Annotated in this window: 55 protein-coding genes (1 of these 55 running past the window's edge); 47 read left to right on the top strand and 8 right to left on the bottom strand. The window is 33.9% G+C overall.

Annotated features, from left to right (window positions below; all coding sequences use genetic code 11):
- Positions 1–220: 220 nt before the first annotated feature.
- Both ACFFU9_RS00780 and ACFFU9_RS00775 read left to right on the top strand, forming a co-directional pair.
- Entirely contained in the window at positions 221–1,762 is a 1,542-nt protein-coding gene (locus ACFFU9_RS00780; protein WP_379859450.1) for a LysM peptidoglycan-binding domain-containing protein, read from the top strand.
- A gap of 22 nt (positions 1,763–1,784) precedes the next feature.
- Entirely contained in the window at positions 1,785–2,762 is a 978-nt protein-coding gene (locus ACFFU9_RS00775) for a DUF4837 family protein (RefSeq protein ID WP_379859449.1), read from the top strand.
- Positions 2,763–2,843: 81 nt separating this feature from the next.
- Here the strand turns inward: ACFFU9_RS00775 and tatA are convergent, their stop codons facing one another.
- Entirely contained in the window at positions 2,844–3,026 is a 183-nt protein-coding gene (gene tatA, locus ACFFU9_RS00770; protein ID WP_379859448.1) for a twin-arginine translocase TatA/TatE family subunit, read from the bottom strand.
- A gap of 188 nt (positions 3,027–3,214) precedes the next feature.
- Here tatA and ACFFU9_RS00765 point away from each other — a divergent pair, with 188 nt between their 5' ends.
- From ACFFU9_RS00765 to ACFFU9_RS00675, 19 genes are all read left to right on the top strand, one after another.
- Positions 3,215–4,084, top strand: coding sequence for a M23 family metallopeptidase (locus ACFFU9_RS00765; RefSeq protein ID WP_379859447.1), 870 nt, complete (start codon positions 3,215–3,217; stop codon positions 4,082–4,084).
- Between the two features lies 1 nt (position 4,085).
- Positions 4,086–5,588: a GH3 auxin-responsive promoter family protein gene (locus tag ACFFU9_RS00760; RefSeq protein ID WP_379859446.1), complete on the top strand. Its 1,503-nt coding sequence runs from the start codon at positions 4,086–4,088 to the stop codon at positions 5,586–5,588.
- Between the two features lie 29 nt (positions 5,589–5,617).
- Positions 5,618–7,303, top strand: a complete 1,686-nt coding sequence (locus tag ACFFU9_RS00755) for a DUF6909 family protein (protein WP_379859445.1) — start codon at positions 5,618–5,620, stop codon at positions 7,301–7,303.
- A gap of 12 nt (positions 7,304–7,315) precedes the next feature.
- Positions 7,316–8,386, top strand: a complete 1,071-nt coding sequence (locus tag ACFFU9_RS00750; protein WP_379859444.1) for a hypothetical protein — start codon at positions 7,316–7,318, stop codon at positions 8,384–8,386.
- Positions 8,387–8,389: 3 nt separating this feature from the next.
- Entirely contained in the window at positions 8,390–9,436 is a 1,047-nt protein-coding gene (gene rfbB / locus ACFFU9_RS00745; protein WP_379859443.1) for a dTDP-glucose 4,6-dehydratase, read from the top strand.
- 3 nt (positions 9,437–9,439) lie between these two features.
- A complete protein-coding gene (gene rfbA, locus ACFFU9_RS00740; protein ID WP_379859442.1) occupies positions 9,440–10,306 on the top strand; it encodes a glucose-1-phosphate thymidylyltransferase RfbA in 867 nt (288 codons plus the stop codon).
- Complete coding sequence (rfbC, locus tag ACFFU9_RS00735; protein WP_379859441.1) at positions 10,306–10,851, top strand: dTDP-4-dehydrorhamnose 3,5-epimerase; 546 nt, start codon at positions 10,306–10,308, stop codon at positions 10,849–10,851. Before rfbA ends, rfbC begins: the two co-directional genes overlap by 1 nt.
- Positions 10,848–11,654 carry a dTDP-4-dehydrorhamnose reductase gene (gene rfbD, locus ACFFU9_RS00730; protein WP_379859440.1) on the top strand — a complete coding sequence of 269 codons (807 nt, stop codon included), beginning with the start codon at positions 10,848–10,850 and terminating at the stop codon, positions 11,652–11,654. The genes rfbC and rfbD overlap by 4 nt, the downstream gene beginning before the upstream one ends.
- Positions 11,651–12,667, top strand: coding sequence for an NAD-dependent epimerase (locus tag ACFFU9_RS00725; protein ID WP_379859439.1), 1,017 nt, complete (start codon positions 11,651–11,653; stop codon positions 12,665–12,667). Before rfbD ends, ACFFU9_RS00725 begins: the two co-directional genes overlap by 4 nt.
- A gap of 20 nt (positions 12,668–12,687) precedes the next feature.
- Complete coding sequence (locus tag ACFFU9_RS00720) at positions 12,688–13,947, top strand: oligosaccharide flippase family protein (protein WP_379859438.1); 1,260 nt, start codon at positions 12,688–12,690, stop codon at positions 13,945–13,947.
- The gene (locus ACFFU9_RS00715; RefSeq protein WP_379859437.1) at positions 13,910–14,887 is read left to right on the top strand and encodes an ATP-grasp fold amidoligase family protein; all 978 of its coding nucleotides are present in this window, start codon (positions 13,910–13,912) and stop codon (positions 14,885–14,887) included. Before ACFFU9_RS00720 ends, ACFFU9_RS00715 begins: the two co-directional genes overlap by 38 nt.
- Positions 14,888–15,976, top strand: a complete 1,089-nt coding sequence (locus ACFFU9_RS00710) for a glycosyltransferase (RefSeq protein ID WP_379859436.1) — start codon at positions 14,888–14,890, stop codon at positions 15,974–15,976. It begins immediately after the preceding gene.
- Between the two features lie 6 nt (positions 15,977–15,982).
- The gene (locus ACFFU9_RS00705) at positions 15,983–17,332 is read left to right on the top strand and encodes an O-antigen ligase family protein (RefSeq protein ID WP_379859435.1); all 1,350 of its coding nucleotides are present in this window, start codon (positions 15,983–15,985) and stop codon (positions 17,330–17,332) included.
- Complete coding sequence (locus ACFFU9_RS00700) at positions 17,298–18,380, top strand: glycosyltransferase (protein ID WP_379859434.1); 1,083 nt, start codon at positions 17,298–17,300, stop codon at positions 18,378–18,380. Before ACFFU9_RS00705 ends, ACFFU9_RS00700 begins: the two co-directional genes overlap by 35 nt.
- Positions 18,361–19,515, top strand: a complete 1,155-nt coding sequence (locus tag ACFFU9_RS00695; protein WP_379859433.1) for an O-antigen ligase family protein — start codon at positions 18,361–18,363, stop codon at positions 19,513–19,515. The genes ACFFU9_RS00700 and ACFFU9_RS00695 overlap by 20 nt, the downstream gene beginning before the upstream one ends.
- Positions 19,512–20,633 (top strand): glycosyltransferase, encoded by a 1,122-nt coding sequence (locus ACFFU9_RS00690; protein ID WP_379859432.1) that lies wholly within the window; start codon positions 19,512–19,514, stop codon positions 20,631–20,633. Before ACFFU9_RS00695 ends, ACFFU9_RS00690 begins: the two co-directional genes overlap by 4 nt.
- A 157-nt stretch (positions 20,634–20,790) precedes the next feature.
- Complete coding sequence (locus ACFFU9_RS00685; protein ID WP_379859431.1) at positions 20,791–21,777, top strand: UDP-glucuronic acid decarboxylase family protein; 987 nt, start codon at positions 20,791–20,793, stop codon at positions 21,775–21,777.
- A 1-nt stretch (position 21,778) separates the two neighbouring features.
- Positions 21,779–23,131, top strand: coding sequence for an undecaprenyl-phosphate glucose phosphotransferase (locus ACFFU9_RS00680; protein ID WP_379859430.1), 1,353 nt, complete (start codon positions 21,779–21,781; stop codon positions 23,129–23,131).
- A gap of 2 nt (positions 23,132–23,133) precedes the next feature.
- The gene (locus ACFFU9_RS00675; RefSeq protein WP_379859429.1) at positions 23,134–23,913 is read left to right on the top strand and encodes a glycosyltransferase family 2 protein; all 780 of its coding nucleotides are present in this window, start codon (positions 23,134–23,136) and stop codon (positions 23,911–23,913) included.
- Here the strand turns inward: ACFFU9_RS00675 and ACFFU9_RS00670 are convergent.
- Positions 23,897–25,204 (bottom strand): phenylacetate--CoA ligase family protein, encoded by a 1,308-nt coding sequence (locus ACFFU9_RS00670; protein WP_379859428.1) that lies wholly within the window; start codon positions 25,202–25,204, stop codon positions 23,897–23,899. The two genes, ACFFU9_RS00675 and ACFFU9_RS00670, sit on opposite strands and share 17 nt — an antisense overlap.
- 236 nt (positions 25,205–25,440) lie before the next feature.
- Between ACFFU9_RS00670 and purD the strand changes: the two genes are divergently transcribed.
- On the top strand, positions 25,441–26,712 hold the full coding sequence (gene purD / locus ACFFU9_RS00665; RefSeq protein WP_379859427.1) for a phosphoribosylamine--glycine ligase: 1,272 nt from the start codon (positions 25,441–25,443) through the stop codon (positions 26,710–26,712).
- On the opposite strand, the gene ACFFU9_RS00660 is transcribed toward purD, so the two are convergent.
- The gene (locus ACFFU9_RS00660) at positions 26,707–26,934 is read right to left on the bottom strand and encodes a DUF6341 family protein (RefSeq protein WP_379859426.1); all 228 of its coding nucleotides are present in this window, start codon (positions 26,932–26,934) and stop codon (positions 26,707–26,709) included. The genes purD and ACFFU9_RS00660 overlap by 6 nt on opposite strands.
- A 109-nt stretch (positions 26,935–27,043) precedes the next feature.
- On the opposite strand from ACFFU9_RS00660, the gene ACFFU9_RS00655 reads away from it, so the two are divergent.
- Positions 27,044–27,955: a DUF6427 family protein gene (locus tag ACFFU9_RS00655; protein ID WP_379859425.1), complete on the top strand. Its 912-nt coding sequence runs from the start codon at positions 27,044–27,046 to the stop codon at positions 27,953–27,955.
- Here ACFFU9_RS00655 and upp read toward each other — a convergent pair.
- The gene (gene upp, locus ACFFU9_RS00650; RefSeq protein WP_379859424.1) at positions 27,944–28,603 is read right to left on the bottom strand and encodes a uracil phosphoribosyltransferase; all 660 of its coding nucleotides are present in this window, start codon (positions 28,601–28,603) and stop codon (positions 27,944–27,946) included. The two genes, ACFFU9_RS00655 and upp, sit on opposite strands and share 12 nt — an antisense overlap.
- Positions 28,604–29,020: 417 nt before the next feature.
- On the opposite strand from upp, the gene ACFFU9_RS00645 reads away from it, so the two are divergent.
- The gene (locus ACFFU9_RS00645; RefSeq protein WP_379859423.1) at positions 29,021–29,626 is read left to right on the top strand and encodes a DUF4254 domain-containing protein; all 606 of its coding nucleotides are present in this window, start codon (positions 29,021–29,023) and stop codon (positions 29,624–29,626) included.
- 20 nt (positions 29,627–29,646) lie between these two features.
- Positions 29,647–30,666, top strand: coding sequence for a glycosyltransferase family 9 protein (locus ACFFU9_RS00640; protein WP_379859422.1), 1,020 nt, complete (start codon positions 29,647–29,649; stop codon positions 30,664–30,666).
- A gap of 19 nt (positions 30,667–30,685) precedes the next feature.
- Here ACFFU9_RS00640 and ACFFU9_RS00635 read toward each other — a convergent pair whose 3' ends face one another.
- Positions 30,686–31,741 carry a 2Fe-2S iron-sulfur cluster-binding protein gene (locus ACFFU9_RS00635; RefSeq protein WP_379859421.1) on the bottom strand — a complete coding sequence of 352 codons (1,056 nt, stop codon included), beginning with the start codon at positions 31,739–31,741 and terminating at the stop codon, positions 30,686–30,688.
- A 260-nt stretch (positions 31,742–32,001) separates the two neighbouring features.
- Here ACFFU9_RS00635 and ACFFU9_RS00630 point away from each other — a divergent pair, with 260 nt between their 5' ends.
- From ACFFU9_RS00630 to ACFFU9_RS00540, 19 genes are all read left to right on the top strand, one after another.
- Positions 32,002–32,406 carry a DUF2059 domain-containing protein gene (locus ACFFU9_RS00630; RefSeq protein ID WP_379859420.1) on the top strand — a complete coding sequence of 135 codons (405 nt, stop codon included), beginning with the start codon at positions 32,002–32,004 and terminating at the stop codon, positions 32,404–32,406.
- Positions 32,407–32,412: 6 nt separating this feature from the next.
- On the top strand, positions 32,413–33,885 hold the full coding sequence (locus tag ACFFU9_RS00625) for a DUF5687 family protein (protein WP_379859419.1): 1,473 nt from the start codon (positions 32,413–32,415) through the stop codon (positions 33,883–33,885).
- 14 nt (positions 33,886–33,899) lie between these two features.
- Entirely contained in the window at positions 33,900–34,613 is a 714-nt protein-coding gene (locus tag ACFFU9_RS00620; RefSeq protein WP_379859418.1) for an ABC transporter ATP-binding protein, read from the top strand.
- 170 nt (positions 34,614–34,783) lie between these two features.
- Entirely contained in the window at positions 34,784–37,366 is a 2,583-nt protein-coding gene (gene porW, locus ACFFU9_RS00615; RefSeq protein ID WP_379859417.1) for a type IX secretion system periplasmic lipoprotein PorW/SprE, read from the top strand.
- 11 nt (positions 37,367–37,377) lie between these two features.
- Positions 37,378–37,803, top strand: a complete 426-nt coding sequence (locus ACFFU9_RS00610) for a bactofilin family protein (RefSeq protein WP_379859416.1) — start codon at positions 37,378–37,380, stop codon at positions 37,801–37,803.
- Positions 37,754–38,020 (top strand): AtpZ/AtpI family protein, encoded by a 267-nt coding sequence (locus ACFFU9_RS00605; protein ID WP_379859415.1) that lies wholly within the window; start codon positions 37,754–37,756, stop codon positions 38,018–38,020. Before ACFFU9_RS00610 ends, ACFFU9_RS00605 begins: the two co-directional genes overlap by 50 nt.
- Positions 38,020–38,391 (top strand): DUF6168 family protein, encoded by a 372-nt coding sequence (locus tag ACFFU9_RS00600; RefSeq protein WP_379859414.1) that lies wholly within the window; start codon positions 38,020–38,022, stop codon positions 38,389–38,391. The genes ACFFU9_RS00605 and ACFFU9_RS00600 overlap by 1 nt, the downstream gene beginning before the upstream one ends.
- Positions 38,392–38,524: 133 nt before the next feature.
- Positions 38,525–39,640 (top strand): F0F1 ATP synthase subunit A, encoded by a 1,116-nt coding sequence (gene atpB / locus ACFFU9_RS00595; RefSeq protein WP_379859413.1) that lies wholly within the window; start codon positions 38,525–38,527, stop codon positions 39,638–39,640.
- A gap of 42 nt (positions 39,641–39,682) precedes the next feature.
- Positions 39,683–39,871: an ATP synthase F0 subunit C gene (gene atpE, locus ACFFU9_RS00590; protein WP_072347917.1), complete on the top strand. Its 189-nt coding sequence runs from the start codon at positions 39,683–39,685 to the stop codon at positions 39,869–39,871.
- 94 nt (positions 39,872–39,965) lie between these two features.
- Positions 39,966–40,466, top strand: coding sequence for a F0F1 ATP synthase subunit B (locus ACFFU9_RS00585; protein ID WP_379859412.1), 501 nt, complete (start codon positions 39,966–39,968; stop codon positions 40,464–40,466).
- A 6-nt stretch (positions 40,467–40,472) separates the two neighbouring features.
- Positions 40,473–41,009: an ATP synthase F1 subunit delta gene (gene atpH / locus ACFFU9_RS00580; protein ID WP_379859411.1), complete on the top strand. Its 537-nt coding sequence runs from the start codon at positions 40,473–40,475 to the stop codon at positions 41,007–41,009.
- 104 nt (positions 41,010–41,113) lie between these two features.
- Positions 41,114–42,694, top strand: coding sequence for a F0F1 ATP synthase subunit alpha (gene atpA, locus ACFFU9_RS00575; protein WP_379859410.1), 1,581 nt, complete (start codon positions 41,114–41,116; stop codon positions 42,692–42,694).
- A gap of 339 nt (positions 42,695–43,033) precedes the next feature.
- Complete coding sequence (gene atpG / locus ACFFU9_RS00570) at positions 43,034–43,894, top strand: ATP synthase F1 subunit gamma (protein WP_379859409.1); 861 nt, start codon at positions 43,034–43,036, stop codon at positions 43,892–43,894.
- Positions 43,895–44,341: 447 nt separating this feature from the next.
- Positions 44,342–45,805: an oligosaccharide flippase family protein gene (locus tag ACFFU9_RS00565; protein WP_379859408.1), complete on the top strand. Its 1,464-nt coding sequence runs from the start codon at positions 44,342–44,344 to the stop codon at positions 45,803–45,805.
- A 62-nt stretch (positions 45,806–45,867) separates the two neighbouring features.
- Positions 45,868–46,302 (top strand): dUTP diphosphatase, encoded by a 435-nt coding sequence (gene dut / locus ACFFU9_RS00560; RefSeq protein ID WP_379859407.1) that lies wholly within the window; start codon positions 45,868–45,870, stop codon positions 46,300–46,302.
- A 99-nt stretch (positions 46,303–46,401) separates the two neighbouring features.
- Complete coding sequence (locus ACFFU9_RS00555; protein ID WP_379859406.1) at positions 46,402–47,421, top strand: sugar phosphate nucleotidyltransferase; 1,020 nt, start codon at positions 46,402–46,404, stop codon at positions 47,419–47,421.
- A gap of 218 nt (positions 47,422–47,639) precedes the next feature.
- Entirely contained in the window at positions 47,640–49,001 is a 1,362-nt protein-coding gene (locus ACFFU9_RS00550; protein WP_379859405.1) for a tetratricopeptide repeat protein, read from the top strand.
- Between the two features lie 14 nt (positions 49,002–49,015).
- Complete coding sequence (gene lolB1, locus ACFFU9_RS00545) at positions 49,016–49,792, top strand: lipoprotein insertase outer membrane protein LolB1 (protein ID WP_379859404.1); 777 nt, start codon at positions 49,016–49,018, stop codon at positions 49,790–49,792.
- Positions 49,789–51,027 carry a murein hydrolase activator EnvC family protein gene (locus tag ACFFU9_RS00540; RefSeq protein WP_379859403.1) on the top strand — a complete coding sequence of 413 codons (1,239 nt, stop codon included), beginning with the start codon at positions 49,789–49,791 and terminating at the stop codon, positions 51,025–51,027. The genes lolB1 and ACFFU9_RS00540 overlap by 4 nt, the downstream gene beginning before the upstream one ends.
- A gap of 222 nt (positions 51,028–51,249) precedes the next feature.
- Here the strand turns inward: ACFFU9_RS00540 and ACFFU9_RS00535 are convergent, their stop codons facing one another.
- Positions 51,250–51,759 carry an acyl-CoA thioesterase gene (locus ACFFU9_RS00535; RefSeq protein WP_379859402.1) on the bottom strand — a complete coding sequence of 170 codons (510 nt, stop codon included), beginning with the start codon at positions 51,757–51,759 and terminating at the stop codon, positions 51,250–51,252.
- Between the two features lie 280 nt (positions 51,760–52,039).
- Here ACFFU9_RS00535 and pnuC point away from each other — a divergent pair, with 280 nt between their 5' ends.
- Complete coding sequence (gene pnuC / locus ACFFU9_RS00530) at positions 52,040–52,645, top strand: nicotinamide riboside transporter PnuC (protein ID WP_379859401.1); 606 nt, start codon at positions 52,040–52,042, stop codon at positions 52,643–52,645.
- The gene (locus tag ACFFU9_RS00525) at positions 52,614–53,636 is read left to right on the top strand and encodes an acyl-CoA dehydrogenase family protein (RefSeq protein ID WP_379859400.1); all 1,023 of its coding nucleotides are present in this window, start codon (positions 52,614–52,616) and stop codon (positions 53,634–53,636) included. Before pnuC ends, ACFFU9_RS00525 begins: the two co-directional genes overlap by 32 nt.
- Positions 53,637–53,731: 95 nt before the next feature.
- Here the strand turns inward: ACFFU9_RS00525 and ACFFU9_RS00520 are convergent, their stop codons facing one another.
- The gene (locus ACFFU9_RS00520; RefSeq protein WP_379859399.1) at positions 53,732–54,670 is read right to left on the bottom strand and encodes an HU domain-containing protein; all 939 of its coding nucleotides are present in this window, start codon (positions 54,668–54,670) and stop codon (positions 53,732–53,734) included.
- Positions 54,671–54,772: 102 nt separating this feature from the next.
- On the opposite strand from ACFFU9_RS00520, the gene dprA reads away from it, so the two are divergent.
- Positions 54,773–55,876, top strand: coding sequence for a DNA-processing protein DprA (gene dprA, locus ACFFU9_RS00515; protein ID WP_379859398.1), 1,104 nt, complete (start codon positions 54,773–54,775; stop codon positions 55,874–55,876).
- Between the two features lie 25 nt (positions 55,877–55,901).
- On the opposite strand, the gene trpS is transcribed toward dprA, so the two are convergent.
- A protein-coding gene (gene trpS / locus ACFFU9_RS00510) for a tryptophan--tRNA ligase (RefSeq protein ID WP_379859397.1) crosses the window boundary here: on the bottom strand, positions 55,902–56,244 show its 3' end. 626 nt of this gene lie beyond the right edge of the window; only the last 343 of its 969 coding nucleotides appear in the window; its start codon lies off the right edge, out of view; the stop codon is at positions 55,902–55,904.

The raw sequence follows: 56,244 nt of genomic DNA, 5'->3' as shown, positions 1-56,244 counted from the left end.
TTCCATTTCTATTGTATATTTGTCGAGTACTGAGTACATATAGGGTTGTGATTTAGTTATTTATGTTTCGCAACACAAATATCCACAACCCTTCTCATTTTTTTAAAAAAAGTTTAAATCACTTCAGTATTTAAAAGTTAATTTGGATTAAACTTTTAAATTAATATTAAAAATACGATTTTAGCCATATTATCGTTTTATACATTAACGAAAAAAATATATGACATTTAGGTTTATTATTGTGTTGGTACTATGTAGTTTCGAGATTTGTTTTTCTCAAACGCACGATTCTAATAGAACTGTAAGAGATTCTTTGGGAGATGATGGGGTGGTAGCAACCCAAAAAAGTATTAAAATAGAGGCCGATAGCGTTTCAATAAAAAATCTTGAGGATCATCGGGAAGCTTCGGAAATTGACAAAATGTGGCTTGAAGAGTTATACAGTAATACGCTTTATGATACCATTTATAAGTCTGTTACCGAGTTGTCTTTTGAGGCTGTAGATTATCCCGAATTACCTACAGATACATTAAAAAAGAGACTTTTGGATCTTAACGCCAAAACGCCTTTTAATGTGGAGTACAATCCTGGTCTAGAAAGTGTAATTAAATCTTATTTAAAACATAGAAAAAACCATTTACAAAAACTAATGGCCCTTAGCTCATACTATTTTCCCATGTTTGAGCAAGCTTTGGATAATCATGATATTCCTTTGGAAATTAAATATCTAGCCATTGTGGAATCTGCACTAAAACCTAGGGCTAAGTCTAGAGTAGGAGCCACTGGTTTGTGGCAGTTTATGTTTGCAACTGGTAAAATGTATGGGTTGGATGTAAGCAGCTATGTCGATGAGCGCAGCGACCCTATAAAATCTACTAAAGCAGCTGCTAAATATTTATCTAGACTTTATGAGATTTTTGGCGATTGGGATTTGGCATTGGCAGCCTACAATTCAGGACCTGGAAATGTTACAAAAGCCATTCGCCGCTCGGGAGGCTATCAAAATTACTGGAACATAAGGCATAATCTTCCACGTGAAACCGCAGGCTACCTACCTGCATTTTTGGCCACTATGTATATTTTTGAATATGCCGAAGCACATGGTTTTAAGAATATAAAACCTGAGTTTGCCTATGTCGAAACCGATACTGTACATGTAAAACAGATGATAACACTTGATCAGGTTTCGGAGGTTACAGGGGTTAATATAGAAGAGCTTCAGTTTTTAAATCCGTCATATAAATTAGATATTATTCCTTTTATTAAAGATGAAAACTATACTTTACGTTTACCAAGATCCGTTATAGGTAGTTTTGTTAATAATGAAGCGTCTATTTATGCTTTTGCACAAGCGGAATTTGATAAACGTGAAAAACCAATGCCTCAATTTTTTGATGCCAATACAAAAACAACCTATAGGGTAAGGTCTGGGGATGTTTTAGGGCATATTGCTAGAAAATATGGGGTTAGAGTGAGTCAGATCAAACAATGGAATGGTTTAAGAAGTAATAATATCTCTATAGGCCAGCGTTTAACAATTTATCCTAAAAATGCGCAGCAACCCGTTGCATCATCAGTTAAAGCTGCTGTTACACAGGTGGGGTCGGGTAGTGCAGTTCTTTATACCGTAAGGAGCGGGGATTCGCTTTGGAGTATTTCACAAAAATATCCAGGAGTTTCTGTTCAAAATATTAAAGATTGGAACGGTATTAGTGGTACAACTTTAAAACCTGGGATGAAACTCAAAATATCTAAAGGGTAAACTCCTGTAAAACCGTAACATTATGTATAAATTTTTTTTAGTTGCTTTTATTGCTTTGTTTTTAAGCAGCTGTGGGGACAAAAAATCGTCTAATGAAAAACATCTTCCAGATTCTTCTGGTAACCTGAACAGTGTTTCTGTTGTTGTGGAGAATGAGATGTGGACCAGTGGGGTTGGCGAAGCAATTAGAGGGGTCTTGGCCACTGTAGTAGATGGCTTGCCACAAGATGAACCTATGTTTAGTATGAGCCAGATTCCACCTAGTGTCTTCTCTGGGTTTGTCACAAAAAATAGAACCGTTCTAAAAATTGAAAAACATAAAGATTCTGGCGTTTCTATTATAGATGACGTATACGCAAAACCCCAACGAGTCGTGCTGGTAAGGGGTCGAAATAAAGCAGATATTGTGGATCAGATGAATGCTCATTCAGAAAAAATTATCAATGCATTTTTAAGTGCGGAACTTACCGAAAAGCAAAGGCGCATCAGTCTTTCTTTGCATAAGGATAAGACTATCGAAGAAAAATTAGGGTTAACTATTAAGTTTCCTTCAGCATATAGGATTGCTAAAGAAGAGAATAATTTTTTCTGGATAAGAAAGGATATCAATACGGGCAGTATGAACTTCACGCTTTATGAGTTGCCTTATGAGGCTATAAAGAGCAATGATAGCATGGTAAAGCAAATTATAAAAATAAGAGATTCTGTTAACAAAAACATGATTCCTGGCCCTACAGAGAACGCATACATGGTTACCGAAAAAGCTTATACGCCTTTTCATTTTAAAACGGTGATAGACCAAAAGCCCGTTTTAGAAACTAAAGGAGTATGGGATATGGAAAATGCCTTTATGGGCGGGCCATTTATTAATTACGTTATAGAAGATAAGGTTAATAACCGTTGGGTTGTAATGGAGGGCTTTGTGTTTGCGCCTTCTGTAGAAAAACGCGATTATATGTTTGAACTGGAAGCCATTGCTACATCTATTAAAATAAAATAATTGCGACGAGGTATAGAAATAGAACTAAAGCAAAAAAATCCAACACATTGTGTTGGATTTTTTTGCTTTTTTAAAGAGTATTTATTCTTTTTTACTTTTTTTTACTTCATCTTCTTTGCTAGCATCTTTAAATTCTTTAATGCCGCTACCAAGTCCTCTCATTAACTCAGGAATCTTCTTTCCTCCAAATAATAATAAAACCACCACCACAATTAAAATTATTTGAGGTGCTCCAATCGCTAAGGGTAACATATATAAACTCATGAGAAATTTATTTAGGCTACAAAGTTAATAATTAAACTTCAATTATATGGTTTTTTACCAAAGAAACGTTATGCTGCGGTAAAAGAATGTGTCGTTACCAATAGCTGAAGCCATTAAAAAATAAAAACCGCCATACTTTATATAAAGAGCGACAGTATTTCATAAATTCTATTTATTTTTGTTTTAACATGGCCGATAGAAAAAGAAAACCAAAAAGACTAAGAAAAAAATTACTGGACAAGTACCGTTTAGTGATATTAAATGAAGACACCTTTGAAGAGCGCTTATCTTTTAAATTAACGCGTTTGAATGTATTTGTACTAGGGTCCTTATCTGCTATATTTTTAATAGGTATTACCTATGTAATTATTGCATTTACACCTTTAAGGGAATATATTCCAGGATATTCTTCTACTGCTTTAAAAAAGAAGGCGACAGAGTTGAATTATAAAACAGATTCTTTACAACAGGTTATTTTAATGAACGAACGCTTTTACAGTTCCATTAAAAAAGTTTTGGAGGGAGAGGTAACCAAAGTAGATTTTAATAAAGACTCTATTATTCAAGCTGTAAAACAAGAGGCTAATGAGGTGGATTTAAGACCCATTAAAGAAGACTCCATTTTACGTGAAAAAGTTGAAAAAGAAGATAAATACAACTTTTTTGAATCGGCTTCCAATGCTGCCAATTTTGTATTGTTTCCTCCTGTTAGTGGCGAAATAAGCGCACCATATAATTTAAAGGAGAAACACTATGCTGTGGATCTTGTTGTGGCTCCAGATACTCCGGTAAAAGCTACAGCAGATGGTACTGTGATTTTTGCTGAATGGACTGCCGCAACAGGGTATGTTATTATTTTAGAGCATAGTTATGGCTTAATATCGGTATATAAGCACAATGCATCTTTGACTAAAGATCAAGGGGATTTTGTTAAAACAGGTGAAGTTATTGCAACCGCTGGTAATACAGGTGTTTTGTCTACAGGACCGCATTTGCATTTTGAACTTTGGAATGATGGATATCCCATAAATCCAGCAAATTTTATAGATTTTAAATAAAATGACGTCACTAAAATCAATACTTGCAAAAGTTTTTGCAAAATATATTTTCAATAAGGTTCAAAAGTGGGCGAATAAACCACTTGAAACACAAGAGCAGGTCTTTCATAACCTGATAAAGCGTGCTAAGAATACCGCGTTTGGGATAGACCATGACTTTAAAGATATTAAAACGCATGACGATTTTGTGAAACGGGTTCCCATAAGAGATTATGAAGCCATTAAGCCTTATGTAGAGCGTGTGGTTTCGGGTGAAGAAAATGTATTATGGAAAGGGAAACCAGAGTATTTTGCAAAAACATCAGGAACAACTTCTGGCGTAAAATATATTCCCATAACAAAAGTTGCCATAGAAGCACAAGTGAATGCCTCGCGAAATGCTATTTTGCTGTATATACACGAAACAGGAAAAAGTGCCTTTGTAGATGGTAAAATGATTTTTTTACAGGGAAGTCCTGTTTTAAATAAGAAAAACGGGATAAATATAGGCAGGTTATCAGGTATCGCGGCCCATTATGTTCCTAATTATTTACAAAAAAACAGAATGCCATCTTGGGATACTAATTGTATAGAAGACTGGGATACCAAGGTAAACGCTATAGTTGAAGAAACCGTAAATGAAAATATGACTGTAATTGCGGGAATCCCATCGTGGGTACAAATGTATTTTGAAAAATTACAACAGAAAACAGGAAAAAAAATAGGCGAAATATATAAAAACTTCAATTTATTTATTTTCGGTGGTGTTAATTACGAACCTTATCGCGCTAAATTCGAAAACCTGATAGGACGAAAAGTAGATAGTATAGAATTGTATCCCGCTAGTGAAGGGTTTTTTGCATTTCAGGATAAGCAAAATGAAAAAGGTATGTTGCTTCAACTGCATTCGGGTATTTTTTATGAATTTGTTTCTGTTGAAGATTTTTTTAATGAAAACCCAAAAAGGATAACCATTAAAGATGTTAAGGTTGGTGTTAACTATGTACTGGTCATTTCAACCAATGCAGGGCTGTGGGGCTATAATATTGGAGATACCGTTCAATTTACATCTACAAAACCGTATAGGGTTGTAGTGTCGGGGCGTATTAAACATTTTATTTCGGCGTTTGGAGAACATGTTATCGGTAAAGAAGTGGAAGAGGCCATGCAAGAAGCTACTTTAAACACAGATATTCGAGTTTCTGAATTTACGGTTGCGCCGCAAATAACCCCAGCAGAAGGGCTTCCTTATCATGAATGGTTTATAGAATTTGAAAATGAACCAGAAAACCTTTCTGTTTTAGCAGAAAAAATAGATATGGCACTGCAAAATCAAAATTCATATTATTTTGATTTGATAAAGGGGAAGGTATTACAGCCTCTTAAAATAACAAAAGTGAAGAAAAATGGATTTCAAAACTACATGAAATCCATTGGTAAACTTGGGGGACAGAATAAAGTGCCAAGATTGTCCAACGATAGGAAAATTGTCGAGGTTTTTTCGCACTTAGGTCTGATTAAATAATATTACCTTTGCCCAAGTTAAAAAGAAGCATGAATAATAGACAGCACCATAGAACGCGCGCTCAAGAAAGTACCAATGCTATCGAAAAGATGTATGTTACTATGCGCCATTTGTTCAATCGTGGGTTTTATAAACCTATGGGGATTTCTGGAGAGACCCTAAGAGAGTCCTTATTGCTACTTCAACCCGAAATTTATGGCTCTATTGGCGAAAACAAGGCAGAGCTTGAAGGCTTATTGTATGTAATCGATAGGCTTCCAGAGGGTATTGAGGAGTGTTCTTTTATCAACTTAACAAGTGATGAGGGATATTCAGATTCTCATTTTAAAGCTATAATCCCTCTTAAAAGGCGCCGGAATTGTTATAGGATAGATAGTGAGCAAATGAATATTGAGGTGACGCGTGGGCGCTCTGAAATTTATGACATCTTAACACACCTCACATTTCTTTTTATAGAGTCTTATAAAATTAGTAAAAGTGTTCTTTTAAATGAAGAAGGCATAACCACTCGCGATTGGATAAAGCTTGAAAAAGCAGTATTATCAAAAAAGAAGTTTACTCAAGAAGAACGGGAAGTGGCCATTACCCATACCGCAAATATATTAGGGCGTCCATTTAATGAACTCCTTGCTATTTATGGGCAATTTGCAACAGCAGCTCAACCAGAACGCTTCTTGCACATTGTGTATTGGCTTGGTAAATTAGCCATTGAAGAACAATTGAACGACAATAAGCGAACGGTGACTTTTAGTCCTGTATTACGAGAGCGTTTAGGGCATCACATTCATGGAGAACTTTGGGCAAACACAATAAAAGATACACTTTACAAAAAGGGTTTGTTAGAAAGACCTTTGCATATTATAAGTGCGAACATGCACAGTGTTATGAACGTACTATTTGCGCCTCATGCTTTAAAAGAAGAAGCCTCTGAGGAGGATGTTTTTGAAGTGTATAAGTCCTTGAGTAACAAACAGAACAAGACACTTCAAAATAAAGTAAAAAAGGAAGCTGTTTTAAAGGGCATGACATATGTAAAAGATGCTTCGGGAACCAATATTGATGTCCAAATTTTTGATACTGCAAAATTGGACATCCCAAATATGGATATTCAGATTAGTGAAACACTTGTAAAGTCTAAAAAACCGGTTATACTGGTTATGGATTATGCCTTTGGAGAGCAAGCCTACGAAACGATGGATGAGCTGTTGAAACCTTACTATGTTCAAGGAAAAAACACTCACATGAATGTAGACTCTATCTCGATTATGGGTAAGGCAGGTATTTTAGAAGGGGGTAAAGGCGATATTATGATTCCTACAGCACATATTTTTGAAGGAACGGCCGATAATTATCCGTTCGAAAATGAATTAAAAAAAGCAGACTTAAACAATCAGGGTATTGCTGTTTTTGAGGGGGCTATGATAACCGTTTTAGGAACCTCATTGCAAAATAAAGATATCTTAAAGTTTTTTTACAACTCTACTTGGCGTGTTATTGGCTTGGAAATGGAGGGGGCTCATTATCAAAAAGCGATTCAAGCAGCATCCAAGGTAAGGGGCAGCATTAATCCTAATGTAAAAGTAAGATATGCTTACTATGCCAGCGATAACCCACTAGAAACGGGGAGTACTTTGGCGTCGGGAGGATTAGGCGCTTCAGGGGTAAAACCTACATATTTAATTACGAGAACTATATTAAAACAAATATTAAACTAATATAAATGCATTATGAGCAAAGATTTGCCTCAACCACAGCCTTCTGAAGAAGTAGATTTAGGCCAACTTTTTAAATTAATTGGAAATACTTTTGACCGTTTTTTTAGATTTATCGGAAGTATATTTAAGTCCCTGTTTTTGGCATTTGTGTGGTTTGTGTTTTTTATAAAAAAGCATATTTTAAAATTTGTAATTGCTGGATTCGTGGGAATAGGCATTGGGTTTCTTTTAGAGGAGGCTTTGGAACCTGTATTTAAATCCTCTGCAACCATTAAGCAAAACTATCTTACAGGAGAGAACTTATACAATTCAATAAGTTATTATAAAGATTTGGTTAAGCAGAAAGATGTTAATACCCTACAAAGAGCTTTAGGTATCCAACAATCGGAGGCGGCCTCTATCTTAGATTTCGATGTAATCCCTGTTATTGACGAAAACCAAAGACTGAAGAAATTCAATGATTATATAAAAACACTAGATACAGCTGTATCCTCAAAAGTGAAATATGAAAATTATATAGAGAATTTTAAGGATTATGACTATGAATACCAACAAATTGCTATAAAAGCGAAAGCTAGAAGTAATTTTAAAAAAGTATTTGATAAAATAATTGAAAATATTGATAATAACGAGTTTTTCGAGAGAGAACATAAAAAGGAATTGACTGAACTTAAAAATGAAGAATCCTTTTTATTAGAAGCCCTGATGCAGTCAGAAGCTTTACAAAACACCTATAAGCGCGTATTGGAAAAAGGGCTAGATGGAGATAAAGCATCACAAACCAGCATTACTATTGAGGGAGCTTCGCAAATAAATAAAACAAAAGAACTGGATTTATATAAGAGCGACTTAGAATTAAGAGACAGGCTTGTTCAAAATAAAAGAAAACAGGCAGACAAGCAGTTTATTGTAGAAGTGGTGTCCAGTAAACAAGAAAGTGGGATGCTAGATAAAACAAAGGTAGTGTTTGGAACCCCTATAGGAGCTAAAAAATATTACACTTTTGGATTAATTTTGCTGACTTTTATTGTGCTGTTAGGTATAGAGTTTATTAAATTTTTAGAAAAACATAAAACACATTAAAATATGAAGATTTTGATAACTGGTGGTGCGGGATTTATAGGGTCTCATGTAACGAGATTATTTGTTGAAAGGTATCCTCAGTATCATATTTTTAATTTGGATGCTCTTACTTATGCAGGAAACTTAGAAAACCTGAAAGATGTTGAGAACAAACCCAATTATACGTTTGTAAAAGGAGATATTACAGAGGAGGATTTTATAAACGCGCTATTTGAAACGCATAAGTTTGATTCGGTTATCCATTTAGCGGCAGAATCGCATGTGGATCGATCCATTACAGACCCATTGGCTTTTGTGAAAACCAATGTTATGGGTACTATGAACCTGCTGAATGCTTTTAAAACCTGTTGGGAAAATAATTTTAATGATAAGCTTTTTTATCACGTGAGTACAGACGAGGTCTATGGCTCTTTGGGTGAAACGGGTTTGTTTACAGAAACAACGTCTTACGACCCTAACTCGCCCTATTCGGCTTCAAAAGCCAGTTCCGACCATTTTGTGAGAGCCTATGGGGAAACCTATGGATTGCCCTATGTGATTTCCAATTGCTCTAACAACTATGGCCCAAATCAGTTTCCTGAGAAGTTAATTCCCCTTTTTATAAATAACATTCTTGGTAAAAAACCATTGCCAATTTATGGCAATGGCAAATACACTAGAGATTGGTTATATGTAAAAGACCATGCTGTTGCTATAGACTTGGTTTTTCATAAAGGAAAAAAGAAGGAAACTTATAACATTGGTGGGTTTAATGAATGGCAAAACATCGATTTGGTAACGCTATTATGTGAGCAGATGGACGAAAAACTAGAACAACCAAAGGATACTTCAGAAAAGCTGATAAGCTATGTTAAAGACCGTCCAGGACATGATTTAAGATATGCTATAGATGCTTCAAAAATAAAAAGAGAATTAGGTTGGGAACCCTCCGTCACTTTTGAAGAAGGATTGGATAAAACCATTGATTGGTATTTAGCTAATGAAGATTGGCTGAAAAATGTAACCAGTGGCGCTTATCAATCCTATTACAAAAAACAATATAACCCATAAGAAATGAAAGGAATTATATTGGCCGGTGGCTCAGGAACACGTTTGCACCCTTTAACATTATCCATAAGTAAGCAATTGATGCCTATTTATGATAAACCGATGATATACTATCCGCTTTCTACATTAATGTATGCCGGTATAAAAGAAATACTCATTATTTCCACTCCTAAAGATTTACCGCTATTTCAAGACTTGCTAGGTGATGGCAAAAAGTATGGTTGTCGTTTTGAATATGCTGTTCAAGAAGCGCCTAATGGTTTAGCAGAAGCCTTTATAATTGGTGCAGATTTTATAGGAAAAGATAAGGTAGCCCTTATTCTTGGCGATAATATTTTTTATGGAACGGGTCTATCCAAGCTTTTACAGGCTAATAATAATCCAGAGGGTGGCATTATATATGCATATCGCGTAAATGATCCAGAGCGTTATGGTGTGGTGGCATTTAATGATAATGGTCAAGCCATTTCGATAGAAGAAAAGCCTGAAAAACCCAAATCCAATTTTGCGGTGCCAGGGATTTATTTTTATGATAATTCGGTAGTAGACATCGCTAAGAACATACAACCAAGCCATAGAGGTGAGTTGGAAATAACAGATGTAAATAGAGCATATCTCAAACAAGGTAAATTAAGCGTAAGCATCCTCGATAGGGGTACGGCATGGTTAGACACTGGTACTTTTCAGTCACTTATGCAAGCATCACAATTTGTAGAGGTTATCGAAGAGCGACAGGGTTTAAAAATTGGTGCTATTGAAGGGGCAGCTTTTGAAATGGGCTATATTAATGAAAACCAGTTTAGAGCCTTGGCAGAACCTTTATTAAAAAGTGGTTATGGCAAAAACTTATTAGGCTTACTTAATAATAAATAATGATAATTAAGGAAACAAAACTAAAAGGCTGTTTTACGTTAGAGCCTCAAATATTTATAGATAAACGGGGCTACTTTTTAGAAAGCTATAACCAAAGAACATTTAATGAGGTAGTTGGGCAGGATATTACGTTTGTACAAGATAACGAATCCTTGTCTTCTAAAGGGGTTTTAAGAGGCTTGCATTACCAAAGAGGCGCGTTTGCCCAAGCCAAGCTGGTTCGCGTAATAAAAGGCAAGGTACTGGATGTTGCTGTAGATTTACGGGAAGCATCGTCAACTTTTGGCAAGTATGTGGCCATGGAGTTGTCAGAAGAAAATAAAAAACAATTTTTTGTTCCAAGAGGTTTTGCACATGGTTTTGTGGTATTAAGTGAAACGGCATTGTTTTCATATAAATGTGATAATTTTTATAATAAAGAATCGGAAGGAGGCATAATTTATAATGATCGAACGTTGAGTATAGATTGGCAATTACCAAGTGATGAATTGATTGTCTCCGATAAGGATATACTTTTGCCAACACTTGAAAATGTTTTTAAATGAATAAAAAAGTTTTAGTTACAGGTGCTTCTGGACAATTGGGTAAAACAATAAAAGCCCTTTTTTATCAAACACAAAAAGAAATTGATTTTGTGTTTGTTTCAAAAGAACAGTTGGATATTTCAAATGAAGAGGTTTTGCAAAGTTTTTTCAACATGAATACTTTTGATTACTGTATTAATTGTGCAGCTTATACAAATGTAGAGCAAGCAGAAAAAACACCTGAAATAGCGTATCAAATTAATGCAGAAGGTGTTAAATACTTAGCAGAGGCTTGTAAAACACATGAGATTGTATTGATACACATATCTACAGACTATGTTTTTGATGGTGAAAAAGAAACGCCTTATACTACCACAGATATTCCAAATCCAATAAACGTATATGGTGAGTCTAAATTGCTAGGAGAGAGACATATTCAAAGAATATTAGAAAAATATTTTATAATCCGTACCTCGTGGTTGTATAGTAAAAAATTTGGAAACAATTTCTATAAAACTATTTTGAAAAAAGCAGAAACCGAAACCGAACTATCCATAACTATAGAAAATTTAGGCTGCCCTACTAATACGGTTACATTAGCAACATATATCTTTAACATAATTAATCAACCTTCCACAAATTTTGGAGTGCTACATTTTTGCGATGAAAAAGTAATGACCTGGTATGATTTTGCAAAAGATATATTAAAAGAAAACCAGCTGCTTAATACGATAAATCTTGTTAAAGTAAACAATTATCGTACATTTGCTCGAAGGCCTAAATATAGTGTTTTGCTTAATACACATGATATAGAATACATATGAGAATACTTATAACAGGAGCCGCAGGATTTATAGGCTTTCATTTAGTAGAAAAACTTATCAAATCGGGATTATATATTGTGGGTATTGATAATATTAATAATTACTATGACGTAAATCTTAAATATGACCGATTAAATCAAGTGGGACTGAGTAAAGATAATATATCGAATGATGGAGAATTAGTGGCTAGCTCTATATTTCCAAATTTTAGTTTTGCAAAAATAGACCTTGTAGACTTAAAGAAGCTAGAAACACTGTTTAAGCAAGAAAAATTTACACATGTAGTCAATTTAGCAGCTCAGGCTGGCGTAAGATATTCTTTAGAAAATCCTCATGCATATGTTCAGTCAAATTTGATTGGTTTTGTAAATATATTAGAGTGTTGTAGGGGGCATAGGATTAAACATCTTATATACGCCTCGAGCTCATCTGTTTACGGATCAAATTTAAAAATACCTTTCTCTGAAGAGGATAAGGTTGACACACCAGTAAGTTTATATGCAGCAACTAAAAAAAGCAATGAACTAATGGCGTATGCTTATAGTCATTTATACCATTTGCCAACAACAGGCCTTAGATTTTTCACAGTATATGGACCTTGGGGTAGACCTGATATGGCACCAATGTTATTTGCAAATGCAATAATGAAAGGAGAACCTATTAAGGTTTTCAATAATGGAGAGATGCAAAGAGATTTTACTTATATTGATGATATTATAGATGGAGTTATAAAAGTTATGGATACGATACCAAATAAAACTCCCAAAGCTGATGTCTTTAATATAGGGAATTCTAAGCCTGTAGATTTAATGAAGTTTATTTTATTATTAGAGAAGTCTTTAGGTAAAGAGGCTATAAAAAGCTTTTATCCCATGCAGGACGGTGATGTGAAAGTGACTTATGCAGATACGGGACATTTAAATAAAAGAACAGGCTATAAGCCTAATATAAGTTTAGAAAATGGAATTTCTCGCTTTACTTCTTGGTTTTTAGAAAGAGAATCTGATAATTAATCTCACAGAGTTTTAAAAGAATGGGATTAAACATAGATTTAAAGAATTTAAGAAATAACTTCCTTTCTCTATTAACATTAAGAGCTGGTAATTATGTTATTCCTTTATTAACGTTACCATATTTAATAAAAGTATTAGGGGTAGAAAAATTTGGATTGATAGCCTTTGCTGAAATGATAATAATGTATTTCAAATCCATAGTAGATTACGGTTTTGACTTAACAGGAACTCGTTCTATATCAGAAAACAGAAAGAATAAAGACAGCATTAATAAATTGATAAATACTATATTTGGTGTTAAATTAATACTTTTTATTTTTTGTTTTCTATTATTATTAATTATCATTTTTATATTTCCTACACTCAATGATATTAGTTTATTATTAATTTATTCTTATGGTATCGTTTTAGGTAATGCTTTATTGCCAATATGGTTTTATCAAGGGATGGAGAAGATGAAGTACATCACTATTATCAACTTCATTTCTAAGATAGCTTATATAATATTACTATTTATATTTATTAAAAATGAGCCCGACTATATTTATGTCCCCTTATTAAACTCGGCGGGACTCATAATAGGTGGTTTAGTTTCTGTTATTATAATGAAAACGAGATTTAATGTTGTGTTTTATATTCCAAAAGTTCAAGATCTTTTAATGACCCTAAAAGAAGACTTTAATATATTTATTTCAACATTGGCTCCGAATTTATATAATAATTCCATGGGAGTGTTGTTAGGGATTTTTACAAATAACATACAAGTGGGTTATTATACCGCTGCAACTAAACTTATTGAAGTTGGAAACTCTGTTATTTATATTATATCAACGACTATTTTTCCATACTTAAATAGAAGTGAAAATTATAGAAAAAAATTGATAAATGGAACCCTTCTTTCAGGTGCTGCCATTTCTCTATTTTTTTTATTATTTAGTAAAGTAATAATTATGATTTTATTTGGTCAGATTATGGAGCCAAGTATAATCATACTACAAATACTATCTTTATGCCCTCTATTTATCGCTATGATGAGCGTTTATGGTACGAATACGCTAATATTACAAAAAAAAGACACTTTGGTAAGGGATGTTGTTTTGGGGTATTCTTTATTAGGATTTTTACTAGGTTTTCTTTTTATTAAAGAGCAAGGAATTATCTTTGCAGCAATAGTTTTAGTTTCCATTCGCGGATTAATAGGAATTACTGAACTTTTAGTCGTGAAGTATAATTCAACGGTTATTGAAAATAGAAATACAAAAAATGATAGAGAAGATTAAATGTTTTTCTAATAAGCACAAAAAGAATACCTTAGTTAAGGTGTTAAAGTCCATTTATGATTTATTTAAATTTTATTTAATATCAGATCGAGCTTTTGTTAAATTAAGTTTTAGAATGAGTCATGGTTATACATTAGATTTAAACAACCCAAAAAGCTTAAATGAAAAAATACAGTGGCTTAAACTGCATGATAGAACTTCTTTACATACACAGTGCGCAGACAAATACAGAGTAAGAGATTATGTAAGAGATAAAATAGGAGAAGATTATTTAATACCGCTCTTTTTCTTCACAAAAAAACCTACAGACATAAACCTCAAAAAGTTAGAAAATTTACTTCCATGTATTGTTAAAACCAATCATAATAGTTCGGGAGGTATTATTTTTAAAGATGTAAAAAATCAAAATTGGAAAGAACATCAAAAATGGTTGACTAATGAACTGAAAAAAGATTATTATTTAAAATCTAGAGAATGGCAATATAAAAATATAGAAAGAGGAATAGTGGTAGAAAAACTACTTCAAAATAGTAAGGGGGAAATTCCTTTTGATTATAAAGTACACTGTTTTAATGGAAAGACCAGAATGATTCAAGTAGATTTGTTTAGAGATTCAGATAATTATTCAAGAAATTGGTACACTAGTGATTGGAACTTAGCTCCATTTGGATGGTATTCGGAGAAAGAAGGTGAGATTAAAAAAAGCAAAGGGGTTAACATTAATCCTCCTAAATGTTTGGAGCATATGCTGGAATTATCAGAAGAATTGTCTACAGGGTTTGTTTACTCAAGAATAGATTGGTATGATGTTGATGGAAAATTGTTTTTCGGTGAAATTACTTTTCATCACGACGGAGGTCTCAGGCCAATTGAACCAAAAAAATGGGATTTTATTTTAGGAAATGAACTAGATTTAACTCCAATCCTAAATAGAATTTAAATGTTAAACATTTATATAATAATCCCCAATTTAAAAGGGGGAGGGAGTGAACGTGTTATATCAAATTTAGTTAAGTATATTGATAAAAATAGGTTTGATGTAACGCTAATTTTAGGTAATAAAATAGGTGAGTATGTTAAAGATATTCCTGTTGGAATAAGGGTTGTCGATTTAAGAAAAAATCGAGTTCGTTATGCTATTATTCCCATTATTAAAATCATAAAAAAAGAAAAACCAGACATTGTTCTTTCTACTCTTGGACATTTAAACTTATTAATTGCATTATTTCGTCCATTTCTACCCCGAAAAACAAAGTTTATTGCTAGAGAATCAAATACTATAAGTGTGAGAAACAAAGACGAAAGTTGTCCTTGGCTTTTTGATTTTTTGTTTAAAACCGTTTACAGAAACTTTGATTTGGTTATTTGTCAAGCAGAGTCAATGAAATTGGATCTTCTAACCAATTACAACTTTCCATCAGACAAAACGGTAGTTATTAATAACCCAATCGATTTTAAAAATATAGATAAATTGAATGCTGAGACCGCTGGTGTTCATTTACCTGATAACAAGTATAATTTATTAATTGTAGGTAGGTTATCTTCTCAAAAACGAGTAGATCACGCTATAAAAGCAATGCAGAATCTTTCAAACGAGTACCATTTAACAATACTCGGTGAAGGAGAGCTGAAAGTCCAGTTGCAGCAATTAATAGATACCTTAAATTTAAAAGAAAAAATTTCTCTAGTAGGCTTCTCAGATAACCCATATAGTATATATAGTAAAGTGGACTTATTGTTGTCAACTTCAGAGTATGAAGGCTTTCCTAACGTTGTTCTTGAAGCAAACGCATGTGGGCTGCCTGTAGTCGCTTATAATTACATTGGAGGGATAAACGAAATTATTGTAGAAGGAATAAATGGACATTTAGTTGAGAATGGAAATATCAGAGAATTGTCAAAAACTATTATAAATGTTCTAAAATATAATAATTATGATAAAAAAAATATAAAAATATTGACTAAAAAAAGATTTGAGGTAGGTAAAATTGTGAAATCATATGAAAATGAGTTTTATAAACTTATATAGATCTTTATGTTTAAAGAAGTTACTATTAGCGCTAAATGGATTCAAAATAAAATAGTTTGGACACTTTTACTTATTCCTCTTTGTTTTAAAGTAGAGATTATTTCAAATGTAATTGTTTTACCACAAGAAATAATACTCCCTTTTTTAATCTTTCTTTATTTTTTTACTGTAAGAAAAGTAAAAACAGTCATATCAAAAACGGTATTACCCTACATATATCTTTTTGTAGCTTTTGTATTAACAATAATAATAACGCTATTCTCACTATTAAAGACGTTTGATATTGTTGGATTACTCAAACTAATTAAATATAGTATTTATGTGGTATCTATAATAATCATTTATGACTATAAGTTTCCAAATTTCATAAAAAGGATTAATATAGTTAGTGCTTTCACTATCATTTTTACTTTGTTTACATTTTATATAACTAAGTTGCAATCGGGACATACGTGGTCTACTTACATTGCTATGGCAACTTATGTAAGTGAATATATGCCTACAGGTTTCTCTAATAGAGTGTTTAATTTCCAATCGCAATCATTTATAATTTATTCAGGAAATCACGGTATCTATGGTAGTTATTTGGCTTTGCTTCTTTTTTTTAATATTTCAGGAATAATAAGAGGAACTTCTAATAAAGGGCTAGTTTATATAGTGATTTTTTTGTCGTTTCTAAATATTATGTTGTTAACCTCTAGAGAAACGTTTTTACTCATAGTTATAACGCTTTTTTCTTTTTCCTTTTACCATTTAAGTTATATGAAATTTAATCCAACAAAAGTTTTTATTGGACTTGTGTTTTTTATATTTTTCATCATTGTTCTTATTTGGGCCATTGATTTTTATGATATTGAATTATCAATTGTAAATAAAATGACAAATTCTATTCGTAAATTTAAAGAAGAAGGGGGAGATGGAAGTGTTGATGTAAGGTTTAACACTTGGTTGATAATATTTATTTATTTATTTACCTATCCATGGAGACTGTTTTCAGGAATAGGGTTTAATCCAACATTGTTTAGAAACGAACTTGATTTAGTGGCTATTTCCTACCCTAATATAGGTAAATATGTTGGAATTCCTGAGAGTTTATTCATTCAATTTTTATCATATGGAGGGGTGCTTTCCTTATTATTGGTAATTATGTTTATGTTAAACTTGTTTAAAAACTTATTAAAAAAAATAAATACTAAAAACGGTATATTTATTCCTTTTTACGTTCTAGGCCTTTCTGTTACTAATAATACAGGGGCTTCTATTATAGCAGAGTTATTGATGACACAGTTTGCTTTAATTTATTTATTTATAATGAATTCCCATGGAGAAAAAAAACATATTATATATAACCGTTAGGTCCGATATAGGAGGAGGTCCAATTCATGTAAATGAACTTATACAACACTTACCATTGAAAAACACCAATATTTTTATTGCTTGTCCATTCTCAGGTTCTATATATATAGAAAACTGGAAACTTAATACAAGAATAAAAAAAAGTATTGAAGTTCCGTTTAGAAAATTTTCCATAAAAACATTGTTTATATTAATAAACTTTATAAAAATAAATAATATTGATATTATACATTCACATGGAAAAGGGGCAGGTATATATTCACGTCTATTAAAGTTTATTTTTAAGAAAGTTAAAGTTGTTCATACATTTCATGGAATAGGGAACGTTCAAGCGAAAGGTGCTTTTAATAAAGTGAAAAACATTTATTTGGAGACGATTTTAAAAAGATTTACTACTGTTTTTATTGCTGTAAGTAGTGGTGAAAAAGATATAGCCGTTAACTTTTTTAAAATAAACGAAAATAAAATAAGAGTTATTTATAATGGGGTTAAGGACACTTTTGCTGAACCAAAAGTAAGTTCTTCGAAACATGTTATAACTTTTAGTAGATTTTCTTATGAAAAAAACATGATGGCGTCATATGAGATTGTAAAGAAAACAAAATCAGATATTTTGTTTAATTGGGTTGGAGATGGTGAAGATTTTAATAAAGTTAGAATTAAAATAGACCAAGATAACCGTAGAAACCTTGTCTTGTCGGGATTTCAAAAAAACACACATCAATACCTAACACCAGGGTCTGTATACCTCTCGACTTCAAGATATGAAGGCCTCCCTTTGGCGTTATTGGAAGCATTGGCTAATGGTATACCAATTGTTGCTACTAATGTGATTGGTAATAATGAAGTTGTAATTGACAACTTTAATGGTTTTCTCGTGCCTGAAGGAGATACTCAGACTGCAGTAAAAAAAATAGAAAGACTCTATAACGACTCTGTTTTGTACAAAAAAATGTCTGAAAATGCACGAGCATATTTTTTAAATCTATTTACGGTGAATCAAATGATTAACGCTACTATAAAACTTTATGATGAGATATTTGTTTGATGTTTTTGTTTCTAAAAAAGTTGAAATATTAATTGGTTTTCTGCTATTTGTAGTACTATTTAATAATCAGGTTGCAAATATTGTTTTGTTTTTCTTGTTTTTAACTCTTGTATCTGATAAAAGAAGCTACCAATTTAAACTTACAAATGCAGTAATAATAACAATTGTATTTTTTCTATATTTAATTTTAAGAGAATCATTTCATTTTGAAAAAAAAGGAATCGATTATATAGTTCGATTGATACCTATATTACTATTGGCTATTTCTTTAGGTTTATATGAATTTCGATACTGTCAAATTAAATTTATAACACATGCACTTATTTTAATTAATTATATATTTTATATATCTGCTATATTTTTTGGTATATACTTATATTTACTCAACTCTTCCAATAATGTTTTATTGGATTTTAGTTATTATCAGTGGGTTGTTGCTGTTAAATTCGATTTTCACCCTCCGTATTGGGGTGTTTTTATTGTTCTTAGTTTTATTGTTGTAATAAGAAATAAAACGGTACCAAATTTAAAAAAAATTATATTTGGTATATTTACTTTTTTTTTCCTTTTCCTTTTATCTTCAAGGACAGCTATATTAGCTATAATTAGTGTTGTTTTATTAGAGTTTATTTGTAATAGGTTAATAAAGAAAAGAGCAAAAATCTTTATGTTAGTTTCTTTTGTTATAGCGATACTAGCGCTAAGTTTGTATCCATCATATTTATCAAAAAAAATCACGGATAATTCGGGGTTTCAGGAAAGAGTAAGATTGTGGAGCTCTGCATATGAGGCTTTTGAGGAAAATTATTTGGTTGGGAGTTCTGTTCCACAAGGAGAATCATTGATAAGACAGTTTTACAATTTTAAAGATGCGGAAAAGAAAAATTTTGACCCTCATAATCAGTTTTTATTCTTTATTGTAAATTACGGCATTATTGGTTTGAGTCTTTTCTTGGTTTTATTATTTTATAGAGAAAGTTATAGTTTGGCATTTATAATGTTTTTAATAGCAACTGTTCTTTCATTCACGACTGAAAGTGTTTTAAACCGACAAATGGGAGTGATAATATTTGCTGTTTTTTTAAATATAATAAATAACAGTAGTTTTAATAAAATAGCTACATTAAAAACATGAAAAAAGCATTAATTCACGATTGGTATTATGTAAATGGAGGGGCAGAGAAAGTTATTCAATCTTTTAATAACATTTGGTCAGACTTTGAGCATTTTGCTTTAATCGATTTTTTAGCGGATAAAGAGAGGGACGAAATATTCACAGGAAATAGCAAAATTATAAATACTTCTTTTATTCAAAAACTTCCCACTGCAAAGTCAAATCATAGAAAGTTTTTGCAATTATTTCCTCATGCGATTGAGCAGTTTGATTTAAGAGAATATGATTTGGTATTAAGTTCTTCAGCATCTATTGCAAAAGGAGTTTTAACAAGCCAAAACCAGTTACACATATGTTATTGCCACTCTCCTATGCGCTACGCTTGGGATTTGTACTATCAATACCTGAAAGAATCTAATTTAAAAGGGATTAAAGGTATGTATGCAAGATATATTTTACATAAAATGAGGATTTGGGACGTGACTTCTTCAAATAGAGTAGATTATTTTATTGCAAACTCAAAATTCATAGCTAAAAGAATAAAGAAAATTTACAATAGAGATAGTACTGTGATATATCCTCCTGTTGATGTTAATAATTTTAGGCTAGTTGATAAAAAAGAAGATTTTTATTTTACAGCCTCAAGAATGGTGTCTTATAAAAAAATAGAATTAATAGTTAGAGCTTTTAATAAAATGCCTAATAAAAAATTATTGGTTTCTGGAGAAGGTCCTGAGTTTAATAAAATAAAAAGGATTGCTAATGAAAATATTGAATTACTTGGTTTTGTTAAAAGTGCTAGACTGAAAGAGTGTTTAGAAAATGCTAAAGCATTTGTATTTGCTGCAGAAGAAGATTTTGGTATTATACCAGTTGAAGCTCAGGCTTGTGGAACACCTGTAATTGCATATGGAAAGGGAGGGGTGTTAGAAACTATAATAAAAAATAAAACAGGTGTTTTTTTTTATAAACAAGATGTAGAAAGTGTTATTAATGCCGTAAAAGAGTTTGAAACAATGACTTTTGATTACAAAAAAATAAGAGAGAATACTTTAAGGTTTTCCAAAGAAAGGTTTGAAACTGAAGTGAAAAACTTTGTTTTAGGTAAGTATAAAAGTTTTAAAGAAAGTTTAATATAATCCATAAGTTTACAGTCTACATTATTACAGTCATAAATATATTTAATATTTGTTTCTTGTGTCATAACTGTATTAATAAAAATATTGGGCAAAGATAGTGTGTGTAATAGATAGGGTTCTAAAAACTATCTGTTTTAAATAACTTTAATAAAATTAAATGAAAAAAATCCTAATAACAGGAGCGGCAGGATTCTTAGGATCACATTTATGCGACCGTTTTATTCACGAGGGTTATCACGTTATTGGTATGGATAATTTTATCACTGGAGATGAAAAAAACTTAAGCCATTTAAAAGATCATCCAAATTTCGAGTTTATTGAACACGATATTACCGAATATATAAAAATAGAAGGGGGTTTAGATTATATCCTTCACTTCGCTTCGCCTGCTAGCCCTATAGATTATCTAAAAATACCTATCCAAACTTTAAAAGTAGGGTCTTTAGGGACCCACAATCTTTTAGGCTTGGCTAAAGCTAAAAAGGCTAGAATTTTAATAGCATCTACCTCAGAAGTATATGGAGACCCTTTGGTGCACCCGCAAACGGAGAGCTATTACGGTAATGTTAATACCATTGGCCCTCGTGGTGTTTACGACGAAGCCAAACGCTTTCAGGAGTCCATAACCATGGCATATCATCGATTTCATGGCTTGGAAACCCGTATTGTTCGTATTTTTAACACCTATGGACCCAGAATGCGTTTAAATGATGGTAGAGTGATTCCAGCATTTATGGGGCAGGCGCTTAGGGGAGAAGATTTAACTATATTTGGCGATGGTTTGCAAACGCGCTCGTTTTGTTATGTGGACGACCAAGTGGAAGGTATATATAGGCTGTTGTTAAGTGATTATGTTGAGCCTGTAAATATTGGTAACCCTCATGAAATAACTATTAAAGATTTTGCGGAGGAAATTATTAAGCTAACCGGAACCGAACAAAAAGTTGTTTATAAAGACTTGCCTACGGATGATCCTTTGCAAAGACAACCGGATATCTCCTTAGCAAAGAAATTATTAAATTGGGAGCCCAAAGTAGAGCGCGCAGAAGGAATGAAAATAACCTTTGATTATTTTAAAAACCTTAGCGCCGATGAATTGTATAAAAGCGAACATAAAGATTTTAAAAACCATATAAAAAAGTAAATTGGACTATAAGCAAGGACGGTATTCAGGTTTAATTAAGCCCATTTCATTTAGTATGGATTTGGCAATAATTAATTTGGCTATTTTTTTATTTCAAATAAATTTGTCAAATCATTATGTGTTCATGATGTATATATCGGCATTATGGATTTTAATTGCGATTAAAAACCATTTTTATGAAATACAAAGACATACTAGGGTCGTTCAGGTCATTACACTTTTATTAAAACAGATTTCACTTTTTTTAGTGGTGCTATATGCGTTTATAGGGTTCTTTAAACAACCGAATATAAGCAGACTAGCACTTATGGAGTATTTAGGCTTGACCTTTGTTCTGGTTGGTTTTTTTAAATTCCTAACTTATTTTTTGCTTCATAAATACCGTTCAGCATTGGGAGGTAATACTAGAAATGTGATTGTGATTGGTAAAACTGCTAAAACCAAGCACTTAATAAATATTTTTAATCATAAACTTGATTTTGGCTATAAGTTTAAAAAACAATTTAAAATTAAGGATGAAGAGGCTTCTTTAGATAGTTGCTTTGCTTTCGTTATTGAAAATAATATAGATGAGATCTATGCATCTGTTGCAGAGTTATCGAACAAGCAAATCAATAAGTTGATAGATTTTGCAGATAATAATCTGAGGGAAGTAAAATTTATCCCTGATAATAAAGATATTTATTCTAAGAAATTAAAGTTCGAATATTATGACTACATTCCTATATTATCTTTGCGTACCATATCATTACAAGAGCCTATAAATAAGTTTGTGAAACGATTGTTTGATATACTTTTTTCTACGTTTATTATTGTTTTTATACTCTCTTGGCTTACCCCTATACTTGCAATTTTGATTAAATTAGAGTCTAAAGGCCCTGTGTTTTTTAAGCAATCTAGAAATGGCTTTAATTATCAGGAGTTTAGTTGCTATAAGTTTAGATCCATGACACCCAATACCAATGCGCATCTTTTTCAAGCCACTAAAAATGATTTGCGGATTACAAAAATGGGACGGTTCTTAAGAAAAACTAGTATAGACGAATTGCCTCAGTTTTTTAACGTGCTCTTTGGAGATATGTCTGTAGTAGGGCCACGACCCCATATGGTAAGCCATACCAATATGTATGCTCAAAGAATAGATAAGTTTATGGTGAGGCATTTTGTAAAACCTGGTATTACAGGGTTAGCTCAAGTAAGCGGTTTTAGAGGGGAGATTGAAACGGATAAAGACATTATTAACCGGGTGAAGTATGATATTTTCTATATCGAAAACTGGTCTTTATTGTTAGATTTAAAAATAGCTATCCAAACATTTATGAATGCTGTAAAAGGAGAAGAAAAAGCTTATTAAACTTGAAAAGCTTGGTCTCCATTATAACGCCCACATTTAATTCTGAACCATCTATATCAGAAACTATAGAAAGCGTTTTGCAGCAAACCCATAAAAATTGGGAACTAATTTTAGTTGATGACGGCTCAACAGATTTAACTGTTGAAAAAATTCAGACTTTCATTTCTCAGAACCCCAATATTAGGCTTTTAAGGGGTGTAAAAAACCAGGGTGCGGCATGGGCTAGGAATAAGGGCATTGAGGTCGCAAAAGGAGCTTATGTTGCGTTTTTAGATGCCGATGACTTGTGGAAACCTGAGAAACTAGAAGTACAATTGGCCTTTATGCATCGTGAAGCTTGTGAGGTGTGTTTTTCCAGTTATAACTTGATAGATGATTCTGGTACACCTCTCAATAGACAAATAAAAGCATTAGCTATTTTAAACTACGATAAATTATTAAAAAGTAATTATATTGGTAACTCAACAGGTGTATATAGTGTAAAAGCATTGGGGAAAATAACAGCTCCAAATTTGCGTAAACGCCAAGATTGGTTGTTATGGTTAAGGGCTATAAAAGCATCTGGTAAACCTGCAAAGGGTGTTCAAGAATCATTGGTGTACTATAGAGTGCGCAAGAACTCGTTATCTTCAAATAAATTTAAGCTTATAAAGTATAATTACTGGGTATATAGAAAAGGATTGCGTTTTTCTATTATAAAATCGCTAAGGTATATGGTTGGTTTTTTTATAGAGTATTTTTTTATAAAACCAAAACAGACGTTTTTTATAGATGAGACATAAATTGTTTTAGCTTTCCACGCGCACTTCTTTCTAATTTGAGCGTTCTTACAAAAGAAATTTGTAACCCAGTTTCCAAGTACGCTTCAACAGCTTCACCAATAATTTTTATTTTTTCTTCTGAAAGCGCTACATCACTCACATAATAAATTTTAAAAGTATCCAGCGTTAATTGTTCGATAATAAATTCCTTAACAGGTGCGGCATCTTCGATAATGGTTTTGGTAATGTAGTAAAATGTAAGGCCCGCAGCTTTTTTTCCACTTGGTAATATTACAATATCATTGCTCCTTCCTATTAAAGTGCTTAATACGGGTTTTTTCGGAGTGCTTTCTTTCGATAATGCCCCAATATCGCCCACCTCATATCTAATAAAAGGATGCGCCTTGTTGTAAAGCGAAGTAATCACCATGCGACCAACTTCCCCGTATGGCAGTATTTGGTTGTTTTCATCAAGAATTTCGACATATAAATCTTCACTATTTACAATCCATTCGTTATTGCTGTTTTCAAAAGCAATTAAACCAAGCTCTGCTGCGCCGTATTCATTAATTATAGGAAGATTAAACTGGGATTCCAAAAGCATCTTGTCTTCTTCGTAAAGCATCTCGGAGGTTACAATACAGGCTTTTAGGCTGGGACAGATTGTTTTTAAAACGATTTGTTCCCGCTTTAGGAACTTCGCAAACTGCACAATAGAACTGCTATAACCATTGATATAATCGAATTTGGTCGATTTAAACTTGAGAACGTTTTTTTTAAATTCTTCATCACTTAAATCAAAAACCGAAAAGCGGTACCGATGTCCCAAAAAATCTTTGAAACGCTCTTTATAATATCCTACTTTGTTTAAGGGAATACCATAAAAGCGTGCTTGTTTTGAGCTGTTAATAGATATGCCGTGCCCATGATATCGATTCATAAATACGGACCATGTGAGGGCATGGCAAAACTTATCTTTGGCAAAAATAAAAGGGGTGCCAGACGATCCGGAAGTTTTATTTATATAGCTGTTTTTTTCTGTAAAACCATCCGATAGCCTGCTCTTTAAAGGTTGCTGTAAATCCTTTTTACACATAATAGGAATTGTTTCCCAATTATGTGGGTTGGCGCTTTTAGCAAAAGTTTTATAAAAAGGGTTGTGTTTTAGATGGTATGAAACAATAGTTTGTTTTTGTAACTTGATATAAGTCGCAAATGCTTTTTCATTTTGAGACTGGATAGCTGTTAAGGCCGTTTTCCCCTTTTTTATAGGAAAAGCATTAATGAGCAATGAAAGGTCAAATAATTTCAAAATAAAAAGTAGCGTTTTAAGGGATAATTTAAAACAAAACTAAATATAAATCCCGTTTTTAAGATGATAATATGAAAAATAAGAAAAAACACGTTCGTATTCATGGCAAATTGTAAAAAGCCGTTATTTTTGCAAAGGATAAAAACACTTTTTAATGCGAAGCATTAAATACTATTAATTTACCATTCCCATGAATAGCTATAATTGTTATAGCGTGGGGATTAAAAATCAGTTCAATGAATATTTTAATTTTAGGTTCAGGAGGAAGAGAACATACGTTTGCGTGGAAAATTTCCCAAAGTCCATTGTGTGAAAAACTATTTGTAGCTCCAGGTAATTCTGGTACCGCAAATATAGCGACTAATGTTAATATTGGGGTAAACGATTTTGAATCGATTAAACATCTCGTATTGGAAAACGGTATACAATTAGTTGTTGTAGGGCCGGAAGATCCTTTGGTAAACGGTATTCATGATTTCTTTTTAAACGACGATGCTTTAAAAAAAGTGTCGGTTATCGGTCCGCAAAAAGCAGCGGCAGAACTAGAGGGCAGTAAAGAGTTTGCTAAAGAGTTTTTATACCGTCATAATATTCCAACGGCTGCTTACAAGAGTTTTACAAAAGATAGCGTAGCAGAAGGCTATGCTTTTTTAGAAACGTTAAAGCCACCGTATGTTCTTAAAGCAGACGGATTGGCGGCAGGTAAAGGTGTGGTTATTTTAAATGATGTGAACGAAGCCAAAGCAGAACTTAAAAGTATGCTTGTGGATGCCAAATTTGGACAAGCGAGTACCAAAGTGGTTATTGAAGAGTTTTTAGACGGTATCGAGTTGAGCTGTTTTGTATTAACAGATGGTGAGAACTATAAAATTTTACCAACAGCAAAAGATTACAAACGTATTGGTGAAGGTGATACTGGACTGAATACAGGCGGAATGGGAGCCGTGTCTCCTGTGCCATTTGCAACAGACGATTTTTTAAATAAAATTGAAGAGCGTATTGTAAAACCGACCATAAAGGGTTTGAAAAAAGATAACCTACCCTACGTGGGCTTTGTGTTTATCGGAATTATTAAAGTGGGAGACGACCCTAAGGTTATTGAGTATAACGTACGAATGGGCGATCCAGAAACAGAGGTGGTGTTGCCCCGACTTAAAAATGATTTTGTAGAAATTTTACAGGCCATGGCAAACGGGAGTTTAGATCGTGTTCAAATTGAAATTGACCCACGGGCCGCTACCACTATCATGTTAGTTTCTGGAGGGTATCCAGAAGCTTATGAAAAAGGCAAAGAAATCACCGGGATGGATGCTATAGAGGGGTCTATACCGTTTCATGCGGGTGCACAGTTGCAAGACGGGAAGGTTATTACTTCTGGTGGTCGTGTTATGGCTATTACTTCTTACGGTAACACTTATGAAGAGGCCATAAAAAAATCTTATCAAAATATAGAAAAGTTACATTTTGATAAGATGTATTATCGTAAGGATATTGGCTTTGATTTATAAATAATCGTGAGCAGTAATCGTTTTGTTTTCTTCGTTATTGTCATTAGAGGTTTTAAGTTGCTTCATCCAATAAATAAAAGCAACAAAACTGATCACAACAAAAACCCAAGAAATAATGTTTGCTAACCACCAATTTTCAAGCTCTAAATCTCTAAAAGCGTCTAAGGGGATAAAAAGAACATCAACAAATAAATCTTGAATGGCGTAAAGTATATCTTTCATGAGTGGGTCGTTTATTAATTTTTTAATAATTTACTATAACTTTTAATGATTTTCATCATTTCCATGTCATAGTTAGTATATTTACAAGGCAAAAATACAAAAAGAGTTAATGATAACAAGTCTTTTTAGTAAATCTAAACCATTAAATTTTATTATTGTTTTTTTTATCCTAGTCTTGGCTTTTGCTTTAGGTAACAAGCATAACGTGGACGAAACGAAGCTATTGGAGAAAGTGGTTTTATTTTTAGTGTGCGTGGTGTCTGTTTTGATTATTAATTTTATAGTCTCTAAAAACAATTTAACACAGAACAGTAATTACGAAATCCTTTTTTTTAGTTTGTTTTTATTGGCATTGCCCAATACCACAACCAACGGGCACATTCTAATTTCCAATATTTTTTTATTGCTTGGTATAAGGCGCTTGATAACGATGAGGTCTCAAATTGATGTACAAAAAAAAATATTTGATGCGGCGTTTTGGATAGCCATTGCTTGTTTGTTTTACTTCTGGGCCATTTTATTTTTTGTGTTAATCCTTATAGCCTTGTTGCTTTATTCGGATAACAATATAAAACATTGGCTTATTCCTTTTGTAGGAGCAGCAACGGTATTTCTTATTACGGTTAGTGTATCAGTTATTTGGTACGATGATTTTTTTACAATCTTGAACATAGATGCCTCTGTTAGTTACGACTTTAGCAATTACAACTCAGTGCAATACTTAATCACCACGACCATGTTGTTTTCCTTTGGAATATGGTCTTCTATATTTTATTTGAAAAGTATAAATCAAAAGAAAAAAGCGGTGAGACCTCCATTTAAAGTCGTGTTGTTTACGGCATTCATTTCTTTTTTTGTAATTATTTTGGCGCCCAAAAAGGATGGTAGCGAGTTTTTATTTATGCTTGCGCCTGTTGCAGTTATCATTGCCAATTACATTGAAACCATTCAGGAAAAATGGTTTAAGGAATTGTTTTTAGGAATATTGATGTTCGTTCCGTTTATACTTTTAATGCTGTAGTTTTTTCCCAAAAGCTAAATCACCAGCATCGCCAAGCCCAGGGACAATATAATTTTTATCGTCTAATGTTTCATCAATGGCAGCAATCCATAAATGCGCATTTTCAGGAAAATTTCGGTTTACAAAATCGACCCCCTCTTGAGTTCCAATAGCACTTATTAGATGAATTGCTTTTGGAGAGCCGTACGGTTTTAATGCTTCGAAAGTAGCTAGCATAGATTGTCCTGTAGCGAGCATTGGGTCTGCTAAAACAAGCGTTTTATTATCTAAATTAGGACAGGCGAGATACTCTACAAGAATTTCAAAATCTTCAGGGTTTTCTTTATGGCGTCTATAGGCCGAAATAAAAGCGTTTTCTGCAGTATCAAAATAATTGAGCAAGCCATAGTGTAAAGGAATGCTCGCTCTTAAAATGCAGCATAACACAAGGTCTTGTTCCATCAGCTGCATGTGGCAAGTGGCCAAAGGTGTTTCGATTTTCGATGGTTTGAACGTTAGGGACTTACTCATTTCATACCCTAAAATTTCCCCAATACGTTCTGTGTTTCGCCTAAAGCGCATGCTGTCTTTTTGAATATTTACGTCTCTTATTTCTGAAATAAACGTATTTAAAATGGAGTTTTGTTTGGACAAATCGTGAATAACCATAAGCGGAAAATAAAATTAAAGTTAATGAAACCTAAGCAGAGCGGAGTTGTTGAGATCCCTTTAATACTTTTGAGGTTTTTTAAACTTTACAAATATATCTATTATAGGGCATAGAGATCAATCTGTTAAGGTTAAATGTTTCTAGTCGGTTTTTAGTTAAATAAAACCTGTTGGGTATTGTTTGATAGCATGGATTTGATTCTGTTATGTATTTGTGCTATCCTTGTGTTTTAATCCTAATAGGTTAAAAAGCTTTAATAAACAAGTCAGTATTAGCTCGAATTTATTTTTTAATGCTCCACTTTTAGTCTTTACACAATAAAAGAGGATTGTCCCTGTTTTATAAACAAAGCGGGCATATGTTATAAATGATATAAATTCCGTAATTTTGTTTATTAAACTATTTAGATTTAGAACATGTTTACAGAGAAAGCCAACAAAATATTTCAGGACGTTATTGAAAAGTACCATGTAATTAATACCGTGGATCAACCTTTTGAAAATGCTTACGCAGAAAGCGATTTATTAGAACATTTGTTATATCGAAAATCTTGGATAGACACGGTACAGTGGCATTATGAAGATATTATCCGCGACCCTCAAATTGATCCTATTGCAGCTTTAAAACTGAAGCGTAAAATAGATGCCTCCAATCAGGACAGAACGGATATGGTGGAGTATATAGATAGCTATTTTTTAGATAAATTTGCAGATGTTACTGTAAAAACAAACGCCACGATCAATACAGAAAGTCCTGCTTGGGGCGTAGACAGGCTCTCAATTTTAGCATTAAAAATCTATCACATGAATGAAGAGGCAACAAGACAAGATGCTTCGGAATCTCATAGGGCTGCTTGCCAAAAGAAACTTGATATTTTGTTGGAACAACGCGTGGATTTGTCAACTGCTATCGATACGCTTTTAAGCGATATTGAAAAAGGGGATAAGTATATGAAAGTTTATAAGCAAATGAAAATGTATAATGATGATGAGCTAAACCCTGTTTTAAGAGGCCAGAAATAAGTATCATTCTAAGAATTTAAATGGCTAAACTACCAAAACACATTCTCGTTATTCGCTTATCAGCTATGGGCGATGTTGCTATGATGGTGCCTGTTTTGCAGGCGCTTACACAACAAAATCCAGCACCTAAAATAACTCTTCTTACACGATCATTTTTCAAGCCCTTTTTTAGGCACTTGCCAAATGTTACCATATACTCTATTGATACCGAGGGAAAACATAAAGGAGTTTTAGGTTTGTATAAGCTTTCAAGAGCGCTTAAAAAACTAGATATTGATGCGATTGCCGATTTGCATAATGTGATACGAAGTAATATTTTAAGAATGTTTTTAACAGGGATACCATTTGTGCAATTGGATAAAGCGCGAGCAGAAAAACGAGACTTGATTTCGGGAAAATCTTTTCGGCAACTAAAAAGCACTCATCAGCGGTATGCCGATGTTTTTAAGCGTCTAGGATTTAAAATAAACTTAGAAAAACCTTTCTTCCCTGAACCGAGACCCTTAAACGATAAAATACAGAATATCGTTAAAAACACTAACCTTAAATGGGTTGGTATTGCACCATTTGCAGCTCATGAAAGTAAAATGTATCCATTAGATCTTATGGATACTGTTATTGAGAGCCTTTCAAAAAAATATCAAGTAATTTTATTTGGCGGTGGTGATGAAGAGGTGGTAATACTAAGCGAATTTGAAAAAAAACACCATCAGGTTGTTAACGTGGCTGGGAAATTAAGCCTAGATGAAGAATTGGATTTGATATCCAATCTAGATGTTATGCTGGCTATGGATTCGGGAAATGCGCATATAGCCGCAATGATGGGGGTGAAAGTTGTTACTATTTGGGGCGTAACGCATCCTTACGCGGGTTTTGCTCCAATTTACCAGCCAGAAGACTATGCGTTGCTTTCAGATCGTGACATGTATCCAAAAATACCCACATCCATTTACGGAAATAAATACCCAGAAGCTTATAAAGACGCTATGGACAGTATTTTACCCAAAACCATATTAGAAAAAATAGACTCTATAATTTAAAAGTTGCTAAGGGAGCTTTCTAAACATCATCATAATCTACAGCAAGGGTAGGTGTGGTAGGATGAGCTTGACATGTTAAAATCAAACCTTCGGCAACTTCGCTTTCTGTTAGGATATTGTTTTGTCTCATGGTAGCGGCGCCTTCAGTAATCCTTGCTAAACAGCTGCTACAAATACCGCCTTGGCAAGAATAAGGAGCATCTAAATCATGGTCTAATGCAGCTTCCAGAACGGTTTGTTTTTGAGGCATATCAAACGTGGTGGTTTCATCATCTACAGTAATGGTAATTTTTGTATTTCCATGTGCAGGGGCATCGTTGTTAACATCAACCGGTTTTGCAGCTTTAAAAAGTTCAAAATGGATGGTGTCTTTGTTAATGTCATTGGCTGTTAAAACATCTTTCACAGTATGGATCATGGCTTCTGGCCCACATAAATAAAACGCGTCCACATCTATATGTTTATGCTTATTTTTCATCACATAATTTACGGTGCTCTTTTCTATACGTCCAAAAATAGAATCTTCTCCATCTTCTTGGCTAAATACAAATTGAATGGAAAAGCGCTCTTTATATTGTTGCTGAAGTTTTAAAAGGGCGTCCAAGAACATAGTATCAGAAGTTGTTTTATTGCCATATACTAAAATCACTTTACTATGAACTTCTTCTTCTAAAGCACATTTTATAATGCTTAAAATGGGTGTAATGCCACTACCAGCTGCAAAAGCAGCAATATTTTTAGTTTTAGAGTCGTTTGGTGTGAAGATAAAACGTCCTTTTGGAGGGGCAACCTCTACAAGGTCTCCAACTTTTAAAACAGTATTGGCATAAGATGAAAACGTACCATCTTTAACCTCTTTTACAGCCACTTGAAGCGCTCCACTTTTGGGCGAAGAACATAATGAGTAATCTCGTCTTATTTCTTGTCCATTAATAACCATCTTTAAAGTAACATATTGGCCTGCTTGAAAAACAAAAGTGTCTTTTAAGCTTTCAGGAACATCAAAGCCGATGCTTATAGCTTGATTGGTTTCTCTGGTGATATCTTTGACTGTGAGTTTGTGAAATCCGGACATTTGTAAAAGTTTTAAGCAAAAATAGTAAAGCCTTCACATTTTGAAGGGATATTGAAGAGAAAAATTCACTGAAGCATCATGGAAGTAAATAATTTAGTGCATTTAGGGTGGCGAAAATTTTATAAAGAAGATTTATACCTGCTTAAGTGCAGATTAAAGGAAAGCGAGATGATAAATTATCAGAATATAATTTCTCATAATTGTAGCATTTAGCCTTAATTTAGCAAGATTAAGTGAATTTAAAACTCAAAGAGTTCAATATGAAAAAAATCCTATTGGTATGTTTATGTTTGGCAATGTTTAGCTTACAAGCACAAGACCAAACCGCCTTTAAAAATGAAACGGTGGAGTTTCTTAAACTTACAGGCGCAGGTGCTGCTTTTGAAAGTGCTATTTTCCAAATCGGCATGATGGTTCCAGAAGCTAATAAAGAGGCTTTTACTAAAGAGGCGAATGGTACGTTAGCGGGGCTTTATGATAAGATGGCAGGAATCTATATGGCGGAATTTACTCAAAATGAAATCAAGCAATTAGTGAGTTTTTATAAAACGGACTTAGGGGAGAAATTAGCAGAGAAACAGTTGTCTTTAATGCAAACGGCCATGGCACATGGTCAAGCTTGGGGCTTGGAGGTGCAAGCGATTGCTCAAAAACATTCAAAATAAAAAAAGGTGATAAAACATTTTCTAAGCTTAGAGTGGAAATCCTTTTTTAGATCGGCGTCTTTTAAAGTTAACGTTGTTTTAAAGATGGCTTTAGCGTTTTCGTCGCTTTTCATGGTGGCCTCGTTCTTAAGTTTAGGTATTGGAGCATATTATCTTATCGAAGAACACTTCAATCAAGATCCTTTGCGTATAGTGAATCAAATGCTTGTGTTTTATGTGGTCTTTGATTTGGTTTTTCGCTATTTTTTTCAAAAGATGCCTATCATAAATATTAAGCCTTTATTGTATCTGCCCATAAAAAAAAACAAGATTGTGAGTTTTGGATTAATTAAAACCATGCCTTCATTTTATAATGTGATTCACACCTTTTTTTTTCTTCCTTTTTCTTTTGTTTTAGTAAAAGAGGGCTACCCGATTAGTCAGGTTTTAGGTTGGTATTTGGCGCTTACTGCTATGCTGTTTAGTAATAATTTTATAAATGTCTTTATAAGCAATAAAGACTTGTTGCTTTATATACTATTAGTGATTTTTTTAGGTTTTGGGGTGTTAAAATATTATGATGTTCTCGATATAAGTAGTTTTACGGCCCCTTTGTTTCAAATCTTTTATGATAGGCCTTTTCTAGCTGTTGTACCAAGTTTATGGTTAATCTTCTTTTATGTTATGGCCTTTCATTATTATAGGAGGAATTTGTACCTGGATAGTGGGTTGGCAAAAAAAGTAGATGTAGCGCACACTCAAGATTTAGCTTGGCTAAATAGGTTTGGAAGTCTGTCTGTTTTTTTAAAAAATGACATAAAACTGATTAAAAGAAATAAACGTTCTCGGTCCACTTTATTCATGAGTGTTTTGTTTCTTTTTTATGGCTTGATGTTTTTTACGGGAGGTGTTGAAGCTTATAGCGGTCCTTTTTGGAGGGTTTTTGCTGGTATTTTTGTGTCTGGAGGGTTTTTATTTAGTTTCGGACAGTTTGTGCCCAGTTGGGACAGTGCCTATTACCCGCTTATGATGAGTCAGAATATCCGATATAAGGCGTATTTAAATTCTAAATGGTATTTGATGGTGGCTGCTACCGGTGTTTCAACGCTATTGGCGTCGTTTTATTTGTATTTTGGATGGCAAGCCTATTTGGCAATTATAGCTGGTGCGATTTACAATGTTGGCATTAATGGCTATATGGTGCTTTGGGGCGGTGCTTATGTTAAAACGCCTATAGATTTGGCCTCTGGTAAGAAAGCATTTGGTGATAAAAAGTCTTTTAATGCAAAAACAGTATTGCTCACCATACCAAAAGTTCTTTTGCCTATGCTGGTATATGCTATCGGTCATTTTACATTAGGAGACACGTTTGGACTTGTTTTGGTGATGCTCTTAGGCGTGTTGGGCTTGCTGTTTAAAAACAAAGTCTTTAAAGCTATAGAGAAAGTCTATAAAAAGGAAAAGTATAAAACACTTGCCGCTTATAAACAAACCAATTAAAACAGTTAAAGGGTATGATTAAAACAACGAATCTTTCTAAAACATATCATTCTAAAACGGTATTGCATATAGAGTCTTTAGAGATACCTAAGGGACAAAGTTTTGGACTTGTAGGAAATAATGGGGCTGGAAAAACCACCTACTTTAGTCTGCTTTTAGATTTGATTCAGCCCACAACTGGATATATCGAAAACCATACGGTATTGGTTCATGAGAGTGAAGATTGGAAATCGTTTACATCGGCTTTTATTGATGAAAGTTTTTTAATTGGTTATTTAACTGCTGAAGAGTATTTCTATTTTATTGGAGAATTGCGACATCAGAACAAAATCGAGGTAAGTGCTTTTTTAACTCAGTTTAAAGATTTTTTTCATGATGAGGTTTTAGGCCAGAAAAAATACCTTCGCGATTTGAGTAAGGGAAACCAGAAAAAGGTTGGCATTATAGCGGCTTTAATAGGTCGGCCTGAAGTGGTTATTTTAGATGAGCCATTTGCTAACTTAGATCCAACAACCCAGATTAAGTTAAAACAGATTATAAGAAACCTGGCTCAAGAACAAGGGATAACCGTTTTAATTTCCAGCCATGATCTAATTCATGTTACCGAAGTGTGTGAACGTGTTGTAGTGCTTGAGAAAGGATGCATTGTAAAAGATTTAGTTACTAGCCCAGCCACGTTAAGGGAGCTTGAGTTTTATTTTGAACACACGCATGGGGTTAAGCCGTAGTCTTTGTGGTATAATTATACATTATTTCAAGTGTCTTTTTTTTTAAAAATCACAGTTTATCCAAAAAATGTTTCATTTTACAGCTTAATCAAAAAAGATGCTTATTTTTACCCTCTTGCATACTAAATGTAATAGTTTATAGTTATTTATAGCACCAAATAAACAGGGTATTGAAAACATTTTATTACGCCATATCAGCCATTGCTATTTCCGCATGTATCATAACCGGTTGTTCCCGAAAAAAAGATAAATTTTTAAGTAGAAATTATCATGCTTTAACAACCGAATATAATGCTCTCTATAATGGCTATATTGCGTTGGAACAAGGTCGTCAAAACCTAAATAACGCGTATTCAGATAATTACTGGGATATTCTGCCCATAGAACGCATGGAAATTAATGAAGAAATTATCCTCCCTGGGCAGTCTAAAAATGAAGATTTTAATCGTTCTGAAGAAAAAGCAGTTAAAGCGATTCAGAAACATAGCATGAACATAGATGGGAAAGAAAAAAACCCACAGATGGACGAAGCTTACTTATTGTTAGGGAAGGCGCGTTATTTTGATCAACGATTTATCCCTGCTTTAGAGGCCTTTAATTATATTCTTTATAAATATCCAGCAAGTGACAAGATAAATCAGGCCAAAATTTGGAGAGAGAAAACCAACATTCGTTTGGAAAATGATGAGTTGGCTATCGAGAATTTAAAACGTCTTTTAAAACAAGAAGATATTACAGGTCAAGACTTAGCAGATGCTACCTCTATTCTGGCACAGGCATACATTAATACTAAAGTTTTAGATACGGCCATTACGCTTTTAGAAACGGCATCGTATGCTACGAAAAACAACGAAGAACGTGGGCGTTATCGTTTTATACAAGGGCAGCTTTATAATAAACTGAGTTATAAGGATAGTGCTAATATGGCTTTTGATAGGGTTATTGCATTAAATAGAAAAACACCGCGCATTTACATGATAAATGCACACCTTGAAAAAGTTAAAAATTTCGATTACGAAAAAGGCGATACTATTGCTTTATGGGAGTTTTTAACAGAACTTGAAGAAGACAGGGAAAACAGACCTTTTTTAGATAAGATTTACCATCAAATAGGCCAATTTCATTTAGAAAGAGAGGCAGATTCATTAGCGATAGCGTACTATAATAAATCATTGCGAGTGCCTTCACAAGATAAGCAACTCAAGGCTAAAAATTATCAAATTCTTGGTGATATGAATTTTGATAGCTCTGTTTATAAACTAGCTGGGGCTTATTACGATAGTACCCTGCTGAATTTGAAATTGAATTCCAAGCCTTATCGAACCATCAAACGCAAACGAGATAATTTGGAAGATGTTATTTATTATGAGCAAATCGCCCAAGTGAATGATAGTGTTTTGAAATTAGTGAATTTTTCAGAAGAAGATAAACTAGCCTATTTTGAAAATTTTGTTGCAATACTTAAAAAACAGGCTGAAGACGAAAAAGCGAAACAAGAGGCTGCCGAACGAAACCGAGATGCAGGCCTGGAAATAGGGGGTGTAAACTTGGGCAATTCATCCCAAATATCAGCGGCAACAAGGGGCCCTGGCGCGCCAAGTCAAGCAGCTCTTTTTTATTTTTATAACCCTACTACAGTGGCGTATGGCAAAAATGAGTTTGTAAAAACTTGGGGAAATAGACGCTTAGAAGATAATTGGCGCTGGTCGAATAAAAACACTTCAGAACTTAGTAATCCTGATGTCTTAAATTCAGCTGTCGCTGAACGAGAAACCGTTAATGAATATTTTGATCCACAATTTTATATTTCTAAAATTCCTTCAACAGAAAAAGAAATAGACAGCATTTCTAAAGAAAGAAATTATGCCTATTATCAGTTAGGGCTTATTTATAAGGAAAAATTTAAAGAATATAATCGATCAAAAAATAAATTTGAAGCGTTGTTAAAAAGCAATCCGGAAGACCGTCTCGTATTGCCTTCGAAGTATAATCTTTATAAAATTTACGAATTATTAGGCGAGAATAGCGAAGCTGAAATTGCTAAAAAAGACATTATAAAAAATTATCCCGATTCGCGTTATGCTACGATATTGACCAATCCAGACTTTGTGTCGGAAAAAGACGAAAACAGTCCGGAAAGTATTTATGAAACGGTTTATGCGCAGTATGAAAATCAGGAATACGCCCAAGTGATACGTGAAAGTGAAACACATATACGTGTGTTTGATGGTGACCCTATAGTGCCAAAATTTGAACTTTTAAAAGCAACGGCAATAGGAAGGCTGTATGGGTATGAGCCTTATAGTGAAGCTATTAATCAAGTTGCCGTTACTTATGCCAATGTGCCAGAAGGGCAGCAGGCGCAGCATATCGTAAACCAAGTGTTAACAAGAATAAAGTCTACCGAGCTGGTTGAAGATGAAGCTGTAGAGGCACACTATAAAGTCATATTTCAATTTGAAAAGGCTACCCAAAGCGTCATTCAGGATTTTAATACCGTTTTAAATGAAGTATTGTTAAATATAAAATATTACGATTTAAAAACCTCGATAGATGTATATAATCCCGATACTGTGTTTGTAGTTATTCATGGTTTAAAAAATAAAACTGTAGCCAAAACATTTGATCAATTACTAATAAAAGAAGATAAGAAGAAAATAAAAAAACCTTATTTTGCCATATCTTCAAAAAATTATCAAACCATTCAAATTCATAAAAACCTGGAGACTTATTTGGGTACCACTAATAATTAAATTGAAATATTATGTTTTCTGAGAGTAAAAAAAAAAGCAAACACATGGACGATAAAACAAGTCAAAATATAATTGCGCAAGGCACTAAAATTGTTGGAGACCTTACGAGTGAAGGAGATTTTAGAATAGATGGCATAATAGAAGGAAATATAAATACCACTGGTAAAGTTGTGGTTGGTAAAACCGGACATATAAACGGGTCTTTACAGGGTACCGATGCTTATTTTGAAGGAAAGTTTTCTGGAAGGCTTACGCTTTCAGGAACCCTTACTTTAAAAGCTACTGCATATATTGAGGGAGAAGTAGTTTCGGAGAAGTTGGCCGTTGAGCCAGGAGCAACATTTAATGTAACGTGTATAATGAAAGGTGCAACAAAAGAGATGAACCATGGAGGGCAACAACAACCCAAAAAATCAGAAGCAGAAAAAGCAGTTTAACCCTTATATTAGATTCTCTTCTATTGCCATTCAAATGGGAGCAACAATCTATCTAGGAAGTAAATTAGGGGCTTGGTTAGATGTTGAATTTGATAGCGCTAACCAGCTGTACTTTAAGATAGTCACGTTGCTTTCGGTTTTTATTGCTATCTATGCCGTAATTAAACAAGTTTCAAACATCACCAATAACAACAATAAACCTAAAAAAAATAAATAATGATTAAGCGCATTCTGTATGTAGTGGGTATTTTGGTTGTACTTTTTCTTGTAAGCTTCAACCTTCATAACTATCTTGTAACCGATCCCCCTGCATATTCGTTACTACATGTATACCTCTTTCATCTTATTTCTGCCGTTATCGTTTACGTATTAATGGAGTTTATGGCAAGTGAATTGCCTAGTCAAGCAGGCTATACTTACTTAGCCTTGATTTTTTTCAAAATAGGGGCATTTGTTTTGTTTTTTCAGGACTCTGTTTTCTATAATGATAATTTATCGCAATCTGAACGTATAGGTTTGGTTGTGCCATTGTTTCTATTTCTAATGACAGAAGCCATTAGTATAGCAAAATTATTAAACAGTAAATAATAATATTCAAAAGGGTTTCTTGTAGTATCATAACTATTGTAAAAATCTCAATGAAAAACCGTTTTAATTTTTAAATTATTACTTACATTTGCACAAAATTTACGAAGCATAAATTTATTTAGTCACAGAAGATATGATGGTAGCAAAAAAATCTATCAATTTTATAGCAGTTTTAGTTTTGACATTGTTTTCCTTATCTGCATTTGCAAACGATGATCAACAACACTCAGGCAATCAGATTGATTCTCCAACCGAAATCAGAGCATATATTGCGCATCACTTAAAAGATTCTCACGATTTCCATTTTTATTCTGATAATAAAACAAATACACACTACGGATTTCCTCTTCCTGTAATTGTTTGGACCAGTAATGGGCTAAAAACGTTTATGTCTTCTGCTTTTCAGCATGATGATAACGGACAGGTGATTGTAGATGCTGGTGACACGAAGCTTTTTAAATTTCATAGTAAAATATACGAGCTAGAAGAAGGTGCAACAACTGTTAGTTTAGATGAAACCCACCACGTTGTTAATGCGACTAAAGTTTTAGATTTCTCTATTACGAAAAGTGTTTTTGGTATGCTTTTAGCCGGATTGATAATGGTTTTAATATTTGGTAGATTAGCCAATGGGTATAAAAAAGGAAACGTTGTGCCAAGAGGTTTTGGCCGTGCTTTGGAACCTTTGGTTATTTATGTTCGTGACGAAATTGCAAGACCGAATATAGGAGAGAAGAAGTACCGTAAGTTTATGGGGTTCTTATTAACGGTTTTTTTCTTTATTTGGATTTTAAATATATTAGGATTAACACCATTAGGGTTTAATGTTACCGGACAAATAGCGGTAACGGCTTGTTTGGCTGTTTTTACAATGATAATTTATTTGTTTAGTGGAAGTAAAGATTTTTGGGCACACACCTTATGGATGCCTGGAGTTCCTTATTTGTTAAGACCTGTTTTAGCGGTTGTGGAGTTGGTAGGTTTTCTTGTTATTAAGCCTTTTTCCTTATTGGTGCGTTTGTTTGCGAACATGACAGCAGGTCATTTTGTGTTTATGAGTCTGATAGCGTTAATGATTACCTTAAAAGCTGCCTTTGGACCAGTGGTGTCTACAGGGGTGTCTTTGTTTTTATCGTTATTTATATTTGTAATAGAACTTTTGGTAGCATTTTTACAAGCTTTTATTTTCACCATGTTATCATCATTATTTATAGGAATGGCGGTTGAAGAGCACGACCATTCACATTAAAAAGAATTTGTTTAATTAATTATTTATAAAAATCAAATCACTATGTACAATTTAATTGGAGCAGGAATAATCGTAATCGGTGGAGGTATCGGTTTAGGTCAAATTGGTGGAAAAGCAATGGAAAGTATTGCACGCCAACCTGAAGCTGCTGGAAAGATCCAAACGGCAATGATCATCATTGGTGCCTTATTAGAAGGTTTAGCTTTTGGTGCATTAATCCTAGGGAAATAAAAATTTCCTAACAAAAACAAACAGACTTCTGTAACGGTTGGTTGCAGAAGCTGTTTTAAAATTAAACAAAAACAAAACTAATTTATAGTTACTCATGGATCAGTTATTAAACGATTTTTCACCAGGATTATTTTTTATGCAAGCGATTATCTTGTTAATAATAATCTTATTAATGAAAAAATTTGCTTGGAAGCCTATTTTAGATGCTTTACAAGACAGAGAAGATGGCATTCATAATGCGTTAGATTCTGCTAAAAAAGCAAAATTGGAAATGCAAAATCTTCAAGCAGACAATGAAAGGCTACTTATAGAGGCGAGAGCAGAGCGTGATGCGATGTTGAAAGAAGCTCGCGATATTAGAAGTAAAACAATTGAAGATGCAAAAGGAGAAGCTCAAGAGCAAGCCCATGCGATAATAAAACAAGCACAAGTTGCTATAGAAGGTGAGAAAAAAGCTGCTGTAATAGCACTTAAAGATTATGTGGCAACGCTATCATTGGAAATTGCTGAAAAAGTAGTGCGTACTGAATTATCTAACAAAGACAGACAACTGGAATTGGTTGAGACCATGTTGGATGAAAAATCATTAAATTAAACAATCATGTCAGGAGCAAGAGCAGCGATACGTTATGCAAAAGCAATTTTAAGTTTGGCAACAGATCAGCAAGCAGCAGATGTTGTTAATGCAGATATGAAATTAATTGTCAGTACTATTGCAGAAACAAAAGATTTAAGAGACATGCTTTATAATCCTGTAATACCTTCATCGGTAAAAAAATCAGTTTTATTGGAAGTCTTTCAGGATACAAATAAAACCACTTTAGGTTTAATCGATCTTTTGGTTAGCAATAAAAGAATTGGAATCTTAAATGATGTCGCATTACACTATAGCCAATTATTGGATCAATCCAAAGGTGTTGAATTGGCTACGGTTACCACAGCAGTTCCTTTAACGGCAGAGTTAGAAACAAAGGTTTTAGTAAAAGCTAAAGCGCTTACAGGAAAAGATGTTGAAGTGAAAAATATAGTAGATGAAAGCATTTTAGGTGGTTTTATTTTACGAATAGGAGATTTGCAATATAACGCAAGTGTTGCCAATCAATTAAACAAACTAAAAAAAGAATTTACATTAAATTAAAAAACGTTTTTTGTTTTCTATATGGCATATTAGATGTTACAGGTAATTACTGGAATGGAGCAATTTAGAAGTAATAAAAAACAAGATTTAAATACTAAATAAAGATGGCAGAAGTAAAACCAGCTGAAATATCAGCAATCTTAAAAAAACAACTTTTAGGTTTTGAGGCTAGCGCTTCATTAGACGAAGTAGGAACTGTATTAACGGTAGGTGATGGTATCGTACGTGCTTACGGATTAGCGAACGCACAATATGGTGAGTTAGTTGAATTCGACGGCGGTTTGGAAGGTATCGTACTTAATCTTGAAGAAGATAACGTTGGTATTGTACTATTAGGTGCATCAGTAGGGGTGAAAGAGGGCTCTATTGTAAAACGAACAGAGCGTATTGCTTCTATCAATGTTGGTGAAGGGATTGTTGGTCGTGTTGTGGATACTTTAGGTACTCCTATCGATGGAAAAGGTCCAATTACAGGTGAAACGTACCAAATGCCTTTAGAGCGTAAAGCACCTGGTGTTATTTTCCGTGAGCCGGTAACAGAGCCATTGCAAACGGGTATTAAATCTATTGATGCCATGATTCCTGTAGGCCGTGGCCAACGTGAGTTGGTTATTGGTGATCGCCAGACTGGAAAAACAGCTGTTTGTATTGATACCATCTTAAATCAAAAAGAATTTTACGATGCAGGAGAACCTGTATATTGTATATATGTTGCTGTTGGACAAAAAGCATCTACAGTAGCCTTAATTGCTAAAACATTAGAAGAAAAAGGTGCCTTAGCGTATACAACAATTGTTGCAGCTAATGCCTCTGATCCTGCGGCAATGCAAGTTTATGCACCATTTACAGGAGCTTCTATAGGAGAATATTTTAGAGATACTGGTAGACCAGCATTAATTGTATTTGATGATTTATCAAAACAAGCTGTTGCATACCGTGAGATTTCTTTATTATTACGTCGTCCACCAGGACGTGAGGCCTATCCAGGTGACGTGTTTTACTTACACTCTCGTCTATTAGAGCGTTCTGCAAAAATCATTAATAATGATGAGATTGCTAAAGACATGAACGATTTGCCAGAATCACTAAGACCTCTAGTAAAAGGTGGGGGCTCTTTAACAGCCTTACCGATTATTGAAACTCAGGCGGGAGATGTGTCGGCATATATTCCAACCAACGTAATTTCTATTACAGATGGCCAGATTTTCTTAGATGGAGATTTATTTAACTCAGGTGTACGACCTGCTATTAACGTAGGTATTTCTGTATCTCGTGTTGGTGGTAATGCCCAGATTAAATCTATGAAAAAAGTAGCAGGTACATTAAAATTAGATCAAGCACAATACCGAGAATTAGAGGCTTTTGCTAAGTTTGGTTCTGATCTTGATGCCGTTACATTAAACGTTATTGAAAAAGGAAGACGTAACGTAGAAATCTTAAAGCAAGCTCAAAATGATCCTTTTACAGTTGAAGATCAAATCGCAATCATTTATGCAGGAACAAAAAACTTGTTAAGAGAAGTTCCTGTTCAAAAAGTGAAAGAGTTTGAAAAAGACTATATCGGATTTTTAAAAGTGAAACATGCGGATGTATTGAGTGCATTAAAAGCAGGTAAATTAACTGACGAGATTACCGATACCTTAACAGCAGTAGCTAAAGAATTATCAAGTAAATATAAAGCTTAAAACGTTCAAGACTTAGAGTTGTGGGTCTGTTTTGCTCACAACTCTAAAGCTTTTATTATAAAATATAAGTAAAGTCTTTAAATAACCGTTCTATTGAAATCAAAGGCTTTTAATAAGCTTAAAAAACAGGACTGTTTTTTTACCGGCAAACTAAAAGAAAAAATAATTTGGTGTTGTATTAAAAAAGGTAATTAAAGCATTTTTCGGATGGAAGTGTTTAATATTACTGGATAATAAATACCTAAAGCAATGAAGAATAAGTGTGAGGATTTAATAAGACGACCGAAAGGCATTATCAAATATTCGAAACTTGACACTCATAACTCATAACTCGTTTTTATGGCAAATTTAAAAGAAATACGTAACAGAATAGCATCGGTATCTTCAACCATGCAGATAACCAGTGCCATGAAAATGGTATCGGCTGCAAAATTAAAGAAAGCTCAAGATGCAGTTACGGCAATGCGTCCTTATTCAGAAAAACTAACAGAGCTTTTACAGAGTTTAAGTGGGGCTATGGATTCCGACTCTGTAAGTAAATATTCTAATCAACGTGACTTAAAGAATGTGCTTTTAGTGCCAATAACATCCAATAGAGGTTTGGCAGGTGCCTTTAACTCCAATATTATTAAAGAAGTTAATAGGCTTACTACTAAAACATACGCAAACCAACAGGTTTCTTATCTAACTATTGGAAAAAAAGCCTATGATATTTTTAAAAAAACAAATAGGGTTATAGCTAATGAAAGTGATCTTTATGATGACTTAACGTTTAGCAATGTTGCTGAAATTGCTGAATTGTTGATGGAGAAGTTTGTTTCTGGTGAGTTTGATAAAATCGAAATTGTTTATAACCAATTTAAAAATGCCGCCACACAATTTGTAATAACAGAACAGTTTTTACCAATAGTCCCTGTTAAAGCTGATGACACAAGTACAACCGATTATATTTTTGAACCTTCAAAATTAGAAATAGTAGAACAATTGATTCCTAAATCTTTAAAAAATCAATTATATAAAGGTGTTAGGGATTCTTTTGCAAGTGAACACGGCGCACGTATGACGGCTATGCATAAAGCTACAGATAATGCTACCGAATTAAGAGATCAACTTAAATTAACATATAATAAAGCGCGTCAAGCCTCTATTACCAATGAAATTTTAGAAATTGTTGGTGGAGCGGAAGCTTTAAACAATTAGGCGTAGCGAGAGCGAAGCCAAATGTTTCAAAAAGGCGGAAGCTTTAAACAATTAGGCGTAGCGAGAGCGAAGCCAAATGTTTCAAAATGGCGGAAGCATTAAACAATTAGGCGTAGCGATAGCAAAGCCAAATGTTTCAAAAAGGCGGAAGCTTTAAACAATTAGGCGTAGCGAGAGCGAAGCCAAATGTTTCAAAAAGGCGGAAGCATTAAACAATTAGGCGTAGCGAGATTTTAAATAAAAACGAATTAGCGCCCTGAACAAAACTCAAGGGTCTTATAGTAGAAATAACCAAACCTAACTTTACGAGTTAGGTTTTTTTATACATTAGTTTTTAATATATTATTTCTGTAAAATTTAAAACCAAAACAGGCTTTCGAACACAATAACTTATCTTTGTTTTGTGCTTTCTAAAACCGTACTTTTAACACTTTAAATACCCAATCTTTGAGTGGAATAAAATCTCTTTTTAAGCAAACATTTATCTATGGAATGGCCACAGTGCTTCCTAGAATGTTGAGTTTTATATTAGTGCCGCTTTATACTACAGATGGCGTACTGTCTTCGGTGGACGAGTATGGTGAAATTTCTGTTATTTTTTCATATTTCGTGTTGTTTAATGTTGTTTTAGCTTACGGTATGGAAACTGCTTTTTTTAGATTCTTCAATAAAGAAGATGATGAAAAAAGCGTTACAGGAACTGCTACTATATCTCTTCTTTTATCCTCCTTTGGTTTTTTTGTAATAGCCTTATGGTGCCAACAGTACATTGCATCACTAATAAATATCGATGTAAAGTACGTTAATCTGGTTATTTGGATTTTACTTTTTGACGCTTTGGTTATTATTCCTTTTGCTTGGTTAAGGGCCAAACAGCAACCTATGCGCTATGCTATCGTTAAAATTTCGAACGTTGCAATCAATTTAAGTTTAAATCTTTTTTTCTTATTAGCTTTAAAAGATTTAGCAGCGAATTATGCGGTTTTTGAAAGCATCTACAGACCAAATTTTGAAATCAGCTATATTTTTATAGCTAATGTAATTGCCAGCGGTGTAACGCTTCTGTTCATGATGCCGTTTTATACTAAAATTAAATATGTGTTTAATGCCGCATTATGGAAACGTATGATGCGTTATGCATTGCCTATATTAATTGCAGGTGTTGCTTTTTCGGTAAATGAAACTTTCGATAGGATCCTTTTAAAGGAGTTGCTGCCAGAAAACATTGCAGACACCCATATTGGTATGTATTCAGCGTGTTATAAGTTGGCGTTATTCATGACTTTGTTTGCAACGGCATATAGATTGGGGATCGAACCTTATTTTTTTAGCCATTCCAAATCAGAGAACCCACAGAAAAATTATGCAAAAATCTTAGAGTATTTTGTGGCTTTTGGGGCTATTATTTTACTTGGGGTAGTGGTTTTTGCCGATATATTAAAACCAATAATCGTTAGGGGTGAAGCTTATTGGGAAGCCATGTGGGTAGTCCCCATTATTTTAATGGCCAATTTTTTCTTAGGCATTTATCATAATCTATCGGTTTGGTATAAAATTACAGATAAAACTAAATTCGGAGCTTATATTTCCATAATAGGTGCTGTAATCACCTTGGTTATCAATATTTTATTTATAAAGGAGTTTAGTTATAAAGCATCAGCTATTGCTACGTTATCTGCATATGCGTCTATGGTACTACTTTCTTATTATTATGGAAGAAAATATTATCCCATACCCTATAACCTAAAAAAAATAGGCTTGTATTTAGTAGGGTCTATTGGCTTATCGCTATTATCATTTTACCAATTTAGAGGTAATTATGTTATTGGAATATCGATGTTAATTGTATTTTTGGGCGTTGTTTATGTTTTAGAAATAAACGAAATAAAGAAAATGTTGAATAAAAATTAGATTATGTACTGCGAAGCGAACCATATACTTAATATGGGTAAGTGACGTTTTTATATCGAATTATGGAAATAAAAATAATAAATACATCCAGTCATCCTTTGCCGAAATATGAAACCGTAGCGTCTGCAGGAATGGATTTACGTGCGCATATAAAAGACGCTATAACGCTAAAGCCTTTAGAACGAGCTATTGTAAAAACCGGCTTATTTATCGAACTACCAATTGGGGTAGAGGCTCAAGTTAGACCAAGAAGTGGTTTGGCTGCCAAGCATGGCGTAACGGTTTTAAATGCTCCCGGAACCATAGATGCCGATTATCGTGGAGAAATTGGTGTGATTCTTGTAAACCTTTCCAATGAAGATTTTAAAATAGAGAACGGCGAACGGATAGCACAATTAATCATTTCAAAGCATGAACGTGCGGAATGGACAGAGGTTGAAACACTTTCTGAAACCTCGAGAGGCGAAGGAGGCTTTGGCAGTACAGGAAGAACATAATTGATGAACGCCGTTTTTACTTTATAATGAAATAAGCGTATCACCCGAATTAAGAAAAAAGTTTAATTAAAAATATACACGCTCTAAGCGTAAACTTGTATGAAAATAATAGTTCCCATGGCAGGACGCGGTTCGCGTTTACGCCCACACAGTTTAACAGTGCCAAAACCATTAATACCTGTAGCTGGGCAACCTATTGTCCACCGACTTGTTAAAGACATTGCTAAAGTTTTAAAACAACCTATTGAGGAAATCGCTTTTGTGTTAGGAGACCCTGCTTGGTTTGGAGACGATGTAGTAAAAAGCCTAGAAGCTTTAGCAGAAAGCTTAGGTGCTAAAGCATCTATTTATAGACAAGATCAACCTTTAGGTACGGGGCACGCTATCATGTGTGCTAAACCATCTCTTTCTGGCCCAGCTGTAATTGCTTATGCCGATACCTTAATTCGGGCAGAGTTTGATTTGGATCCTGAGGCAGATAGTGTTATTTGGACCAAACAAGTGGATAATCCTGAGGCTTACGGTGTTGTAAAACTAAATGTTAATGAAGAGATTGTAGAGCTTGTAGAAAAACCAGAAACATTTGTTAGCGATCAGGCTGTAATAGGAATTTACTATTTTAAAGATGTTGCCGTTTTAAAAGAGAAATTACAAGAAATCTTAGATGAAAACATTAAGAATGGAGGCGAATACCAAATTAATGATGGTATTAAGCGCATGATGGCAGATGGTAAAATATTTAAAACAGGTACGGTAGAAGAATGGATGGACTGCGGAAACAAAGCGATAACCATTGAAACGAATGAGAGAATGCTAGGGTTTTTAAAGGCAGATGGCGATGAAGCATTGATAGCCGCTTCAGTAACATTGGAAAATTCAAAAATTATAGAGCCTTGTTTTATTGGTGAACATGTCGTGTTGAAAAACACAACAGTTGGGCCTTTTGTTTCTATTGGAAATGATAGTATTATTGAAAACTCAACGCTTAAAAATAGTTTGATACAAAGCCATACCACTATTAAAAATGCAGACCTAGACCAGGCGATGATTGGAAATCATGTAACGTTCGATGGCCATTTTAAAGCTGTAAGTATTGGGGACTATTCTGTTTTAGAATAAAAGTGTTTTGTATGTCTAAGCTTTTCAATCATAATAAAGTTGAAGCATTTCAATATATACAAATGACGTTATTTAATATTTAGAGCCAGGTAGTTTGTTATCAAGAAGATAACAGTTTGCCATGCCAGAGTAAAGCGAAGCGCCTTATTTTAAATTTTCAAAACTATATGCGACTTTAAACATTTCAGAGAATTTTAGGCCAGCAGAATAAAAAGTAAATGAAACACAGCATCTACATACTCTTTCTTATCTTCGGAATAGTTTTTTTTCCGCAGCTAAACTATGCTCAAGTAGATTTAAATAAAAAACCAGAAGACGATTTAGGTAATTATGAAGATGCTTTTCAAGAACACTTTTTTGAGGCTTTAAAGCAAAAAAGCATAGAGAATTATGACAGAGCGGCCAAAGCGCTTTTAAAGTGTATCGACATTGATAATGCGGTGCCTGTTTTATATTTCGAACTTGGTAAAATCTACGTAAAACTCAAGAACTTTGGTGATGCCGAGCGTGCTTTAAAAAAAGCAGTGAGTAAAGCGTCAGATAACGAATGGTTTTTAGACGAACTGTATGCGCTTTACGTTTCTCAGCAGGATACGAAAAAGTCCATTAAAATTGTGAAACAACTGGTGGCATATCACCCAGATTATAGAGAAGACCTAGCATCACTTTATTTTAAAGAAAAAAAATACAGTAATGCTTTAGAGATTTTAGATGGTATGGATGCCGAGTTTGGAATCTCGGTGTCTAGGGATTTGATGCGAAACCAGATTTATGAGGTTACTGGTCGTAAAAAAGAACAGATTGAAAATTTAGAAGGGCGTATTGAGAACAACCCAGATAAGGAGTCCAACTATTTAGCGCTTATTTTCCGTTACAGTGAAAATAATGAAACTAAAAAAGCTTTTCAAACAGCAAAGGAGTTACTAAAGACAAATCCGAACTCGCAAATGGTGCATCTAGCACTATATAAATTTTATTTGGATGACAAGGAGACCGAAAAAGCTATTGAATCCATGAAAATTGTGATTAAAAGTCCGCAAATAAAGCCAGATGCGAAACAAAAAGTGTTATTAGACTTTATAGATTTTGTAAAAGCACATCCTAAATATGAACCGGACCTGGTAGAGGCAACCACTTTGGTTGAAGCAACCAATAGCGAGAAAACCCTATTAGAATTAGGGCAGTATTATTTAAAAATAGAGAATAAAGCCAAAGCATTAAGTTATTTCGAGGCGGCCTTAAGGGTGCAGCCCGATAATTTTGCTGCCTTGCGCAATGTGATGTTATTGCATATCGATTTGCAACACTATGATGCTGCCTTAGAACAAAGTGATAAAGCCTTGCAAAGATTTCCTTCGCAACCTATTTTTTATCTTATAAATGGCGTAGCATTAAACCAATTGCACCAAGAACAAAAAGCGGTGGATATCCTTGAGGCCGGTTTGGATTATATTATTGATGACCCAAAAATGGAAGTCGATTTTTACAATCAATTGAGTGCCGCTTACACCCAATTGAACAATACTATTAAAGCGAAATCGTTTACAGATAAAGCCCGTAAAGTAATGGGCTCTAATTAATTTCTAGCACTATTATGTTCAGTAATAAACATCTTATATATATCTTTTTAGCAGGCTTTTTAGTTTTTGGCTGTAAATCTACAAGAACCATTGCACCTGGTGAGAAAAATCTAAATCTATCCACAAAACAAGTCGTTAAAGAACATTTAAAACAAACACCAGAGTTTAAAACACTGGCTTCTCGTGTTAGAATTGATATTGCTGATGGTGAAAAAAGCAGTGGCTACACGGTTAATGTTCGCGTGGAAAAGGATAAGCAGATTTTATTGATGTCTACACCAATTTCAATCGTAAAAGCACTCATTACCCCTGAAAAGCTTAGTTTTTATAATAAATTAGATAACACCTATTTTGAAGGGGATTTTAAATATTTAAGTGATTTATTAGGTACCGAACTTGATTTTCAAAAGATTCAAAATTTATTGATAGGTGAAGCGTTATATGATGTAAGCGACCGTAATTATAAAGCATCTGTTCTGGAGGAAACCTATGTTCTGGAACCTAAAAAACAGTTAGAATTATTTGAATTGTTTTTAATAATGGACCCTTCAATATTTAAGTTGAAATCTCAGCAAATTACACAATTAAAGACGTTCAGGCATTTGCAAATTGATTATTTATCCCATCAAGAGGTTGAGAAGCAGGTGTTTCCTGAGAAAATAAAAGTAATGGCTGTAGAAGGTGAAAAAGAAATGATTATTAAGCTAGAATTTAAAAGTATATCTTTGAACGAGGATTTAAGATTTCCTTTTAGCATTCCTTCTGGCTATAACCTTATTGAGCTTAAATGATACGTATAAAAACGATATATAAATTCCTTTTTTTAGCAGTCTTTTTATTGAGCGGAACGACTGTTTTGTCGCAGAGTGACAAACAACAGCAGCTCGAAGAACGACGTCAAGAACTACGACAAGAAATTAGGAAAATAAACCAGTTACAGACTGAAAATAAATCCAAACAAAAATCGCAACTATCTTTAATTGAAAGCTTTAATTATAAGATTAGTGTATTAACGAACTTGATTAAAGTAACTAATCAGCAAGCCAATTTACTAACTAGGGAAATTAATAATAATCAAAAGAAAATAACCGATCTTAGAGAAGAATTAAAACGGCTTAAGAAAAATTATGCGGCCATGATTGTGAAGTCCTACAAAAGTAAGAACGAGCAAAGTAGGATTATGTTTTTGTTGTCTTCCGAAGATTTTAAGCAGGCTTATAAACGCATGCAGTACATCAAACAATACTCAGACCATCAGAAGCAACAAGGGGAAGAAATTAAGCTGAAAACCTTAGAATTGCAAAAAATAAATCAAGATTTATTAAAACAACAAGATACCAAGAAGAAATTAATTGCTGAAAATAGGGAAACACAGAATACGCTAGAAGCAGAGCGTAAAAAGCATCAGGAAATGGTTGCTTTTATAAATAAAAATCTGAATATTTATGCGTCTCAAATTAAAACGAAACAGCAAGAAGCAGATAAAATTGATAAAGAGATTGATGCTATTATTAGGGCTGAAATGGCTAAATCTAGAAAAAAGACAGGAACTGTAGCGTCAAGCTCAAGCTCCTCGACGTTTTCATTAACAGCAGAAGAAAAAGTATTGGCATCGAATTTTACCGCCAATAAAGGCAAACTACCTTGGCCTGTAGAAAAAGGCTATGTTACTGTTAAGTATGGCACACAACCACATCCTGTAAACAAGTCCTTAACCATAAAAAGTAATGGGGTGCGTATAGCTACAGAGAAGGGCGCTAAAGTAAGAGCGGTTTTTAATGGAGAAGTCACGCGAGTAGTGGTCATAAAGAATGCCAATGCCATTGTGATGATTCGTCATGGTAACTATATCACGGCATATAAAAATTTAAAATCTGTTAGTGTTAAAGAAGGTGATAAGGTAGGCACCAAACAGGAGATAGGTGAAGTATTTACGAGTCCGAATAACGGCGAAACGCTTCTGTATTTTAGTGTTTATAAAGAAATTGAGACTCAAAATCCAGCATCTTGGATTTATAAAATGTAAATGCTGCCCACAATCTTAACCTGTAAGGTTTTAATCCGATTGTGGAGAATGACTTGAGATGCGGATACTTCAGATTACCCTAAAACATAAACTGTAATATGGAACAATGCGGGTAGTCGCGTTAGGGATAGAACGGCATGTTTGAGCTCGCCGACGCAGGAGGAAGCGAGTAGTGAAAGCCCGACACTCCCGATAGCTATCGCGAGTGTAACGCTATAAATATTAATCGAATAAAGCTTTTAATTCACTAGCGTCATGAGGCTTTATTTTACCAGCTAATAATAAACTCAATTGTTTTCGTCGCAAGGCAGCAGCAAATCGCTCTTTCTCACTAACAGTTTCAGGATAAATCTTAGGAACGACGGTGGGTTTGCCTGTCGCATCTACCGCAACAAATGTATAAATTCCTTCGTTAGCCTTCATTTTTTCGCCAGAAGCCGTGTCTTCCACCCAAACATCAATAAACACTTCCATAGATGTTTTAAAAGCTCTAGATACCTTGGCCTCCACGGTTATCACGCTACCTAAAGGAACGGCTTTAGTAAACGCTACATGGTTTACAGAGGCGGTTACTACAATCTGATTACAGTGCCTTCTTGCTGAAATACTAGCAGCACGATCCATTCTAGCTAACAGTTCGCCACCAAATAAGTTGTTTAACGGGTTCGTTTCTCCTGGTAAAACCATATCGGTTGAAATGGTAAGAGATTCTCTGGGTGATTTAGCTTGCATGATCTGTTTTTTTTATGAAAATGTAAAGATACACGATTTTAGTATTTAGAAAATGGGAATCCAATAACTATCTAATTTTTGTTTTGATATTAAGGATACATCCCCATTGGTTTGCGTATCTTTACAGCGCTAAAGGGGTGCTCTATGTATAGGGCTGAGATGATACCCAGGAGCGCTGCTCCATACCTGATTTGGATAATGCCAACGTAGGGATTTTGATTAAAATGCACAATTGTATTTTCGTCTTGTATCATCTTTTTTTTAGTCTAATAGATACAAGATGATAACGGAATTACTTACACACCTTACTGTATTGCAATGGCTTGGGACTTTCTTTGGGGTCGCCCAAGTGCTATTGGCCAGAAAGAACAATGTTAATAATTATCTGTTCGGTATTATTTCAATATTGATCAGTATTTGGGTGCATTACAAAACACGTTTATATGCTGATATTCTTTTAAGTCTTTATTATCTGGTTATGAGTATTTATGGCTGGTTTTATTGGAAAATGGGGAAACAAAATAAGGAGGCTCCTATTTCTCGTTCCAATAAAAAGGAACAAGGTATTGCTATAGGTATAGTGCTTGGCTGTTTTTTACTTATGGCGTATTGGCTTAGCCAGCACACCAATTCGGATGTGCCTATTTGGGATGCTATAATTTGTGCATTTGCATGGGCGGGCATGTGGTTAATGGCGAAACGAAAAATAGAAAACTGGGTCTATTTAAATATTAGCAATTTTATTGCAATACCCTTGTTAATTTATAAAGGTCTATATATATATGCGGGCTTAACGGTTTTTTTATTTATTGTGGCAGTCTCGGCTTATATAGAATGGAAAAAAATACTTAATAATGATACTACAAGAGCGCATGCACAAGCTTAATACTTCAGATTTGAATCAAGAGGTGTTTAATGAAAACGTTTTAAATTGGATTTCTCAAGAAAATCTTTGGAACTTATGGGTCCCACAATCGCACGGCGGTTTGGAGATGAGCTTGTCGAAAGGATTAGAAAAACTTAAGTGTTTAGCGCAGTACGATGGAAGTTTAGGATGGACGGTAACGCTTTGTAGTGGGGCTAATTTTTTCTTCGGAAATTTGAAAAAAGAAACGGTCGATGCTGTTTTTTTAAACCCTAAAACGCCTGTTTGTTTTGGAGGTAGTGGCGGTGTGTTTGGTACTGCTGAAAAAAAAGATGGTGGCTATGTGCTCTCCGGAGTTTGGAAATATGCTACTGGAGCCCCTTATTTAACGCATTTCACGCTAAGTGCTAAGATTATTGATAATGGAGTGCCTTTAGTGGATAAAGACGGTGCTCCTGTGGTGCGTTCGTTTGTAATTGATAAAGACGCTGTAGAGATTATTCCAGACTGGAATACCATGGGCTTAAAAGCTACAGCGACGCATTCTTTTAAGGTGAACAATAAGTGGGTAGATGCCTCTTATAGCTTTATTTATCAAGAACGATACCATGAGCATCCTATCTTTAAAATTCATTTTGCTGTATTTGCAGATTTAACATTATGGGTAAATTATATTGGTATGGCAACCCATTTTCTAGAAGAAGCGAAACAGGTGCTTATGGATAAAAGCCGATTAGATTATTTTGGCATACTTATAGAAAAGGCCAATATAAAAGTAAAAGAATATGCTTTAAAAATTGAAAACGAGATCCGATTAGGGCATGATTTACCTGAAATTTGGATAAAGGAAATACATCAAGAAGCTTCCGATTCGGTAAAAACATTTTCAGAAACCATTATTAATATATTCCCTTTATTGGGCATCCGAGCCTGTAGTGAAAGCCAAAAACTGAACCAAATATTTAGAGATTACTTCACGGCGACACAGCATCATATTTTTAGTAGGAAATAAGGTTGAAGTGCTGTATAAAAAGGCTCTAAATTTAAAAAGCAGTACTAAAAATTTTAATTTCTAGTACTGCTTTTTAAATTAATATCTATAAAATATTAATCTAATGTTTTCACTAATAACCAAGCATCTTTATTGTGTTTGTGCTTAATCTCGCGTAAGGCTTTTAAGGCCTCTAAACGATTTTCATAACTGGCATAAACCACCTCATGTAACCCATACTTGTTAACGCCAATTTTTCTGGCTTTAAAACCTTGTAATTTAAGTTGTTCGATTTTGGTGTCGCAGTTTTCCTCCATTCTAAAAGCGCCCGCAATGATATGATAATCTCCTGTTTGTTTGGTAACATTTAAAGTGATAGCAGGTAAAGGGTTGTCTATAACAAAAGTGGCTTGTTGTATTCTGTTTTCTAGTTGTAAAGAGGCCTCTTCTTGTGCTAATTGATTATGCGCTTCAATTTGATTAACATAATAATTAGAGGCCGTAAAACCTCCTAAGGTTAAAGCGATAAGCCCAACGGCAGCATATTTTAAATACGCTCTAGAGTTGTGCTTTTCTCGAGTTACGTTTATAGGAATTGTTTTCTCAATCTTTTCAACAGTGTCTTTATAAACCTCGCGTGTTACTTTTGGAGATGTAAATTGTGATAAACCAAAGGCATCGGTCAAGTAATTAAGATTATAAGACGGATCAAATACAACTTTTCCTTCAGTGTTAAGTACCAAATCACCAATATTAGTGAACGTAATAGTTTCACCTTGTGCTAAAAAGCCCTTGATAATTTGAACGCGTTTTTGGATTTTTTCCAAAGCGACTTCAAAAGGGATTTTCTCAACATCTGCAATGTAATGTGCTAATAAGCCATCATTTTTTTGAATCTGCTCATTAAACGCTACTTGTTTTTTTGGCGGATGAAACGTATTGGTGCTTTCATGAATAGTTGCCGGAGCACGTTGTGCTAAAAAAGCACCGAAGTCTGGAACTGTAACACAGTCATACCGGTATAATAAATCGCTGATGTAAGTTTCTAATTGCATAGAACAAAGTTAAAAAATTATATGTGTAGATATAATTAACAGCTAACTATTTATTAACATTGTAGGAAATTCATATGACATGCTCAATATCAAATTTATAGGATGACCGAAAATGATTTACTTTATACACTAGCGCTGCAACAGGTTCAGCAGATAGGCGACATAACCGCTAAAAAACTCATATCCCATTGTGGAACTGCTGAAGCGGTTTTAAAAGAAAAAAAACAGAACCTTCTTAAAATTGATGGTATTGGAACGACACTTTTAAACGATTTAAAGCAAACCAAATACTTGGCTGTTGCCGAAAAAGAAATCCAGTTTATAAAGGATAATGATATTCGTTACATGTTTTTTCAGGACGATGCATATCCCGAAAAGCTAAAACACTGTATAGACGGTCCTCTTCTCTTGTTCCAAACGGGTAATATCCATCTTAAAAACCAACGTATTATCAGTATTGTTGGGGCTAGAAAAATAACCACCTATGGTATGGCGTTTTGCGAACAGTTAATTGAAACACTCGTGCCTTATAATCCTGTAATAGTTTCTGGCTTTGCTTATGGAGCAGATATTACAGCGCACAAGGCCGCTTTGAAAAATAATTTGCAAACGGTAGCTTGTTTAGCGCACGGGTTTAATCAAATTTATCCTAAAGTTCACAAAAAGTATATGTTAGAGGTAGAAAAGCAAGGTGGTTTTTTTACGGAATTTACAAGTTTTGACAATTTTGATAAACAGAATTTCTTAAAGCGAAATAGGGTTATTGCGGGGGTAAGTGAAGCGACCATTGTTATTGAATCTGCAGAAAAAGGCGGGAGTTTGGTAACGGCCGATATTGCCAACTCTTATAATCGTGACGTTTTTGCAGTTCCTGGTAGAATTACAGATAACCAAAGTGTAGGCTGCAATAACTTAATAAAACATCAAAAGGCGCACATGCTTTCAAATCCACTAGATGTGCCTTATATTTTGAATTGGGATCTAGGACCAACAAAAAAGCCTGCCATTCAAAAGCAGCTGTTTGTTGAGCTGGATGATACCGAAAAAGTAATTTTTAATTTCTTAAAAGAACAAGATAAGCAGCAATTGGATATAATTGCTATTGCGTGTAATTTGCCCATTTTTAAAGTGGCTAGCGTATTGCTTAATATGGAATTAAAAGGGGTTGTTAGGCCCTTGCCCGGAAAATTGTTCGAATTGATTTAAAGCTTGTTCAAATACCGAAAACCTGTTAAAACCCCACTTTGTCGCGAACCCGTTTTAAAACGTCATTAGCAACTCGTTTCGCTTTTTCGGCACCAATAGCTAAGGCCTTATCAATTTCGCCTAGGTTCGCCATATAATAGTTGTAACGTTCGCGTTCTACAGCAAACTTATCTACAACCAAATCATATAACGCTTGTTTAGCATGGCCATAACCATAATTGCCGTTTTCGTAATGCGCTTTCATTGTTGCTAATTGCGCATCGTTGGCTAATAAGCTATAAATAGCAAAACAATTACAGGTGCTCCAATCTTTTGGGTCTTCAAGCGGCGTGCTATCTGTTTGAATGGCCATAATTTGTTTGCGTAAT

Origin of the sequence: Mariniflexile ostreae (genome assembly GCF_042427585.1) — a bacterium.
Lineage (GTDB): Bacteria > Bacteroidota > Bacteroidia > Flavobacteriales > Flavobacteriaceae > Pseudalgibacter > Pseudalgibacter ostreae.
The sequence above is the reverse complement of the archived record's forward strand: the minus strand, read 5'-3'. Positions and strand labels throughout refer to the sequence as shown.

Excerpts from the sequence above, each read along its gene's own strand:
- ACFFU9_RS00720 (WP_379859438.1), top strand. The coding sequence starts at position 12,688 with ATGGGATTAAACATAGATTTAAAGAATTTAAGAAATAACTTCCTTTCT.
- ACFFU9_RS00645 (WP_379859423.1), top strand. The coding sequence starts at position 29,021 with ATGTTTACAGAGAAAGCCAACAAAATATTTCAGGACGTTATTGAAAAG.
- ACFFU9_RS00630 (WP_379859420.1), top strand. The coding sequence starts at position 32,002 with ATGAAAAAAATCCTATTGGTATGTTTATGTTTGGCAATGTTTAGCTTA.
- ACFFU9_RS00660 (WP_379859426.1), bottom strand. The coding sequence starts at position 26,934 with ATGAAAGATATACTTTACGCCATTCAAGATTTATTTGTTGATGTTCTT.
- lolB1 (WP_379859404.1), top strand. The coding sequence starts at position 49,016 with ATGTTCAGTAATAAACATCTTATATATATCTTTTTAGCAGGCTTTTTA.
- ACFFU9_RS00555 (WP_379859406.1), top strand. The coding sequence starts at position 46,402 with ATGAAAATAATAGTTCCCATGGCAGGACGCGGTTCGCGTTTACGCCCA.
- ACFFU9_RS00780 (WP_379859450.1), top strand. The coding sequence starts at position 221 with ATGACATTTAGGTTTATTATTGTGTTGGTACTATGTAGTTTCGAGATT.
- ACFFU9_RS00690 (WP_379859432.1), top strand. The coding sequence starts at position 19,512 with ATGAAAAAAGCATTAATTCACGATTGGTATTATGTAAATGGAGGGGCA.
- ACFFU9_RS00655 (WP_379859425.1), top strand. The coding sequence starts at position 27,044 with ATGATAACAAGTCTTTTTAGTAAATCTAAACCATTAAATTTTATTATT.
- ACFFU9_RS00550 (WP_379859405.1), top strand. The coding sequence starts at position 47,640 with ATGAAACACAGCATCTACATACTCTTTCTTATCTTCGGAATAGTTTTT.
- rfbA (WP_379859442.1), top strand. The coding sequence starts at position 9,440 with ATGAAAGGAATTATATTGGCCGGTGGCTCAGGAACACGTTTGCACCCT.
- ACFFU9_RS00775 (WP_379859449.1), top strand. The coding sequence starts at position 1,785 with ATGTATAAATTTTTTTTAGTTGCTTTTATTGCTTTGTTTTTAAGCAGC.
- tatA (WP_379859448.1), bottom strand. The coding sequence starts at position 3,026 with ATGAGTTTATATATGTTACCCTTAGCGATTGGAGCACCTCAAATAATT.
- ACFFU9_RS00760 (WP_379859446.1), top strand. The coding sequence starts at position 4,086 with ATGACGTCACTAAAATCAATACTTGCAAAAGTTTTTGCAAAATATATT.
- ACFFU9_RS00620 (WP_379859418.1), top strand. The coding sequence starts at position 33,900 with ATGATTAAAACAACGAATCTTTCTAAAACATATCATTCTAAAACGGTA.
- ACFFU9_RS00585 (WP_379859412.1), top strand. The coding sequence starts at position 39,966 with ATGGATCAGTTATTAAACGATTTTTCACCAGGATTATTTTTTATGCAA.
- rfbB (WP_379859443.1), top strand. The coding sequence starts at position 8,390 with ATGAAGATTTTGATAACTGGTGGTGCGGGATTTATAGGGTCTCATGTA.
- ACFFU9_RS00750 (WP_379859444.1), top strand. The coding sequence starts at position 7,316 with ATGAGCAAAGATTTGCCTCAACCACAGCCTTCTGAAGAAGTAGATTTA.
- ACFFU9_RS00605 (WP_379859415.1), top strand. The coding sequence starts at position 37,754 with ATGGAGGGCAACAACAACCCAAAAAATCAGAAGCAGAAAAAGCAGTTT.
- ACFFU9_RS00725 (WP_379859439.1), top strand. The coding sequence starts at position 11,651 with ATGAGAATACTTATAACAGGAGCCGCAGGATTTATAGGCTTTCATTTA.
- atpA (WP_379859410.1), top strand. The coding sequence starts at position 41,114 with ATGGCAGAAGTAAAACCAGCTGAAATATCAGCAATCTTAAAAAAACAA.
- ACFFU9_RS00520 (WP_379859399.1), bottom strand. The coding sequence starts at position 54,670 with ATGCAATTAGAAACTTACATCAGCGATTTATTATACCGGTATGACTGT.
- ACFFU9_RS00640 (WP_379859422.1), top strand. The coding sequence starts at position 29,647 with ATGGCTAAACTACCAAAACACATTCTCGTTATTCGCTTATCAGCTATG.
- atpE (WP_072347917.1), top strand. The coding sequence starts at position 39,683 with ATGTACAATTTAATTGGAGCAGGAATAATCGTAATCGGTGGAGGTATC.
- dut (WP_379859407.1), top strand. The coding sequence starts at position 45,868 with ATGGAAATAAAAATAATAAATACATCCAGTCATCCTTTGCCGAAATAT.
- ACFFU9_RS00635 (WP_379859421.1), bottom strand. The coding sequence starts at position 31,741 with ATGTCCGGATTTCACAAACTCACAGTCAAAGATATCACCAGAGAAACC.
- ACFFU9_RS00600 (WP_379859414.1), top strand. The coding sequence starts at position 38,020 with ATGATTAAGCGCATTCTGTATGTAGTGGGTATTTTGGTTGTACTTTTT.
- ACFFU9_RS00540 (WP_379859403.1), top strand. The coding sequence starts at position 49,789 with ATGATACGTATAAAAACGATATATAAATTCCTTTTTTTAGCAGTCTTT.
- ACFFU9_RS00765 (WP_379859447.1), top strand. The coding sequence starts at position 3,215 with ATGGCCGATAGAAAAAGAAAACCAAAAAGACTAAGAAAAAAATTACTG.
- atpG (WP_379859409.1), top strand. The coding sequence starts at position 43,034 with ATGGCAAATTTAAAAGAAATACGTAACAGAATAGCATCGGTATCTTCA.
- rfbC (WP_379859441.1), top strand. The coding sequence starts at position 10,306 with ATGATAATTAAGGAAACAAAACTAAAAGGCTGTTTTACGTTAGAGCCT.
- ACFFU9_RS00710 (WP_379859436.1), top strand. The coding sequence starts at position 14,888 with ATGTTAAACATTTATATAATAATCCCCAATTTAAAAGGGGGAGGGAGT.
- pnuC (WP_379859401.1), top strand. The coding sequence starts at position 52,040 with ATGATAACGGAATTACTTACACACCTTACTGTATTGCAATGGCTTGGG.
- atpH (WP_379859411.1), top strand. The coding sequence starts at position 40,473 with ATGTCAGGAGCAAGAGCAGCGATACGTTATGCAAAAGCAATTTTAAGT.
- ACFFU9_RS00535 (WP_379859402.1), bottom strand. The coding sequence starts at position 51,759 with ATGCAAGCTAAATCACCCAGAGAATCTCTTACCATTTCAACCGATATG.
- upp (WP_379859424.1), bottom strand. The coding sequence starts at position 28,603 with ATGGTTATTCACGATTTGTCCAAACAAAACTCCATTTTAAATACGTTT.
- rfbD (WP_379859440.1), top strand. The coding sequence starts at position 10,848 with ATGAATAAAAAAGTTTTAGTTACAGGTGCTTCTGGACAATTGGGTAAA.
- purD (WP_379859427.1), top strand. The coding sequence starts at position 25,441 with ATGAATATTTTAATTTTAGGTTCAGGAGGAAGAGAACATACGTTTGCG.
- ACFFU9_RS00525 (WP_379859400.1), top strand. The coding sequence starts at position 52,614 with ATGATACTACAAGAGCGCATGCACAAGCTTAATACTTCAGATTTGAAT.
- dprA (WP_379859398.1), top strand. The coding sequence starts at position 54,773 with ATGACCGAAAATGATTTACTTTATACACTAGCGCTGCAACAGGTTCAG.
- ACFFU9_RS00685 (WP_379859431.1), top strand. The coding sequence starts at position 20,791 with ATGAAAAAAATCCTAATAACAGGAGCGGCAGGATTCTTAGGATCACAT.
- ACFFU9_RS00755 (WP_379859445.1), top strand. The coding sequence starts at position 5,618 with ATGAATAATAGACAGCACCATAGAACGCGCGCTCAAGAAAGTACCAAT.
- ACFFU9_RS00695 (WP_379859433.1), top strand. The coding sequence starts at position 18,361 with ATGATGAGATATTTGTTTGATGTTTTTGTTTCTAAAAAAGTTGAAATA.
- ACFFU9_RS00705 (WP_379859435.1), top strand. The coding sequence starts at position 15,983 with ATGTTTAAAGAAGTTACTATTAGCGCTAAATGGATTCAAAATAAAATA.
- ACFFU9_RS00700 (WP_379859434.1), top strand. The coding sequence starts at position 17,298 with ATGGAGAAAAAAAACATATTATATATAACCGTTAGGTCCGATATAGGA.
- atpB (WP_379859413.1), top strand. The coding sequence starts at position 38,525 with ATGATGGTAGCAAAAAAATCTATCAATTTTATAGCAGTTTTAGTTTTG.
- ACFFU9_RS00610 (WP_379859416.1), top strand. The coding sequence starts at position 37,378 with ATGTTTTCTGAGAGTAAAAAAAAAAGCAAACACATGGACGATAAAACA.